The sequence below is a fragment of the Kitasatospora sp. NPDC049258 genome (genome assembly GCF_040678895.1).
Classification (GTDB): domain Bacteria; phylum Actinomycetota; class Actinomycetes; order Streptomycetales; family Streptomycetaceae; genus Kitasatospora.
This window is the reverse complement of sequence record NZ_JBFAQT010000032.1, coordinates 1-57671: the sequence shown is the minus strand read 5'-3', so window position 1 is coordinate 57671 and position 57671 is coordinate 1. Positions and strand designations below refer to the sequence as shown.

At 74.3% G+C, this 57671-nt stretch carries 44 protein-coding genes (1 of these 44 running past the window's edge); 11 read left to right on the top strand and 33 right to left on the bottom strand.

The window, feature by feature from the left end; all coding sequences use genetic code 11:
- Both eccCa and AB0K43_RS23975 read left to right on the top strand, forming a co-directional pair.
- Positions 1–3181, top strand: the 3' portion of a protein-coding gene (gene eccCa / locus AB0K43_RS23980) for a type VII secretion protein EccCa (protein ID WP_363642998.1). Its footprint begins 773 nt before the window's first position; the window shows 3181 of its 3954 coding nt (coding positions 774–3954); the start codon falls outside the window, past its left edge; the stop codon is at positions 3179–3181.
- A 477-nt stretch (positions 3182–3658) separates the two neighbouring features.
- A complete protein-coding gene (locus AB0K43_RS23975) occupies positions 3659–5068 on the top strand; it encodes an APC family permease (RefSeq protein ID WP_363642996.1) in 1410 nt (469 codons plus the stop codon).
- Positions 5069–5135: 67 nt separating this feature from the next.
- Here AB0K43_RS23975 and mycP read toward each other — a convergent pair whose 3' ends face one another.
- The 4 genes from mycP to eccB form a co-directional block, all read right to left on the bottom strand.
- Positions 5136–6401: a type VII secretion-associated serine protease mycosin gene (gene mycP / locus AB0K43_RS23970; RefSeq protein ID WP_363642994.1), complete on the bottom strand. Its 1266-nt coding sequence runs from the start codon at positions 6399–6401 to the stop codon at positions 5136–5138.
- A gap of 136 nt (positions 6402–6537) precedes the next feature.
- On the bottom strand, positions 6538–6837 hold the full coding sequence (locus AB0K43_RS23965; RefSeq protein WP_363642992.1) for a WXG100 family type VII secretion target: 300 nt from the start codon (positions 6835–6837) through the stop codon (positions 6538–6540).
- An 82-nt stretch (positions 6838–6919) separates the two neighbouring features.
- Positions 6920–7222: a WXG100 family type VII secretion target gene (locus AB0K43_RS23960; protein ID WP_350642556.1), complete on the bottom strand. Its 303-nt coding sequence runs from the start codon at positions 7220–7222 to the stop codon at positions 6920–6922.
- 178 nt (positions 7223–7400) lie between these two features.
- Positions 7401–8978: a type VII secretion protein EccB gene (gene eccB, locus AB0K43_RS23955; RefSeq protein ID WP_363642989.1), complete on the bottom strand. Its 1578-nt coding sequence runs from the start codon at positions 8976–8978 to the stop codon at positions 7401–7403.
- A 197-nt stretch (positions 8979–9175) separates the two neighbouring features.
- Here eccB and eccE point away from each other — a divergent pair, with 197 nt between their 5' ends.
- The 3 genes from eccE (at position 9176) to AB0K43_RS23940 (ending at position 13686) form a co-directional block, all read left to right on the top strand.
- Positions 9176–10537, top strand: coding sequence for a type VII secretion protein EccE (gene eccE / locus AB0K43_RS23950; protein WP_363642987.1), 1362 nt, complete (start codon positions 9176–9178; stop codon positions 10535–10537).
- Positions 10537–11304: a hypothetical protein gene (locus tag AB0K43_RS23945; protein WP_363642985.1), complete on the top strand. Its 768-nt coding sequence runs from the start codon at positions 10537–10539 to the stop codon at positions 11302–11304. Before eccE ends, AB0K43_RS23945 begins: the two co-directional genes overlap by 1 nt.
- Positions 11305–11556: 252 nt before the next feature.
- On the top strand, positions 11557–13686 hold the full coding sequence (locus AB0K43_RS23940; RefSeq protein WP_363642983.1) for a MinD/ParA family protein: 2130 nt from the start codon (positions 11557–11559) through the stop codon (positions 13684–13686).
- A gap of 72 nt (positions 13687–13758) precedes the next feature.
- Here AB0K43_RS23940 and AB0K43_RS23935 read toward each other — a convergent pair whose 3' ends face one another.
- The 10 genes from AB0K43_RS23935 to rimP form a co-directional block, all read right to left on the bottom strand.
- The gene (locus AB0K43_RS23935) at positions 13759–14703 is read right to left on the bottom strand and encodes a bifunctional riboflavin kinase/FAD synthetase (RefSeq protein ID WP_363642981.1); all 945 of its coding nucleotides are present in this window, start codon (positions 14701–14703) and stop codon (positions 13759–13761) included.
- 78 nt (positions 14704–14781) lie between these two features.
- Positions 14782–18126: a serine protease gene (locus AB0K43_RS23930; protein ID WP_363642979.1), complete on the bottom strand. Its 3345-nt coding sequence runs from the start codon at positions 18124–18126 to the stop codon at positions 14782–14784.
- Between the two features lie 252 nt (positions 18127–18378).
- Positions 18379–19284 (bottom strand): tRNA pseudouridine(55) synthase TruB, encoded by a 906-nt coding sequence (gene truB / locus AB0K43_RS23925; RefSeq protein WP_363642977.1) that lies wholly within the window; start codon positions 19282–19284, stop codon positions 18379–18381.
- Between the two features lie 146 nt (positions 19285–19430).
- Positions 19431–20522: a bifunctional oligoribonuclease/PAP phosphatase NrnA gene (locus AB0K43_RS23920; RefSeq protein ID WP_363642975.1), complete on the bottom strand. Its 1092-nt coding sequence runs from the start codon at positions 20520–20522 to the stop codon at positions 19431–19433.
- Between the two features lie 2 nt (positions 20523–20524).
- Entirely contained in the window at positions 20525–20974 is a 450-nt protein-coding gene (gene rbfA, locus AB0K43_RS23915) for a 30S ribosome-binding factor RbfA (RefSeq protein ID WP_363642973.1), read from the bottom strand.
- A 149-nt stretch (positions 20975–21123) separates the two neighbouring features.
- Positions 21124–21420: a DUF503 domain-containing protein gene (locus AB0K43_RS23910; protein ID WP_350642571.1), complete on the bottom strand. Its 297-nt coding sequence runs from the start codon at positions 21418–21420 to the stop codon at positions 21124–21126.
- 135 nt (positions 21421–21555) lie between these two features.
- Complete coding sequence (infB, locus tag AB0K43_RS23905; RefSeq protein WP_363642970.1) at positions 21556–24705, bottom strand: translation initiation factor IF-2; 3150 nt, start codon at positions 24703–24705, stop codon at positions 21556–21558.
- 186 nt (positions 24706–24891) lie between these two features.
- Positions 24892–25185: a YlxR family protein gene (locus AB0K43_RS23900; RefSeq protein ID WP_363643024.1), complete on the bottom strand. Its 294-nt coding sequence runs from the start codon at positions 25183–25185 to the stop codon at positions 24892–24894.
- A gap of 88 nt (positions 25186–25273) precedes the next feature.
- Positions 25274–26272 (bottom strand): transcription termination factor NusA, encoded by a 999-nt coding sequence (gene nusA, locus AB0K43_RS23895; protein ID WP_363642968.1) that lies wholly within the window; start codon positions 26270–26272, stop codon positions 25274–25276.
- A gap of 51 nt (positions 26273–26323) precedes the next feature.
- Positions 26324–26920 carry a ribosome maturation factor RimP gene (gene rimP / locus AB0K43_RS23890; RefSeq protein ID WP_363642966.1) on the bottom strand — a complete coding sequence of 199 codons (597 nt, stop codon included), beginning with the start codon at positions 26918–26920 and terminating at the stop codon, positions 26324–26326.
- A 241-nt stretch (positions 26921–27161) separates the two neighbouring features.
- Between rimP and AB0K43_RS23885 the strand changes: the two genes are divergently transcribed.
- Together AB0K43_RS23885 and AB0K43_RS23880 are read left to right on the top strand one after the other, a co-directional pair.
- Positions 27162–28247 carry a ferritin-like domain-containing protein gene (locus AB0K43_RS23885; RefSeq protein ID WP_363642964.1) on the top strand — a complete coding sequence of 362 codons (1086 nt, stop codon included), beginning with the start codon at positions 27162–27164 and terminating at the stop codon, positions 28245–28247.
- Between the two features lie 97 nt (positions 28248–28344).
- The gene (locus AB0K43_RS23880; protein WP_363642961.1) at positions 28345–29271 is read left to right on the top strand and encodes an aminoglycoside phosphotransferase family protein; all 927 of its coding nucleotides are present in this window, start codon (positions 28345–28347) and stop codon (positions 29269–29271) included.
- Here the strand turns inward: AB0K43_RS23880 and AB0K43_RS23875 are convergent.
- From AB0K43_RS23875 to AB0K43_RS23840, 8 genes are all read right to left on the bottom strand, one after another.
- The gene (locus AB0K43_RS23875; protein WP_363642959.1) at positions 29244–29810 is read right to left on the bottom strand and encodes a GNAT family N-acetyltransferase; all 567 of its coding nucleotides are present in this window, start codon (positions 29808–29810) and stop codon (positions 29244–29246) included. The genes AB0K43_RS23880 and AB0K43_RS23875 overlap by 28 nt on opposite strands.
- A 75-nt stretch (positions 29811–29885) precedes the next feature.
- Positions 29886–30761, bottom strand: a complete 876-nt coding sequence (locus AB0K43_RS23870) for a GNAT family N-acetyltransferase (protein WP_363643022.1) — start codon at positions 30759–30761, stop codon at positions 29886–29888.
- A 127-nt stretch (positions 30762–30888) separates the two neighbouring features.
- Positions 30889–32049, bottom strand: coding sequence for a flavodoxin-dependent (E)-4-hydroxy-3-methylbut-2-enyl-diphosphate synthase (ispG, locus tag AB0K43_RS23865; RefSeq protein ID WP_363642957.1), 1161 nt, complete (start codon positions 32047–32049; stop codon positions 30889–30891).
- Between the two features lie 141 nt (positions 32050–32190).
- Entirely contained in the window at positions 32191–33483 is a 1293-nt protein-coding gene (locus AB0K43_RS23860) for a M50 family metallopeptidase (RefSeq protein WP_363643020.1), read from the bottom strand.
- A 55-nt stretch (positions 33484–33538) separates the two neighbouring features.
- A complete protein-coding gene (gene dxr, locus AB0K43_RS23855) occupies positions 33539–34765 on the bottom strand; it encodes a 1-deoxy-D-xylulose-5-phosphate reductoisomerase (protein ID WP_363643018.1) in 1227 nt (408 codons plus the stop codon).
- 497 nt (positions 34766–35262) lie between these two features.
- The gene (locus AB0K43_RS23850; RefSeq protein WP_363642955.1) at positions 35263–36705 is read right to left on the bottom strand and encodes an aldehyde dehydrogenase family protein; all 1443 of its coding nucleotides are present in this window, start codon (positions 36703–36705) and stop codon (positions 35263–35265) included.
- Positions 36706–36868: 163 nt separating this feature from the next.
- Complete coding sequence (locus tag AB0K43_RS23845) at positions 36869–38434, bottom strand: PucR family transcriptional regulator (protein WP_363642953.1); 1566 nt, start codon at positions 38432–38434, stop codon at positions 36869–36871.
- A gap of 157 nt (positions 38435–38591) precedes the next feature.
- A complete protein-coding gene (locus AB0K43_RS23840) occupies positions 38592–40655 on the bottom strand; it encodes an ATP-binding protein (RefSeq protein ID WP_363642951.1) in 2064 nt (687 codons plus the stop codon).
- A gap of 241 nt (positions 40656–40896) precedes the next feature.
- On the opposite strand from AB0K43_RS23840, the gene gabT reads away from it, so the two are divergent.
- A complete protein-coding gene (gene gabT / locus AB0K43_RS23835; protein ID WP_363642949.1) occupies positions 40897–42252 on the top strand; it encodes a 4-aminobutyrate--2-oxoglutarate transaminase in 1356 nt (451 codons plus the stop codon).
- A gap of 363 nt (positions 42253–42615) precedes the next feature.
- Positions 42616–43284 carry a phosphatase PAP2 family protein gene (locus AB0K43_RS23830; RefSeq protein WP_363642947.1) on the top strand — a complete coding sequence of 223 codons (669 nt, stop codon included), beginning with the start codon at positions 42616–42618 and terminating at the stop codon, positions 43282–43284.
- Here AB0K43_RS23830 and AB0K43_RS23825 read toward each other — a convergent pair.
- Complete coding sequence (locus AB0K43_RS23825; protein WP_363642945.1) at positions 43278–43619, bottom strand: DUF2218 domain-containing protein; 342 nt, start codon at positions 43617–43619, stop codon at positions 43278–43280. The two genes, AB0K43_RS23830 and AB0K43_RS23825, sit on opposite strands and share 7 nt — an antisense overlap.
- Positions 43620–43777: 158 nt before the next feature.
- Here AB0K43_RS23825 and AB0K43_RS23820 point away from each other — a divergent pair, with 158 nt between their 5' ends.
- The gene (locus AB0K43_RS23820) at positions 43778–44278 is read left to right on the top strand and encodes a MarR family transcriptional regulator (protein ID WP_363642943.1); all 501 of its coding nucleotides are present in this window, start codon (positions 43778–43780) and stop codon (positions 44276–44278) included.
- Here AB0K43_RS23820 and AB0K43_RS23815 read toward each other — a convergent pair.
- Complete coding sequence (locus AB0K43_RS23815; protein ID WP_363643016.1) at positions 44169–45110, bottom strand: EamA family transporter; 942 nt, start codon at positions 45108–45110, stop codon at positions 44169–44171. The two genes, AB0K43_RS23820 and AB0K43_RS23815, sit on opposite strands and share 110 nt — an antisense overlap.
- A gap of 117 nt (positions 45111–45227) precedes the next feature.
- On the opposite strand from AB0K43_RS23815, the gene AB0K43_RS23810 reads away from it, so the two are divergent.
- A complete protein-coding gene (locus AB0K43_RS23810; protein WP_363642941.1) occupies positions 45228–46133 on the top strand; it encodes a LysR family transcriptional regulator in 906 nt (301 codons plus the stop codon).
- A gap of 17 nt (positions 46134–46150) precedes the next feature.
- Here AB0K43_RS23810 and AB0K43_RS23805 read toward each other — a convergent pair whose 3' ends face one another.
- The 9 genes from AB0K43_RS23805 to AB0K43_RS23765 form a co-directional block, all read right to left on the bottom strand.
- A complete protein-coding gene (locus tag AB0K43_RS23805; RefSeq protein ID WP_363642939.1) occupies positions 46151–46906 on the bottom strand; it encodes a ZIP family metal transporter in 756 nt (251 codons plus the stop codon).
- Positions 46907–47123: 217 nt separating this feature from the next.
- Positions 47124–47618 (bottom strand): DUF6278 family protein, encoded by a 495-nt coding sequence (locus AB0K43_RS23800; RefSeq protein WP_363642937.1) that lies wholly within the window; start codon positions 47616–47618, stop codon positions 47124–47126.
- Between the two features lie 73 nt (positions 47619–47691).
- Positions 47692–49287, bottom strand: coding sequence for a restriction endonuclease (locus AB0K43_RS23795; RefSeq protein ID WP_363642935.1), 1596 nt, complete (start codon positions 49285–49287; stop codon positions 47692–47694).
- Between the two features lie 166 nt (positions 49288–49453).
- On the bottom strand, positions 49454–51178 hold the full coding sequence (locus tag AB0K43_RS23790) for a hypothetical protein (protein WP_363642933.1): 1725 nt from the start codon (positions 51176–51178) through the stop codon (positions 49454–49456).
- A gap of 275 nt (positions 51179–51453) precedes the next feature.
- A complete protein-coding gene (locus tag AB0K43_RS23785; protein WP_363642931.1) occupies positions 51454–52101 on the bottom strand; it encodes a YigZ family protein in 648 nt (215 codons plus the stop codon).
- A gap of 109 nt (positions 52102–52210) precedes the next feature.
- Complete coding sequence (locus tag AB0K43_RS23780; protein ID WP_363642929.1) at positions 52211–53500, bottom strand: aldolase/citrate lyase family protein; 1290 nt, start codon at positions 53498–53500, stop codon at positions 52211–52213.
- 125 nt (positions 53501–53625) lie between these two features.
- Complete coding sequence (locus tag AB0K43_RS23775) at positions 53626–55236, bottom strand: DUF2637 domain-containing protein (protein WP_363642927.1); 1611 nt, start codon at positions 55234–55236, stop codon at positions 53626–53628.
- A 189-nt stretch (positions 55237–55425) separates the two neighbouring features.
- On the bottom strand, positions 55426–56082 hold the full coding sequence (locus tag AB0K43_RS23770) for a response regulator transcription factor (protein ID WP_363642925.1): 657 nt from the start codon (positions 56080–56082) through the stop codon (positions 55426–55428).
- Entirely contained in the window at positions 56034–57452 is a 1419-nt protein-coding gene (locus AB0K43_RS23765) for a histidine kinase (RefSeq protein WP_363642923.1), read from the bottom strand. Before AB0K43_RS23765 ends, AB0K43_RS23770 begins: the two co-directional genes overlap by 49 nt.
- Between the last annotated feature and the right edge of the window lie 219 nt (positions 57453–57671).

The window sequence follows — 57671 nt, the reverse complement described above, 5'->3', positions numbered from 1 at the left end:
GGCGAAGTGGCTGCCGCACACCCAGCACCGCAAGGAGAACGACGGTGCCGGTTCGCGCCGTCTGATCGCCACCGGGCTGGGCGAGCTGGAGGAGCTGCTGGCCGACGAGTTGGCCGGCCGCAAGGGCTTCTCCCGGGACACCGTGCCCTCGCCCGACCAGCCGCACATCGTGGTCATCATGGACGGCGCCGCGGTGCCGCAGGACTCGCTGCTCGGCGGTGTCGAGGGTGTCCAGGGCGTCACCGTGCTGGAGGTCGTCCCCGGCGACCTGGACGAGCCCGGCGGCCACCTGATGATCACCGTCGGCAAGGACGAGCTGCTGCTGGAGGCCGCCTCCGGCGCCTCCTACTCCGGCCGGCCGGACGTGCTGTCGATCTGGCAGTCCGAGGCGCTGGCCCGCCAGCTGGCCCCGTTCCGGGTGTCGGCCGGCGGTGACGACGGCGACCCGTCGCTGGTCAGCATGGACTTCACCGAGATGATGAACACCGGTGACCCGGGCTCCTTCGACCCGGCCCGGCACTGGCGGCCGCGGCCGATGCGCGAGAAGCTCCGGGTGCCGCTGGGCGTGGGCACCAACGGCGAGTACGTCTGGCTGGACATCAAGGAAGCCTCGCTGGAGGGCATGGGCCCGCACGGCATGTGCGTCGGCGCCACCGGTTCCGGCAAGTCCGAGGTGCTGCGCACCCTGGTGCTGGCGCTCGCGGTGACGCACTCCTCGGAGATCCTCAACTTCGTCCTGGCCGACTTCAAGGGTGGCGCCACCTTCGCCGGTATGTCGGAGATGCCGCACACCGCCGCGGTGATCACCAACCTGGAGGGCGAGGCCACCCTCATCGACCGCATGCGCGATGCGATCGAGGGCGAGATGAACCGCCGCCAGGAGCTGCTGCGGGCGGCGGGCAACTACGCCAACATCAACGAGTACGAGCGAGCGCGGGCCGCCGGCGCGGCGCTCGACCCGCTGCCCTCGCTGGTGATGATCATCGATGAGTTCTCCGAACTCCTCACCGCCAAGCCCGACTTCATCGATCTGTTCATCCAGATCGGCCGGATCGGTCGTTCGCTGGGTATGCACATGCTGCTCGCCTCGCAGCGCCTGGAGGAGGGCAAGCTGCGCGGCCTGGACACCTTCCTGTCCTACCGCCTGGGCCTGCGCACCTTCTCCGCCGCGGAGTCGCGGGCCGCGATCGGCGTGCCGGACGCCTACCACCTGCCGCCGGTGCCCGGTGTCGGCTACCTCAAGTTCGGCTCCGACGTGATGGAGCGGTTCCGGGCCGCGTACGTGTCCGGCCCGTACCGGCCGCCGGGCCAGCAGCGCAGCGTCGGCGGCTCGACCGTCACCGCGCAGCCGGTGCTGTTCACCGCTTCCGAGGTGCCGATCGTCGAGCCGGTGGTCGAGGAGGTGATCGACGAGGTCGAGGAGATCGACGACTCGCTGCTCGACACCATGCTCGACGTGTTCGTGGCGCGGATGCTCAGCCAGGGCCCGCCGGCCCACCAGGTGTGGCTGCCGCCGCTGGAGGAGGCGCCCAGCGTCGACCAGCTGGTGCCGCCGCTCCAGGCCACCGCGGACCGCGGTCTCACCTCGCCGGAGTACGGCGCGCTCGGGCGGCTGGTGGTGCCGGTCGGCATCGTCGACAAGCCCCGCGACCAGCGCCGCGACGTGCTGTACCAGGACTACTCGGGGGCGGCCGGTCACGGTCTGATCGTCGGCGGTCCGATGTCCGGCAAGTCGACGCTGATCCGCACCATGGTGGCGGGCTTCGCGGTCACCCACACCCCGGTCGAGACGCAGTTCTACCTGCTCGACTTCGGTGGTGGCGGCTTCGGCTCGCTGTCCGACCTGCCGCACGTCGGCGGGGTGGCGGGGCGTCTGGACGTCGAGAAGGTCCGCCGCATGGTCAGCGAGGTGCACGGGGTGCTGAACCGCCGGGAGGAGCTCTTCCGGGCCACCGGCATCGACACCATCGCCACCTACCGGACCAGGCGGGCCGCCGGCCAGCTGCCGGACGAGCAGTTCGGCGACGTCTTCCTGATGATCGACGGCTGGCTGACCTTCAAGCAGGAGTTCGAGGTCCTGGAGCCGGTCATCTCCGACATCGCCCAGCGCGGTCTCGGCTACGGCGTCCACGTGATCGTCACGGCGGCCCGCTACGCCGAGGTCCGCCCGGCGCTGAAGGACCTGCTGCAGAACCGCACCGAGCTGCGGCTCGGCGACTCGATGGAGTCGGAGATCGACCGCAAGGTCGCGCAGAACGTCCCGGCCGGGGCGCCCGGCCGCGGTCTGACCGCCGCCAAGCTGCACTTCCTGAGCGGCCTGCCGCGACTGGACGGCTCCAGTGCGGTGGAGGACCTGGCGGACGGCACCGCCGACCTGGTCGCCCAGGTCAACGCCGCCTGGGCGGGCCCGCGCGCGCCGCAGGTCCGGATGCTGCCGCAGGTGCTGGACGGCAACGCGCTGCCCAAGGGCTTCGAGCACCCCGAGCTGGGTGTGGCCTTCGCGGTGGACGAGGTCGAGCTGGCACCGGTCTTCGTCAACTTCGAGTCCGACCCGCTGTTCATCGTCTTCGGTGAGAGCGAGTCGGGTAAGTCGGCGGTGCTCCGGATGCTGATCAAGCAGATCACCGAGCGGTACACCCCGGACCAGGCCGGCATCGTGATCGGCGACTTCCGCCGCTCGCTGCTCGGTGTGGTGCCGCCGGAGTACCTGGTGGAGTACGCGGCGGCCGCGCCCGCCATGACCTCCATCGTGGAGATGCTGCGCGGGGCCTGCTCCCGCCGGCTGCCCGGGCCGGACGTCACGCCCGAGCAGCTGCGCAACCGCAGCTGGTACAGCGGCAAGGACATGTTCGTGATCGTGGACGACTACGAGCTGGTCGCCACCGCCTCGGGCAACCCGCTGGCCCCGTTGGCCGAGTTCCTGCCGTTCGCCCGTGACATCGGCCTGCGCATGATCATCGCGCGCAGCGCCGGTGGCGCCGGCCGCGCCCTGTTCGAGCCGGTCATGCAGCGGATGCGCGAGCTGGGCGGCCAGGGCGTGCTGCTCTCCGGCGACAAGGGCGAGGGTGCGCTGCTCGGCACGGCCAAGCCGCAGCCGCTGCCGCCGGGCCGGGGCGTCTTCGTCTCGCGCCGGATCACGGCCGGTCAGACCGTCCAGACGGGCTGGCTACCGGCACCGTGACGGCACACCGCCCGCGGTGAGCGAGCCGGAGGGCCGGATCCCGGAAGGGGTCCGGCCCTCCGGCGTTTCCGCTCCGTGGAATGTGCCAGAACGTTACCTAACTTTTTGCCGGGCCCGGCTGCGGTTCCCGTACCCCCGCGGGGCATCGCGGCAGCGCCGCGGGCCGGTTGGGGCACAGGTTGAACCACCCCGGAGAAGCCTTGGATTCGACGGGGTTTTTTGCGATCCACCTTTGATTCATGTGCCGTTCATCGAAGTTAACAAGTCGGACAAAGAAGAAGATTGCCGCACGTGACCATGGGATCCGATCCGGACAGCCGATCGGGCAACGGATTCCGAAGGAGATCGGCGTTGACGCGCCCGATCCCGTCAGGTTCCATGACGCTTCGGGAGCGACCAGGAAAAGACACCGGCCACGCCGTTCGGAGGCGATACCGCTCCCGCCCCCCATCAGCGCCCCAGTCGATCGGACCCCGCATGACCGACACGCTTCCCCCGCAGGTCGTCGCCGCCCCCGAGGCCGGCCCGACCACGGCGGGGACGCCGAAGAAGCTCACCCGTTCGATCGGCGTCGTGGGCGGCACCCTGCTGACGCTCTCCTGCGTCACCCCGGCCTCCTCGCTGTTCGTCCTGGTCCCCGGACTGTTCCAGACCCTCGGCACGGCGACCGCGATGTCGATCGCGATCGGCTCGGTGCTCTGTATCGCGGTGGCGTTCTGTTACTCCGAGCTCGGCACCCTGATCCCCAGCGCCGGCGGCGAGTACGCCATGGTCGGCACCCTGGCGGGCCGCTTCTCCGGCTGGCTGGTGTTCATCCAGTCCCTGATCGTGGTGATGATCGTGCCCTCGGTGATCGCCATCGGCACGGCCGACTACCTCGCACCGATCATGAACGTCGACGCCAAGTGGGCCGGCGCCGCGGTGATGCTGGCCGCCACCGTGGCCGGTCTGCTGGACCTGCGGGCCAACGCCTGGATCACCGGGGTCTTCCTGGTGCTGGAGGTCATCGCGGCCGGTGTGGTGTCGGTGCTGGGCTTCTCGCACAGCGAGCGCGGGGTCGGCTCGATGCTGCACGGCGCGCTGGGCGACGGCGCCGGCGCCACCAGCGCGGTCGGCTTCGGGGCGATCCTCGCGGCGATGGGCACGGCGCTCTTCGTCACCCAGGGCTTCTCCACCGCGATCTACCTCTCCGAGGAGCTGGAGAACCCCCGCCGCAACGTCGCCCGCACCGTGCTGTGGACCCTGGCCCTGTCGGTCGTGGTCATCCTCGTCCCGGTCGCCGCGATCACCATGGGTGCCCCCGATCTGGACGCGCTGACCAACGGCGACGTCTCCGCGCTGGTGGCCGGCTGGAGCAACTCCGCGGTCGGCACCTTCATCAGCCTCTGCATCGCGCTGGCCATCATCAACGCCGGCATCGTCATGGTGATCCAGAACTCCCGGGTGCTGTTCGCCTCCGGCCGCGACAAGGCCTGGCCCGAGCCGGTCAACAAGGCCTTCGGCGCGCTCAACCGGCACGGCGCCCCGTGGGTCTCCACCCTGGCCGTCGGCATCCCCGGCGCGGTGCTCTGCTTCGTCCCGAACGGGCTGCTCACCAACATCACCGGGGTCGCCGTCGCCGCGCTCTACCTGCTGGTCGCCGTCGCCGCGCTGTTCTCCCGCAAGGGCCGGCACAAGACCGCCCCGGCCTGGCGCCAGCCGCTCTGGCCGGTGCTGCCCGTGCTGCTGATCGTGGTGCTCGGCTACGTGCTCACCCAGCTCGACGTCACCGCCCTGCTGTGGACCGGCGGGATCACCGTCGCGGCCAGCCTGTACTGGCTCTGCTACCTGCGGCCCCGGCAGGACGACCGCTGGGTGATCACCATCCCGGAGGACGGCGAGGCCTGAGGCCTCCCCGCGAACGGCCGGTGGCCCCGAACCCGCACAGGGTTCGGGGCCACCGGCCTTGACGCGCTCAGACCTGCTGCTGGCCGCGCCGGCGGCGGAAGTCCCGCAGCACCACCGAGCCGCCCGCCAGCCCGGCGACCGCCAGGGCTCCGGCGGCCAGCACGAAGGTGCCGGTGCGCCGGTCGCGGTCGGCCTGGGTCTCCGCCAGGCCGAGCGGCTGCGCCACGATCGGGGCGGAGTCCAGCTTGACCTTGGCGTCCTCGTGCGGCACCGGGTCCTGGTCCGGTCCGCCCTGGACCGCCTTCACCGGGTCGACCACGCCCCAGCCGATGAACTTGTTCCAGCCCCGTTCATTGCGCTGCGCGCTCTGCTCGATCCGGGCCCGGACCTGGGCCGCCGTCCACGTGGGGTACATCCCCTTGAGGATCGCGGCCACGCCCGCCACGTACGGGGTGGAGAAGCTGGTGCCGTTGTCCACGCAGTGGCCGCCGGCCGGGACGGTGGACAGCATGTCCACCCCGGGTGCGACCACGTCCAGGAACTTGCCGTACTGGGAGAACGGGGCCCGCTCGTTGTTGCGGTCCGAGGCGCCGACCGCCAGCACGGTGTCGAAGGCCGCGGGGAAGGTGTCGCCCTCGTGCCCGTCGTTGCCGGAGGAGGCGACGACCACGATCTGCTTGTCCTCGGCCCGCTTGAGCGCCGCCTTCAGCTCGTCCTTGAAGGCGAAGTTGCCCTCCTCGCCGGTGGCCCGGACGTCCTGCGAGATGTTGATGACCTTGACGCCCTTGCCGACCGCGATGTCGATCGCGGTGATCAGCGAGCTGACGTCGCCGTTGCCGTCGCTGTCGTTCTGCCGGATGCTCAGGATCGAGGCGTCCTTGGCCAGGCCGACGAAGCCGGTGCCGCCCATCGGCTTGGCGGCGATGATGCCGGCGACCTTCGTCCCGTGCCCGACCTTGTCGGTGAAGCCGTTGCCGCCGTCCGAGGCGCCGGTCTGGCGATCCTTGAGCAGCGAGCTCCCGTCGACCACCTTGTCCCTGAGCTGCGGGTTGGAGTTGTCCACACCGGTGTCGATCACCGCGACGGCGACATCGCTACCGGTGCCGGCCTGCCACAACTCGTCCAGCAGCACCCGCTGCAGGGCCCACGGGGTGCTCGCCACCACCGGTGACGGGAAGGTGCACTCACCCGCGGCGGCTATCGAGATCGGCGCCCGCTCCCCGCCCCCCGGGCTGTCCGCCCGGGGCGGCGCCGCGTACGCCGGCCCGGCGGCCAGCGCGCCGACCGCACCCAGCACCACGCACACCGAGGCCGCCCTGCGGTACGTACCCAACGACACCTGTCTACCCCTCTGTTCCACACGATGCCGTGCGCGCCGGTGCGACGCGCGAAGGGCGGGCGCCCTGCCGGACGCCCGCCCCACTGTCAAGCAATGTGCCGCCCCCGGCCCCCGGCCTGGGAGCCGCTCATCAGCCCCAGACCGCGGCGTTCTTCTGCTCGGTGGCCTGGTAGCTCTGCGCCGCGTTGTCCAGCGCCGTGGCGATCTGGCCGAGCACCTGCTGCAGGTCGGCGGCCTTGGCGTCCCACTGCGCCTGCCGGGCCTGGTAGCCCTCCTGGGCCGAGCCCTCCCAGCTGGACGCGATGCGCTGCACACCCGACTTCAGGTCGTCGAGCTGCGACTGGATGCGCGCAGCGGTCTGCCGCACCTCGGAGCTCGCGTTCTGGATGGTCGAGAAATTGACGAGAATGCCGCCGTTGTTCCCGGACATTGTCTCTCCTTGTCGATGAGACCGTCAGCGCCCTGCGCGGGCCCCGCGGTCATGGCTTGGGATGCGGTGCGCCCGGGAGGGCTCAGCCACCGATACCGGACAGCGAGGACTGCTGGTCCTGCTCGGTCGCGGCGTAGAGCTTCGTGGTGGCCTCGATCGCCTGCTTGATCTCGTCGAGCACCTTGTTCAGTGCGTTCGCGTCCTCGTTGAACCGCGACTGCATCTGCTGGTAGGCGGCAGCGGCCGCACCCTGCCAGCCCGACGCGATCTGGTCCACGAGCGAGTTCAGCTTCCCGATCTCACCCTGCACCTGCGCGTTCACCTCGCCAATGCGGTTGGCGAACGCGTTCATCTCCTCAGCGGTCGTCCTGAACTGACCAGCCATGATCCACCGTCCCCCATGAGACAGACTTCATCCGGGATAGTCCTGGCACGGTCTACCCTTCGGACACCACGGTGTGATGTCCCAGAGAACTTTAGCCGTCCGGCGCAAGACCCCCAACACCGGGTGGCGGGTAGTTACCAGACCATGACACTGCGCCGGGACGCGGAATGACGAACTGTCACGCGTTCTGCGGCTGGGTGGCCGCGAAGGTGTTCAGCACGCCGCCGCCCGGTACCAGCTTCGACCAGGCGACCGGCACCAGGGTGGGGGCCACGTCCTTGTAGCCGAGCCTCGCCTGCGCCTCGTTGCCCTCGGTCTTCTCCCCGGGCGGGGCCGCGGCCGCCGAGGCGGAGGGGTTCGCGGCGGAGCCGGTGGGGCCGTCGTTGTTGTTCGGCAGGGAGTAGCGCAGACCGGTCTCGGTGATCAGGAAGTCGCTGCCCGAACTGTCCTGGCCGACGTTGTCGACGGCGCGGTAGAGCAGCCCGTGGCCGGGCGTCACGTGCGCGCTGAGCGAACCGGCCGCGACCGTGGCCGGGTACTCGGTGCCGGCCCAGACCGAGCGCTTGACGGTGTTCTTCTCGATCCCCTCGAAGGTGCTGCAGATGACCGAGCGGGAGCCGCTGCCGGTACCGGAGTTGGCCGCCTTCTCGATCTTGCTGGTGGGCATGTCCGGCGTCGCCGCCATCCGCGCGGTGTCCATCTTGGGCGTCAGCGCGGCATGGTCGGCCGGGGTGAGCTGGAACGGTGCCGGCGCCTTCTGGTCGTACGCCGCCGCCAGGCCGGGCCAGTTGAGGAGCAGCTCGGCCTGGAACGGCGTCACCGTGTACAGCTGGTCGACGCCGACCACGAAGAAGCGGTCCTGGAACTGCAGCACCCGGCCGACCCTGCGCTCGGCCGGGGCGGAGATCGGCACCGAGGACTTGGTCACCGTGCCGGCGACGTAGCCGGGGATCGCCGGGAAGGTCACCGCCTTGCCGTTCTCCAGCGTGGCCAGCCACTCCGCGGTCACCTGCTGCGGCTTGGCGTTGCCGCCGAACAGGGCCGCCTCCATCGCCGTCTGGTCGCTGTCCGAGGCGCCGGCCCGGCCGACCGCGTGGCGGACACCGTTGGCGTCCACCAGGTACTTGCTGCCCGGCTGGCCGGGCTCCTGGACGAACAGCGCCTCGCCGTCGGCGAGCTTCTCGCCCGGCTTGGCCAGCCGGTCGGACTCCTGGCCGGCGGCCACGAACACCGACTGGCCGATCGCCACCTGGGCGTCCTCGGCGTTGCCCGGGCGGTCGCAGACCGACCACCGCTTGGCCTTGCCGGCGTCGTCCGCCTTCGGCAGCCGGTCCGGCGCGTACGGGATGCCGATGGTGGCGCCGCGGTTCTTGTACTTGTCCAGCACGCTGTCGGCGACCGGCATCACGGTCGCGCCGGCGGGCAGCACCAGCCGGGCCGAGGACATGTTGAGCACCTGGTGCAGCACCATGTCACCGCTCTTGGGGTCCTTCAGCACCACGTACCGGGTGGTGGACTCCTTGGCCTGGATGATGTATTTGCCGCTGTCCCAGTTCACCGGCGCGGCCGGCTTGATCACTCCCCACATGCCGAAACCGGCCACCGCCACCGCGGCCACCACGAAGCTCGGCAGCACCGCCCGCACCGGCCGGGGCGCGTCCTCGTCGTTGCCGCCGCCGCTGGGCTGCAGGAATGCACCCACCATCCGCTTGCGTGCGAAGGTGTAGGCGTTCAGCTCGTCCCGGCGTGATGCCATGCTTGTCGTCTCCCCTGTATGACCGACATCTGTGCGTTCGTCAGCACTCGTCCGCAGTGCGCGAGTCTGCCACCCGGCGGGCGAGTGCCCCGGCCAACCCTCTACGATGCGGCAGCAGACGGTGAGTACGGTACGGGTACGGTTCGCCGACCGGCCAACCGGGCCGTGATATCTGATCAGAGAGGGCCACTCGGGGGATGCCAAGCCAGTCCGCTCCTGCGCGACGCAGCACATCGCACGGCCGAACGTCGGGCAACCACGACCGGGGCCGGACCGCGCCGACCGGCGCGGTCACGCCGAAGGTCCACCCGCGGCCGGGGCTGCTGACCAGCCGCCTCCGGCTGCAGCAGCTGGTGCTGTTGGAGGTCGCCGCGGCCCTGGTCGCGGTCGGTTGGACGATCAGCCCGATGATGGCCGGCGCCTTCGCGGTGCCCGCCGTCCTGCTCGTCGTCGTGGCCCTGCTGCCGCTCGCGGGCCGGACCGCCAGCGAGGGGATCCGGGTCCGGCTCGCCCTCAAGTCGCGCCGCCGCGAGGCGCAGTACAACGTGCCGCCGCCGGGCACCGACCCGGCCCTGGCCCCCGCGCTCGAACTGGAGCCGGCGCTGCGGACCTACACCCACGCGACCGAGACCGACCTCGGGGACGGCCGTCCGATGCGCCGGGAGACCGGCATGGTCGGCGACGGCACCTTCCTGACCTCGGTCCTGCTGGTCCAGGCCAAGGACCAGCCGCTGCGTCCGCACCGGACGGCCCTGCCGCTGCCGCTGGACGTGATCTGCTCGGCCCTCCAGGTGGACGACATCAACCTGGAGTCCGTGCAGCTGGTCCAGCACACCCAGCCCGCCCCGGCCCCGCACCTGCCGGACCAGTCGCTGGCCTTCCGCGCCTACCACCAGCTGCCGGACGGTCTCACCACCCCCGGCCTGCGGCTCACCTGGGTCGCGCTGAAGCTGGACCCGGAGCGGGCGGCCGACGCCGTGCTGGCCCGCGGCGGCGGCGAGGAGGGCGCCCGCAAGGCGCTGCAGCGGGTCACCGACCAGCTGGCCGGCCGGCTCAACAGCGCCGGGTTCACCGCCACCGTGCTCGACGAGCGCGAGCTGATCGCGGCCCTGGCCATCTCGATCTGCGCCAACCCGATGGCCGTGGCGGGCCGGCAGGGCACCGGCGGCGGCGGGCTCGGCGCCCGCCGGACCCAGGAGAGCGGCAAGTTCTGGCGGATCGACGACCGCTGGCACAGCACGTACTGGATCTCCAAGTGGCCGCAGCTCAGCCGCCCCGGTGGCGCTCCCGGCCGGATCTCCGCCCCCGACCTGGTCAACCTGGTCACCGGCTCGCCCGCGCTGGCCAGCACCTTCAGCCTGACCGCCGGCCGGGGCCTGGGCGGCTCGGTCGCGATCAGCGGCCACGTCCGGGTCACCGGGCGCAGCGAGAGCGAGGTCGCCCAGGTCGGCCGCCTGGTGGAGTCCAGTGCGCAGAGCGCCGGCGTCGGCCTGACCCGCCTCGACCTGGAGCAGGCACCCGGCCTGCTCGCCACGCTGCCCCTGGGAGGGACTTCCTGATGGCCTATCAGAGCTACCCCGTCCAGGCCCAGCCCCAGCCCGGCGCCGACCAGCCCCTCCCGCCCAGGATCCGCCCCGGCTTCGGCCTGCGCGGCCCCAGCCGGGAGAAGCACGTGCTCACCACCGAGGACCTGGGCGCGCTGGCCTTCCCGGTCGGCGACGACGGTGTGCTGATCGGTGTCGACCCGCAGCAGCAGCCCGCCGTGATCGGGCTGTTCCGCCCGTCCTCGTACGAGGTGGTGCTGGTCGGCGGCATGTGGACGGCACAGATCATCGCGCTGCGGGCGGCCGCCACCGGCGCCCGGGTCGCGGTGGAGACCGGTCGCCCGCAGGCCTGGGCGCCGATGGCGCAGGCGGCCGGTGGCGGCCAGCCCTGCGTCACGGTGCACCAGGTCGGCCGGCTCGGCGCCCAGGGCGCCTCGGTGGCCTCGCCGGTCCTGGTGGTCCGCGACCTCGGCGCCCGCCCGGCGCGCAGCCGGCTGTCCGCCACGCCGTGGCAGACCACCCTCACGCTGCTGCCGTACCTGGGGCCCAACGCCTCCCGGGTGCTCAACGCGGCGGACCTGGTCGGTCTGCAGCGGATCTCCCCGCAGGAGTCCGACCTGGTCGGCCGGCTGCTCTCGCTCGGCAGCGCGGAGGTCTCGGCGCTGCCCACGCTCGGGGACAACATCACCCTGTGGGCGACCCGGATGCGCCGTCAGTACGTGATGACCAATCCCGGCGAGGCCGAGGCCCAGGTGCTCGGCGCCCCGCGCCGGATGGACTGACCTCGCGCCCCGTACGCCAGCCCGGCCCGTGCCGGCCCGCCCCCGGCAGGGCGGGCCGGCACGGGTGCTTGGCCCGCACGCGGGGTAGGCGGGGCGCCGGACGGCGTTCACTCCTCGGGCGGTCGGTGCGGTCCGTCCCGGCCGGTCCACCACGGGGTGAGATGGATACCGCCTTCTGATGACCACGGATCACGTCCTAGTCTTGTTGCCGACGGTACCGCGCACAGCGGCGGCGAAAACGAGGGAGCCAAAGTGAGCAGCGATCGGGACGGCGTCTACGTCGGCGACAACGCGGCGGAGGACGACGACGACTGGTCCGATGCCCCTGACTACACGCCACCGTCCTGGTACACGCAGAGTTCGGACGGCGCACCGGCGGCCCCCGCGCCCGCCCCCGTCACGGCGGCCCCGGCGCCGGCCCCGCAGGCCGCCGCCCCGCCGGTCGCGGTGCCACCGCAGCAGGCCGCCGCCGCGCCGGCCCCCGCCGCCCCGGCCCCGGTCGCCGCCGCCCCCGTCGCGCCTGCTCCTGCCGCTCCCGCGCCCGCCCCGGCTCCCGTCACGCCGGCCCCCCTCGCCGAGCCCGCCCCCGTCGCCGCAGCTCCCGTCGCACCGGCTCCTGCCCCGGTGGCGGCCGCGGCGGAGCAGCCGCCGGTCGAGGCGGCGGTGCAGCCGGCCGCCGCCGAGGCGGCCGCGGTGCCGGTCCAGGCCGCGGCCGAAGCGCCGGCCCCGGCGCCCGCTCCCGTACCGGCCCCCGCCGAGCAGCAACAGCAGCAGCTGCCGCCGCAGGCCTGGCCGAACCCCGAGCAGGCCGCGCACCCGGGCCCGCCGCAGGCGTACCAGCAGCAGCTTCCGCCGCAGGCCCCGCCGGTCCAGCAGGCGCCGCCCGCTCCGCCGTACCCGCAGCAGGCCCAGCCGCAGCAGGCCCAGCCGTGGGCGCCGCAGCAGCAGCCCCAGCACCAGCAGCCGCCGCACCAGCAGCCGATGCCGCCGGTCGCCGACCCACGCCAGGGCGGCTGGCCGCAGCCCACGCAGTACCAGCAGCCCCCGGCGTACCCGCAGCAGCAGGGCATGCCGCAGGCGCCGGCCGCGTTCCAGGGCGGCGCCCAGCAGCCGACCGCGCACGGCGCGGCGCTCGGTTACACCGCGGCCGTCGAGCTCTCCTCGGACCGGCTGCTGCGCGGCCAGCCGAAGCCGCAGCGCCAGCAGCCGCGGTTCCAGTTCGGCGGCAAGGCGGCGCAGGCCGACCGGGCACGCAAGCTGGAGCTGATCCGGACCCCGGTGATGACCTGCTACCGGATCGCCGTGATCAGCCTCAAGGGCGGTGTCGGCAAGACCACCACCACCACCTCGCTCGGGGCCACCCTGGCCAGCGAGCGACAGGACAAGGTGGTCGCCATCGACGCCAACCCGGACGCCGGCACGCTCGGCCGCCGGATCAAGCGTCAGACCGGCGCCACCATCCGCGACCTGGTGACGGCCATCCCGCACCTGCGCAGCTACATGGACGTCCGGCAGTTCACCTCGCAGGACCTCAACTCGGGCCTGGAGATCGTCGCCAACGACGTGGACCCGGCGGTCTCCACCACCTTCGACGACTCGGACTACCGCCAGGTCATCGAGGTGCTCGGCCAGCACTACCCGATCATCCTGACCGACTCCGGCACCGGGCTGCTCTACAGCGCGATGCGCGGGGTGCTCGACCTGGCCGACCAGCTGATCGTGGTCGCCACGCCGAGCGTGGACGGTGCCAGCAGCGCGTCCACCACGCTGGACTGGCTGTCCGCGCACGGCTACGCGGACCTGGTGCAGCGCAGCATCACCGTGGTCTCCGGGGTCCGCGAGACCAGCAAGATGATCAAGATCGAGGACATCGTCGCGCACTTCCAGACCCGCTGCCGCGGCGTCGTGGTGGTGCCCTTCGACGAGAGCCTGGCGGCCGGCGCCGAGGTCAACCTGCAGATGATGCGGCCCAAGGTCCGGGACGCCTACTTCGAGCTGGCCACCCTGGTCGGCGAGGACATCGCGCGCGCCCAGCAGGGCGGCGGCTGGCAGGCCCAGGGCTACCCCCAGCAGGGCTACCCGCAGCAGCAGCCCCCGCCCGGGTACCCGCAGCAGCAGCCGTACCCCCAGCAGGGCGGCTACCAGGGCGCCCCCGCGCCGGGCGCGCCCTGGGCCCCGCAGCCCGGCCAGGCCCCGCCGCCCGGCTACGGGCAGGGGCAGCCGGGGCAGCAGCCCTACCCCCAGCAGGGCGCCCAGCAGCCCCCGCAGGAGTGGCTGCAGCAGGGCCGGCCCGGGCAGCAGCCCGGATACGGCTACCCGCCGCCGCAGGACCAGGGCCAGCAGCCGCCCCCGCCCGGGTACGGCTACCCCCAGCAGCAGTGAGCAGCCGCTGACACGCCTCGGCCCGTCGGACGATCCGTCCGACGGGCCGAGGCGTTCTTTGGCGACGGGCCGTCAGGGCGCCTCGGTCAGCTCGCGGGCCCGCTTCACGTCGTCGGCCATCCGGTCCAGCAGCGCGTCGATGGACTCGAACTTCTCCATCCCGCGCAGGTAGGTCAGGAACTCCACCGCGACGTGCAGGCCGTAGAGGTCCAGGCCGACCCGGTCGATGGCGTACGCCTCGACGGTGCGCGCGGTGCCGTCGAAGGTCGGGTTGGTGCCGACCGAGATCGCGGCCGGCATCCGCTCGCCGGCGGCGGTCAGCCAGCCCGCGTACACCCCGTCCGCCGGGACGGCACTGTGCGGAACGGTGTCGACGTTGGCGGTCGGGTAGCCCAACTCGCGGCCGCGCTGCGCCCCGCGCACCACGATGCCCTCCACCCGGTGCGGCCGGCCGAGCACCTCGGCGGCTCCGACCAGGTCGCCCTCGGCCACCAGCCGGCGGGTCAGGGTGGAGGAGAACGGCTCGCCGCCCCCGGCCGCGCCGCGCACCTGCAGGTCGACCACCTCGACCTCGAAGTCGTCGGCCCGGCCGAGCTCGGCGAGCAGCTCCACGTTGCCGGCGGCCCGGTGGCCGAAGCGGAAGTTCGGGCCCTCCACCACCAGCCGCGCGTGCAGCGCGTCCACCAGCACCTGCTGGACGAAGAACTCCGGCGACTCCTTCGAGAACTCCAGGGTGAAGGGCAGCACCAGCACCGCGTCCACCCCGAGCGCCTCGATCAGCTCCGCGCGGCGGGGCTGCGGCGCCAGCAGCGGCGGATGGCTGCCCGGCCGCACCACCTCGCTGGGGTGCGGGTCGAAGGTCACCACCACCGACCTGACGCCCAGCTCACGGGCCCGCTCCACCACCCGGCTGATGATCAGCTGATGACCGCGGTGCACACCGTCGAACGATCCGATGGTGACGACGCTGCGCCCCCAGTCCCCGGGGATCTCCTCCAGGCCACGCCAGCGCTGCACCCTGACCGCTCCTTGTTCCTATGCCGTGGTTGCCGTGCCTTGCACGCCCGGCGCACTCGAACACCCAAACCTGATCCCCTATAGCGTGCCATGCGCCCGTCCCGGCTTCGGCACCGGAACGGCCGCTGCGCGCGGCGCCGGAAGCGGGCCACCGCGCTCCGCCTCGGCCGCGGCGTACTGCGGGTCGCGCCCGGCCGCCGCCAGCGCCCGCATCCGGGCCAGCAGCGGACCGCCGGGCGGCGGCGGCTCCTGCGGCGGCCACTCGGCCAGCAGCAGCGCGAACCCGGCCGAGCGGCCCGCGCAGCGCACCAGCAGCGCATCCGCGCCGGACCAGCGGGCCCCGATCCGCCGGACCAGCTCCCGCAGCCGCACCGGCCGGTACTCGGCCGCACGCTCCACCAGCCCCTCCAGCACCGCGGCGAGCACCTCCTGGTCCCGTTCGGCGGCCAGCAGGGCGTCCAGCAGCCGCCCGCGCTCCGGGTCCGCAGGCACCGCGAGCAGCACGGCCAGCGCCCGCCGGGCGGCGGGCGGAGCGGTGATCACCTCGGCCAGCAGCGGCCGGACGTCCCGGCCGAGCGCCAGCAGGCGGTCCAGGTAACCGGCCAGCAGCGCGGCCCGGTCCGCGCGCTCCCGCAGCAGCTCGGCCACCAGCAGCATGCCCTGCCGGGCCACCGCCGGGTCGGCGGCCTCCGCCAGCACCCGCAACGCGGGGGCCGCGGCCGCCCCGGGCCGGCCCAGCCGCTCCCGAAAGGCCGTCAGCACCGCCTCGGGCCGCTCCGCCAGCGCCGCCGCCAGCACCTCGGCCGTGACGAACGGATCGTCGGACCGGTACGCCGCCAGCGCCTCGGCCAGCACCTGGGCCCTGGTCACCGGATCCCGGACCAGCAGGGCCAGCGCGGCTCCGTGCAACGCCGGTTCCTCCTCGCGGGCCAGCAGCACCCGGGCGGTGTGCCGCAGCAGCCGCTGCCCCGAGCCGGTCGCGTACGGCGCGGTGCGCAGCGCGTGCACCGCGGCGGCCACATGGCGCTCCGGCCGCGGGTCGTGGCTCCACCGGTCGACCGCCCGGCAGAGCGCGGACGGCTCCTCGGCGGCGAGCAGGCCCAGCAGCCGGTCGGCCCTGGGGTGCGCGGCGGCCACCAGAACCTCCGTCAGGTCGTCCAGTGCCAGCCGGCGGTGGGTGAGGAGCAGGTCGCCGGCGAGCGCGGCGGCCGGCTCGGAGACCTCGAACCAGTCGCAGAGCAGCGGGATCACGGTGCGCGGCGCCGCCGTCAGCAGCTCGGCGGCGACGGCGGCGAAGGGCTGCTCGGAGCCGTCCGCCCGGACCAGCCGGCCGATCAGCGCCAGCCGCTCGGCCGGCTGCAGGGCCAGCGCCGACCAGAAGCCCGGCCCGAACCGGGCGTCCCGTTCGGCCCGCTCGGCGAGCAGCTCCAGCAGCGCCAGGTGGACCGCGGGCTCGGGGCTGGCCGGCAGCACCTGCGCCAGCAGTCGCCCGGCCCACCAGTCGCTCTCGCTGCCGGGCTCGGCGGCCTCCAGGGCCTGCCGCAGCCGGTGCAGCCAGGCGTCCAGTGCGGGGGCCCCGGCCGTCCTGGCCAGCCGGTCCAGCGCGGCCGCCACCGGCCCCACCCGGTGCCGGGGGACGCCGTGCACCGCCGGCCCGGCCCCGGCCGGTGCGCCGTCGGCGAGCAGCAGCCGCAGCGCGCGGTCCAGATCCAGGTGCAGGCTCTGCAGCCAGTCCGAGGCCTCCTCGTGCGGCATCCGGAAGCCCGGCCCGGCCGGTACGAACAGCCCCTCGGCCAGCACCGCGGGGCCCCAGCCGCCGGCCGCCGGGAAGAGCCGCTCGAAGTCCGCGGCGGCCAGCGCGCCGTGGCCGGTGCCGAGCATCAGCCGGGCCGCCTCGTGCACCCGGCCGGCCACCACGGCGGCCAGCCGCCGGACCCGGCCGGCGTCCTCGCTGGCCGGCGGCGGGGCGCCCCGGCGGTGCGCCCCGGAGCGCCGCGGCCGGGCCCCCGCCGCCAGCCGCCGGGCCACCCGCAGGCAGCCCAGGTCCAGGTGGGCGGCGAACAGCTCGGGCCGCCCCGGCACCGGATCCGCCACCCCGGCCGCGACCAGCTCCCCGGCCAGCCGGACGGCCAGCGGGTGGGCCGCCTCGGCCGGGCCGAGCCGGTCGGCCGGCACTCCGTAGCGGCGGGCGGCCCGGGCCGCGGCGTCGGCGGGCAGCGGGCCGAGCCAGTGCACCCGGGCCTCGTGGCGGCCGCCGGCCAGCCGCTCCCAGCCGTCCGGTCCGGCGGCGACCAGCAGCCGGGCGCCGGTGGCCGCCAGCCACTCGGTGCTCGCCGCGAGCCAGCCGGGTGGCGGGGTCTGCGGGGCCTCCTCCGGAGCATCGAGCACCACCAGCAGCGGGCGCCGGGCCCGCGTACCGATCCGGGCCGCCTCGCCCGGCTCCGGCGCCCCCACCCCGAGCAGCCCGGCGGCCCGGGCCAGCGCGCGGGCGACCGGAGCGGCCAGCGAGTCGTCCGCCGGATCGAGGTCGCCGCCGCGCAGCCAGAGCGTGGGCAGCGGCCGGCCGCCGCCGGTCCGACGGACCACCAGGGCGGCCATCTCGGTGGTCCGGCCGCTGCCGAGGGCACCGAGCAGGACGGTGACGGGCAGCTGCGGCTCCTCGCCGCAGATGCCGTCCGGGCGGTCGACCCGGTCCGCCGCCAGGGCGGCGATCCGGCCCGGGCCGGCCGTCGCCGTGCCGAGCTGGACGGATCCGAGCTGGAGCAGCCCGGCCAGGTTGAGCGCCCGGCCGAAGGCCGGCACCTGGGCCGCGTTGCGCTCCAGCAGCTCGGCCAGCGCCCCCTCGGGAGGGTCGTCCGGGCGGAGCGCGGCGGCCGTCAGCACGCCGGGGCGGCTGCTGCGCAGCCCTGGCGCGAGCACGCCGAGCACCGCGCCGGTCTCGGCGTCCAGCACCGGCGCGCCGGCCGGCGGCGGCGGGGCGCCGGGCCGGTCGGGCTGGAGCAGCAGCGCCCCGGGCACGGTCAGGAAGCCGTCCTGCCACGGATATCCGGCGGCGGCCCGGCCCAGCACCCCACCCGGGAGCGGCCCGGCCTCGCCGTCCCGGACCACCAGGACCGGCCACTCCCCCGCGCCGGCCGCGATCGCCAGCGCCGGCCCCGGCAGACCCCCCACCGACTCCGTCCGCAGCAGGGCCAGCCCGTGCCCGGGCAGTGCCTCGATGCTCTCCGCTCCGAGCACCCGGCTCTGGCCGCCGGGGGTGTGCAGCACCACCCGGTCGAGGCCGGCCACGGTCTCGTGCGCGGTGACCACGGTGCCCTGCCGGTCCGCCAGGAACCCGAGCCCGCGCAGCCGTCCGTCCAGATCCCGGACCAGCAGCAGTGCCTGCGCCGGATCCGCCGCCGCACCGGAACACCTTCCGGCCATCCCGCTCCGCCTCCCGCACCGGGCCGGTCGGGCGCCGGACCGGGCCCGCCGTGGCGGTCGTGACCGCCGCGGGGAGCCTGCCCAGCGCGGTGGGAGCGCCACCCCACCCACGCCGTTCACCACGGCTTTTCACCTCGTGCGCTCCCTCGTGGGAGTGAACCCGGGGTGAACCGGGGCCGCGCCGGCGTACTCCGGCCCGAACAGCAGCAGGCCGCCGCCCGGAATCCGGACTGCGGCCTCGGGGGCGGGCGGTCAGCCGACGAAGACGGCGACCGGGCGCGCGGTCGCGCCGTGCTCCTCCACCAGCGCGAGGAAGCGCCCGTCCGGGTCGAAGACCGCGATCGGGCCGTCCACGCCCAGGCCCGGGGCCCGCAGCTTCATCCCGTTGGAGAGCAGCCGGGCCTGCTCGGCGTCGATGTCCCAGCGCGGGAAGGCGGCGGCCGCCGCCTCCGCGATCGGCAGCACCTCCAGCTTCTCCTCCAGCTGCTCCAGCGTGCGGGCCGACTCCACCCCGTAGGGGCCGACCTTGGTCCGCCGCAGGGCGGTCAGGTGGCCGCCGACCCCGAGCGCCTCGCCCAGGTCGCGGGCGAGCGCCCGGATGTAGGTGCCGGAGGAGCACTCGACGGTGACGTCCAGGTCGATCACCGGGGTGCCGTCCTCGGCCACCGCCGTGCGCCGGTCGTGCACCGTGAAGGAGTGCACGGTGGTGGGCCGCGCGGCCAGCTCGAACTCCTCGCCCTCGCGCACCCGGGCGTAGGAGCGCTTGCCGTCGATCTTGATGGCGCTGACCTTGGACGGCACCTGCATGATCTCGCCGGTGAGCGCCGCGATGCCGGCGTCGATCGCCGCGGGGGTGACGCCCTCGGCCGAGGACGAGGTCGTGACCTCGCCCTCCCGGTCGTCGGTGACGGTGCTCTGCCCGAGCCGGACGGTGGCCTCGTAGGTCTTCGCGGTGAGCATCAGGTGCCCGAGCAGCCGGGTGGCCCGCTCCACCCCGATCACCAGCACGCCGGTGGCCATCGGGTCCAGGGTGCCGGCGTGGCCGACCTTCCTGGTGCCGGCCAGCCACCGGAGCTTGGCCACCACCCCGTGCGAGGTGATGCCTTCCGGCTTGTCGACGATGACCAGGCCGTCGGGGCCGGTTCCCTTGCGCTTCATGGGCTCTTCTCTGTACGGGCGAACGGGCGGGCGAACGGGCGGTCGGACGAACGGGCGGACGGGCGGACGGTTTCGGGCACCCAGGCACCCGGGCACGACGGCACGCCGCAGCGCGGCCGGGGCACCGCCCCGGCCGCGCCCGGCGGCTATCCCTGCCGGTCGAGCGCCGCGCGGAACCGGTCCATGGTGGCCGGCACGTCCTCGCGGGCGGCGAACCCGGCCGCGTAGACGTGCCCGCCGCCGCCCAGCTCGGCGCAGACCGCGGCGACGTCCACGGTGCCCCGGGAGCGGCTGGAGCCGCGCAGCGTGCCGTCCGGGTCCTGCTTGAGGACCAGGGCCACCTCGGCCTCGGCCGGGCGGCGCAGCACGTCGATCAGGCCTTCCAGCTCCTCGACGGTGACGCCGTAGAGCACCAGGTCCTGGTAGGGCACCCAGGTCCACACCAGCCCGCGCCCGCCGGCCTGCTCGGGCTCGTAGCGGGCGCGGTCCAAGGCGGCGGCGAGCACCTTGAGGTAGCCGAAGGAGGAGGTGTCCCACAGCTGCCGGGAGATCTCGTCGTGGCGGATGCCGGTGGCCAGCAGCCGGCCGGCCAGCTCGTGGGTGGCGGGCGTGGTGGCGGCGTAGCGGAAGGACCCGGTGTCGGTGGCCACGCCGGTGTACAGGCAGGTGGCCAGCTGCTGGTCGAGCGGCACGCCGAGGCGGCGCAGCAGCTCGTCGACCAGCACCGCGGTGGCCGGGGCGGTCGGGTCGATCAGCCGGTGGGTACCGAAGCCCGGGTTGGAGGCGTGGTGGTCGAGGACCACCAGCACCGGGGCGGCGAAGGCCTTGGCGTGCAGCAGGCCGAGCCTGCTCTCGGCGGCCACGTCGAAGCAGAGCACCAGCTCCGGCACCTCGGGCACCTCGGCGGCGGGCACCAGCAGCTCCTGGCCGGGCAGGAAGGACAGCGACTCCGGGATCACCTGCGGGTCGTCGCCGAAGGAGACCCGGACCCGGTGCCCGAGCGAGCGCAGCGCCAGGCCGGCCGCCAGCGCGGAGCCGAGCGCGTCACCGTCGGGGTTGATGTGGCAGATCAGGTCGATCACCGTGGCCCGGCCGATCGCCGCCACCGCGCGCTGCCACTCGTGCTCCAGCCCGGGTGCCTCGGCGCGCGGGCCCGGAAGCACCGCGAGGGCGCCCTCCACCGTGCTGGTGGAGGTCGCCCCCGGGGTGGTGCCGGCCGCTGCCGGCTCGCCCGCCATGACTACTCGTCCTCGTCCGCGTCGTCACGCTCGGAGCCCGGCACCCGGTAGGGGTCGGCCTCTCCGGCGTAGCTGGCGCCGGCGGCGACGGTACGGACCGCCGCGTCGGACTGGCGCGCCCGGTCGAGCAGGTCGTCGATGTTCTTGGCGTTGTCCGGCAGTGCGTCGGCCACGAAGGTCAGCGTCGGGGTGAAGCGCACCCCGGTCTGCCTGCCGACCTCGGAGCGGAGCACGCCCTTGGCGCTCTCCAGCGCCGCGGCGCTGGCCTGGCGCTCGGTCTCGTCCCCGTAGACGGTGTAGAAGACGGTGGCCTCGCGCAGGTCCCCGGTCACCCGGGCGTCCGTGATGGTCACGTAGCCCAGCCGCGGGTCCTTGATCCGGCGCTGCAGGGTCTCGGCCACGACCACCTGGATACGGTCTGCGAGCTTGCGCGCCCTAGCGGTGTCGGTCACGTTGCCTCCTCGTGCGGTGGGCTCGGTATCCGGGACAACACTCGCCCGGCGGGGCCCATGCCCCAAAGTACCTGCCCGCGCCCAGCCTTGTGGGCGCTCTCGGTCCTCGGCTCTGTGACGGTGGCGCCTGGGCACCACCGTCGCCGCTCTCAGTCATCGTCGTCGTTGTGGAACCGTCTCCTGGCGGAGAGCAGCTGCACTTCGGGGCGGCCGGCGACGAGCCGCTCACAGCTGTCCAGGATCTCGGTCACGTACCCGGCTTCGCCGGACACCACCGCCAGGCCGATCTCGGCCCTGCGGTGCAGCTCCTGGTTCCCGGTCTCCGCAGCGCACACGCTGTACTTGCGCTGCAGTTCGGCCACGATGGGCCGCACGATCGAACGCTTCTCCTTGAGCGAGTGGACGTCGCCCAGGAGCAGGTCGAAGGTGAGTGTTCCCACGAACATGTAAGGCAGGTCTCGCCGACCTGGAGGCCTCGTAGGGACCGCCCACGAGGGGCGGACGTACGTGGACCCTACACAGCGAGACCGGGGCCGGTCGACGGGAATTCACCCCCGTCGACCGGCCCCGGACACCACCGACTACGAGCGCGGCTTCTCGCGCATCTCGTAGGTCTCGATGACGTCCTCGACCTTGATGTCGTTGAACGACCCGAGGGTCACACCGGCCTCGAAGCCCTCGCGGACCTCGGTCGCGTCGTCCTTGAAGCGGCGCAGACCCTCGATGTTGAGGTTCTCCGCCACGACCTTGCCGTCGCGCAGCAGGCGGGCCTTGGTGTTGCGTCGGATGATGCCCTCGCGGACGAGCACACCGGCGATGTTGCCGAACTTGGAGGAACGGAACACCTCGCGGATCTCCGCGGAACCGAGGCGCACCTCCTCGTACTCCGGCTTGAGCATGCCCTTGAGGGCCGCCTCGATCTCCTCGATCGCCTGGTAGATGACCGAGTAGTACCGGATGTCGACGCCTTCGCGCTCGGCCGCGGTACGGGCACGCCCCTCGGCGCGCACGTTGAAGCCGATGATGATGGCGTCCGAGCCCATCGCCAGGTCCACGTCGGACTCGGTGATGGCACCCACACCGCGGTGCAGGATCCGGAGCTCGACCTCCTCGCCCACGTCCAGCTTGACGAGGGCGTCCTCGAGGGCTTCGACCGAACCGGAGACGTCACCCTTGATGATGAGGTTGAGCTTCTCGATGCTGCCGGCCGCCAGGGCCGCCTCGAAGCCTTCGAGCGAGACCCGGACGCGGCGCTGCGCGAAGGACGCGTTGCGGTCGCGAGCGGCACGCTTCTCGGCGATCTGGCGGGCCGTGCGGTCCTCGTCGACGACGATGAAGCTGTCGCCGGCGCGGGGCACCGAGGTGAGACCGAGCAGCAGCACCGGACGGGACGGGCCCGCCTCGGCGAGGCTGTTGCCGTTCTCGTCGAGCATGGCGCGGACACGGCCGTAGGCGTCGCCGACCACGATCGAGTCACCGACGCGGAGGGTACCGCGCTGGACCAGCAGGGTCGCCATGGCGCCGCGGCCCTTGTCGAGGTGGGCCTCGATCGCGATGCCCTGCGCGTCCTGCTCCGGGTTGGCCCGCAGGTCGAGCGAGGCGTCGGCGGTCAGCACGACCGCCTCCAGCAGCTGGTCGATGTTCAGACCCTGGCGCGCGGAGATGTCGACGAACATGGTGTCGCCGCCGTACTCCTCGGCCACCAGACCGAACTCGGTCAGCTGACCGCGGACCTTGGTCGGGTCGGCACCCTCGACGTCGATCTTGTTGACGGCGACCACGATCGGCACACCCGCGGCCTTGGCGTGGTTGAGCGCCTCGACCGTCTGCGGCATGACACCGTCGTTGGCCGCGACCACCAGGATCGCGATGTCGGTGGACTTGGCACCACGGGCACGCATGGCGGAGAACGCCTCGTGACCGGGGGTGTCGAGGAAGGTGATCGGACGCTCTTCGCCGTTCACCGTCGCCGTCACCTGGTAGGCACCGATGTGCTGGGTGATGCCACCGGCCTCGCCGGCCACCACGTTGGTCTTGCGGATGGCGTCCAGCAGGCGGGTCTTACCGTGGTCGACGTGACCCATGACGGTGACCACCGGCGGGCGGGCCGCCAGCATGTCCTCGTCGCCCTCGTCGGCACCGAAGTCGATGTCGAACGACTCCAGCAGCTCGCGGTCCTCGTCGTCACGGCTGACGATCTCGAGGATGAAGCCCATCTCGCCGGCGAGCAGCTCGAGGGTGGCGTCCGAGACCGACTGGGTCGCGGTCACCATCTCACCGAGGTTGAACATCACCGAGACGAGCGCCGCCGGGTTGGCGTTGATCTTCTCCGCGAAGTCGGTCAGCGAGGCGCCGCGCGACAGGCGGACGGTCTGCCCGTTGCCACGGGGCAGCATCACACCGCCGACGGACGGGGCCTGCATGGCCTCGTACTCCTGGCGCTTCGCCCGCTTCGACTTGCGACCACGGGCCGGACGGCCACCGGGGCCACGGCCGAAGGCACCCTGCGTGCCACCACGGGCACCCGGGCCGCCGGGACGGCCGCCGAAGCCACCGGGACGGCCACCGCCGCCACCGAAGCCGCCGCCACCGCCGCCGCCACCCGGACGGGGGCCGCCGAAGCCGCCGCCGCCACCGGCCGGACGCGAGCCCGGGCCGGCCGGACGACCGGCGAAGCCGGGACGGGCGCCGCCGCCACCGGGCGCACCGGGACGGGCGCCGGGGCCGCCACCCGGGCGCGGGCCCGGACGCGGGCCGGGACCGGCCGGACGCTGCGGCATCATGCCCGGGTTCGGGCGCGGCATGCCGGACGGGCTGGGCGCACCCGGACGCGGACCGGCCGGACGGGGCATGCCGTCCGGACGCGGACGGTCGCCACCGGGACGCGGGGCGCCGCCGGGGCCACCCTGACCCGGACGGGCCGGACGGTCACCGGCGGGACGCGGGGCGCCACCGGGGCCACCCTGACCCGGACGGGCCGGACGGTCACCGGTGGGACGCGGACGCTCGCCGGCACCCGGCGCGCCACCCTGACCCGGACGGGCCGGACGGTCGCCACCGGGGCGCGGACGGTCGCCGCCACCCTGGCCGGCCGGACGCGGCGCGCCGGGGCGGGCCATGCCGGTGTTGCTGGACGTGAACGGGTTGTTCCCCGGACGCGGGCCGGCCGGACGCGGGCCCGGACGGGCCGCGGGGTTGGCCGGACGCGCGGCAGCCGGACGGGCGGCCGGAGCGGCCGGGGCCGCCGCCTCGCCACCGGCCGGAGCCGGGGAGGAGAACTCGGCCGCGGGAGCGGCCGGGGCGGCGGGAGCCGCAGCGGCGGCCGGAGCCGGCGTGGCCGGACGGGCAGCCGGGCGCGGGCCGGGGGCCGGCGCGCCTGCGGGCTTGGCGGGTGCGGCCGGCGCCGGAGCGGCGGCTGCGGGGGTCGGACGGGGGCCCGGCGTCGCGGTGGGCCGCGGGCCGGGGGTGGGGGCACCCGGGCGGGGTGCGGCCGCACCGGCGGAACCGCCGGCGGGCTGGGGCGCCGCGGGCTTCCGCGGGCCAGGCTTGGCGGACGCGCCACCGGACGGCGGCGTCGCTCCCAGAGCATCAGTCAACTTGCGCACGACCGGCGCCTCGATCGTCGAGGACGCCGAACGGACGAACTCGCCGAGCTCGGTGAGCTTGGCCATGACGGCCTTGCTCTCCAAGCCAAGCTCCTTGGCGAGTTCATATACCCGGACCTTAGCCACTTCACTCCTGTCTATGAGTCCGGGGTGGTCGTCCGCCGGACTGTCGCTACTTCATGGGCGTACTCATCGCGTACTCATCGAGTGCTCATCGCAATCTCGACCTACTTCCATCTCGCGAGGTACCTGACGTGACGCACGGCGTGCCGCCGCCGTGCGCTGTGTGCGTGTTACGGGTGATCTGTCTCCTCAGGGCGTCGGCGAACCGCCCGCCCGGTCCTCGACACAGGCCCGCAGTGCGTCGGTGTCGAGCGGCCCCTGGAGCCGAAAGGCCCTGGGGAACGCCCGGCGGCGTACCGCGAGGTCGAGGCAGCCCGGCTCGGGGTGCAGATGCGCACCCCGGCCCGGCAGTGTGCCGCGCGGATCGGGGACGCACACGCCCTCGATCACCACGACACGCAACAGCTCGTGCTTGGCCGCTCGCTTGCGGCAGCCCACGCAGGTGCGTTCCGGGCATGCTCGGACATGCGTCCGGCCAGACAGAATCAAGTCTACCCCTCCGAAGGGACATGCCGCCGCCCCGCCGACCGAGGGCGGGGGGCTCGGGTGGTCGAGCGCGCGGTGCGCGGCCCTAATCCCGGGGCCCGTCGGCGGGCACCTCGGTGTCCGGGCGGATGTCGATCCGCCAGCCGGTGAGGCGGGCGGCCAGGCGGGCGTTCTGCCCCTCCTTGCCGATCGCCAGCGACAGCTGGTAGTCCGGCACGATCACCCGGGCGGAGCGCTGGGACAGGTCCACGATCTCCACCTTCGTCACCCGTGCGGGCGACAGCGCGGCGGCGACCATCTCGGCCGGGTCCTCCGACCAGTCGACGATGTCGATCTTCTCGCCGTGCAGCTCGGCCATCACGTTGCGCACCCGGCCGCCCATCGGGCCGATGCAGGCGCCCTTGGCGTTCAGGCCGGCGCGGCGGGACCACACGGCGATCTTGGTGCGGTGGCCGGCCTCGCGGGCGATCGCCGCGATCTCCACCGAACCGTCGGCGATCTCCGGCACCTCCAGCGCGAACAGCCGCTTCACCAGGCTCGGGTGGGTCCGCGACAGGGTCACGGACGGCCCGCGGACACCGCGGCGCACACCCACCACGTAGCACTTCAGGCGGGTGCCGTGCCGGTAGTCCTCGCCGGGGACCTGCTCCTGCGGCGGCAGGATGGCCTCCAGCTTGCCGATGTCGACCAGGATGTTCTTCGGGTCGTTGCCCTGCTGGACGACACCGGTGACGATGTCGCCCTCCTTGCCCGCGTACTCGCCGAAGGTCTGGTCGTCCGCGGCATCCCGCAGGCGCTGCAGGATCACCTGCTTGGCGGTGGAGGCGGCGATCCGGCCGAACCCGCTCGGGGTGTCGTCGAACTCCTTGGGCTCCACGCCCTCGTCCAGCTCCGCCGGATCCTCCAGCGCCCACACGGTCACGTGCCCGGTCTTGCGGTTCAGCTCGACCCGCGCCCGGCGGCGGGAGCCCTCGGTGCGGTGGTACGCGATGAGAAGCGCCGACTCGATCGACTCGACCAGCAGGTCGAACGGAACGCCCTTCTCGGTAACCAGCCCACGCAGGGCGCTCATGTCGATGTCCACGGCTACGCCTCCTCTTCACTCATCAGGTTCACAGTGCTCGTTGACCGGTGACTACCGGTCCGCACCCTCGTCCGCCCCCTCGGAGGCGTCGTCCACGAAGTCTTCGTCGTCGTCGGAGTCGTCGGACAGGTCGTCGGCCAGGTCGTCGGCCGCGTCCAGCAGCTCGTCGTCCTTCCGGTTGAACTCGACCTGCACCCGGGCCCGGTCGATCTCCGCCCAGGCCAGCCGGCGCTCCTTCGGACGGCCGCGGCCCTTCACCGGCTGCACCTCGACCAGCACGCCGTCCTCGTCGCTCTCCAGGACCCGCGCGACGATCTCCTTGCCGTCCGTCAGGTGCACCTTGGCCAGCCGGCCCTCGGCCCGGCGCCAGTGGCGGGGCTCGTCGAGGGGGCGCTCGGCACCCGGGGAACCGACCTCCAGCAGGTAGGGCGCGGCGCCCATCAGGTCGGATTCGTCCAGCACCTGGCCCACCCGGCGGCTGAACTCCGCGATGGTGTCGAGGTCGACGCCGTCGTCGGCGTCCACGTCGATCTGCACCTGGCGGCGGCTGCCGGCCTGGGTGACGGTGACGGCTTCGAGGTCCAGCCCGGCCTCGGCGGCCAGGGGCTCCAGCAGCGCGCGCAACCGGTCGGTCTGGGTCGTGCTCATCCGGGTGACTCCTCGGGCGCGTCTGCTGTTGTCGAAGGTGCTAACTGAGAGCAGAGCCTATCGGGCCAACCCCCGAAACGCCGATTCCGACCTGGCCGCGGGCCGCCCGGCGGACCCCGCTGCGAGCAAGGTCACAGTGGACGGATAGCGTCCATCCGGGCTCGGAGGTGTGAGGGTCCGGTAATGATTCACGTAGCAGGGGGGGCTACGGGCTCCCCGTTGATCAGACGGGAGCCGTTCGATGCTGTCCCCCACCCGGCGGGCGTTCCTGGTCCTCGGTGCCGTCACCGGCACCCATCTGCTGTGCGGCTGCACCGGCGGGCACCATGACGACGACGCCGGCGAGCAGCACCGGGCGGACCAGGACCTGCCGCTGCGCACCCGGGCCGTGGCGGCCACCGACGCGCTGCTCGCCGGGTACGACAGCGTGCTCGCCGGGCCGGGCACGGACCGGAGCGACCTGCTGAAGCTGCTGCGGGCCGAGGTGGTCCAGCACCGCACCGCGCTCGCCCAGGGCCTGCCCGCGGCCACCGGCTCGCCCGCCGCGACCTCCCCCGCCGCCGCGACCTCCGCCACCGGCTCCGGCACTCCCACCGGCGCGGCCTCCGGCGCGGCCGCCGCGCCGCTCACCACGGCGGCCGCGCTGGCCGCCGCCGAACGGCGGACCGCGACCGAACGGCTGGCCGACCTCGCGGCCGCCTCACCCGCGCTGGCCAAGCTGCTCGCCTCGGTGTCCGCCGCCGGCGCGGTGCACGCGGCCCGGCTCGGCGACACCGGACCGGTCGGCGCCCCCACCGCCCCGGCCGCGCCCTCCCCGTCCGCACCGTCCCCGTCCCTGTCTCCGTCCGGCGCGAGCGGGCAGCCCTCCGCGCTGCCGTCCACCGCCGCGGCCGGGGCCCAGTCGGCGCTGGCCGCCGAGCACGCCGCGGTCTACGGCTACGGGGTGGTCTGCGCGTTCCTCCCGGTCGGCAAGCCGCGAGAGGACGGCCGGGTCGACTACCTGGCCCACCAGGCCCGGCGGGACGGCTGGCAGCGACTGCTCGGCGCCGGCGGCGCCAGCCCCACCCCGGCCGCGGCCGGCTACCGGCTGCCCTTCCAGGTCAAGGACGCGGCCACGGCCGGACAGCTCGCCGCCCACATCGAGACCCAGCTGACCACGGTCTACGCCGACCTGGTCGGCGCCGGCACCGGAGCGTGGCGCCTCCAGGGTGCCGACGCACTGCGGGAGAGCGCGCTGCGGGCCCGGCACTGGGGCACCGAGCCGCCCGCCCTGCCCGGCCTGCCCGCGCCCGCCGCCGGCTCGGCGAGCCCCTCCCCCAGCCGCTGAACGGAGTCCGCACCGAGCGCCTGACCAGCAGAATTCGCCCGATGGCCGAGAATGGGCGGGCACCCCGGGAGGGGGACGGACCGATCGAGAGGCCAGCATGACGGCGCAACCAGGGCAGATCATCGTCCCCGAGCGGCTGACCGGGACGGTCCGGCTCTGGGAGGGCGCCGCCGGTCTCGCCTGGCTGGCCGAGCTGCCCGGCCGGTTCGCCGAGCAGCTCACCCGCCGGGGGCTGGTGCTGGAGCGGATCTGCGAACCCGGTGGCCGGATCAGCCTGGTGGGTTACGTGCACCGCTCGGACGACCTGGCCCCGGCCGTGCTGAAACTGGGCGTGGTCAACCGGGAGACCGCCCAGGAGCACGCCGCGCTGACCCGCTGGGCCGGCCGCGGCGCGGCCTTGCTGCTGGCCGCCGAACCCGAGCAGGGCGTCCTGGTGCTGGAGCGGCTGCACGGGGACATCCCGCTGCGCTCGCTGGCCGAGGCCAAGGCGATGCTGGAGGCCGTAGGGCTGCTCCAGCGGCTCTGGGTGCCGCCCGGCGCGGACCACCCGTTCACCTCGGTCGGCGACCGGGTGGCGGAGCTGTCCGCGCTGATCCGCGAGCAGCGCGACCTGCCGGGCGCCACGGAGGCCCGGGCGCTGATCGACGAGGCGCTGGAGGCAGCCGCCGGCCTGCTCGCCGACGAGCCCGAACAGCTGCTGCTGCACGGCGACTTCCACCACGGCAACGTGCTCGCCGCCGACCGCTCGCCGTGGCTGGCGATCGACCCCCGGCCGCTGGTCGGCGAGCGCGCCTACGACCTCGCCCGGCTCGCCCGGGACCGGCTGGACACCCTGGCCGGCTCCCCCGGCCAGCGCGGCGCGCTGCGCCGCCGGCTGCACCAGCTGGCCGACGCGGTCGAGGTGGACCACGACCGGCTGCGCGGCTGGACGCTCTTTCGCACCGTCGAGGCCGGGCTCTGGCACCTGTCCACCGGGGCCCGCGACCAGGCCGAGCTCTACCTGGAGTTCGCGTCCTGGCTGTGAGAGGGCCGCAGCGGCAGCGGGGCGCCCATCACCGCGTACGGGCGCAGCGTGTTGGGGAAGCGCACGGCCCGGGCCAGGTCCTGGTAGCCGAGCGCGCGGTACAGCCGCCGGGCCGGGGTCTCGGCGTCGATCGCGGAGAGGATCGAGCGGTCCTTGCCGGAGCGCTCGCACAGCGTCCTGATCAGTGAGCTCCCCACGCCGCGGCCCTGGAAGTCGGGCAGCACGTGCAGTTCGGTCACCGCGAAGACGTCGTCCAGCCAGTCGGCGTGGCCGGCGGCCTCCAGGTGGGGCTGGATCACCGTGCTCCACCAGTGCTCGCGGTGGTTGGGCATCCCGTAGCCGAAGCCCACCAGCCGCCCGGCGGACATCGCGCCGAGCGCCATCACCCCCGGCTGGAGCGCGTGCCGGCCGACCAGGGGCAGCCGGATCGCGACCTCCGCCGGGCCCAGCCCGAAGGCGACCGCCTGCACCTCCAGCGCCGCCGGCGCCCACGCGGCCAGATCGATGGCCTCGATCGTCACCTCGGTCAGCTGCTTCATGCCCCGGACGTTACTACTTCACCCGATCCCCGGGCGATCACCCGGGCGCAGGGCACGGCCCGACCGGCCACCGGCTCAGAACAGCACGCTCATGAAGGCGCCGACCTCGCGGAAGCCGACCCGGCGGTAGGCGGCGCGGGCGCGCACGTTGTAGTCGTTGACGTACAGCGAGACGGTGGGGGCGACCTCGCGCAGCGCGACCTCCAGGACGGCCGCCATCCCGGTCTCGGACAGGCCCCGGCCGCGGTGCTCGGGGGCCACCCAGACGCCCTGGATCTGGCAGGCGCCGGCGGTGACGGCCCCGACCTCGGCCTTGAAGACCACCCCGCCGTCCTCGTCGAATCGGGCGAAGGAGCGGCCGGCCGCGACGAGTTCGGCCACCCGCGCCTGGTAGAGCAGGCCGCCGTCACCGGCCAGCGGGGAGATGCCGACCTCCTCGGTGAACATCGCCACGCAGGCCGGCATCAGGTTCTCGATCTCGTTCTTGCGCACCCGCCGCACCAGCGGGTCCGGCGCCACCTCGGTGGCGGGGACGTCGGTGGCCATCAGCGGCTGGTGGGCGCGGACCTCGCGGGCCGGGCCCCAACTGCGCTCCAGCAGCGCCCACAGGGCGGCGGTGGACCCGGCCGGGCCGACGATCGAGGAGCAGCGGCGGCCCTGGCGGCGGGCCCGCTCGGCGAACGCCCGGACGGCCTCCGGTCCGGCGTTGACCGGCACCAGGTTGGCCCCCGCGTAGCAGAGCGCCGCCAGCCGGCCGTCCTCGCCGGTCCAGCCCCACATCTCGCCGCCGAGCCGCCACGGGTCGAGCCCGACCGCCTCGACCCGGGTGGCGACGAAGGCGTTGGCGACCGGATCACGGTGGAGGATCTCCAGGGCGTCCGGGAGGTCCCGGGCCTCCAGCACGCGGGTGGCCGACAGGGCCCGGGCGACCTGGAACGGGCCGGGGAGCATCACACCTCGATCGAGCACGGGCACCTCTCTGGTACAACTCTGCGGCACCCTACTCCCCTGAGGGCCGCAGACAAGGCTGTGGGGCCGTCCGTGGGCGGACGGCCCCAGTCGGCAGCGCCGGGCGGGGCTACTCGGCGGCCGTCACGACCGGCGCACCGGAGGCGACACCGTCGGCCTGCATCTGCTCGGCGAGCTTCAGCGCCTCCTCGATCAGGGTCTCGACGATCTTCGACTCGGGCACGGTCTTGATCACCTCGCCCTTGACGAAGATCTGGCCCTTGCCGTTGCCGGAGGCGACGCCGAGGTCGGCCTCGCGGGCCTCGCCCGGGCCGTTGACGACGCAGCCCATGACCGCGACGCGCAGCGGCACCTCCATGCCCTCGAGGCCGGCGGTGACCTCCTCGGCGAGCTTGTAGACATCGACCTGGGCGCGGCCGCAGGACGGGCAGGAGACGATCTCCAGGCCGCGCTGACGCAGGTTCAGCGACTCCAGGATCTGGTTGCCGACCTTGATCTCCTCGGCCGGCGGGGCGGAGAGCGAGACCCGGATGGTGTCGCCGATGCCCTCGGAGAGCAGCGCGCCGAAGGCCACCGCGGACTTGATGGTGCCCTGGAAGGACGGGCCTGCCTCGGTCACGCCGAGGTGCAGCGGGTAGTCGCAGGCGGCGGCCAGCTGGCGGTAGGCGTTGATCATCACGACCGGGTCGTTGTGCTTGACCGAGATCTTGATGTCGCGGAAGTCGTGCTCCTCGAACAGCGAGCACTCCCAGAGCGCGGACTCCACCAGCGCCTCGGGGGTGGCCCGGCCGTACTTCTCCAGCAGGCGCTTGTCGAGCGAGCCGGCGTTGACGCCGATCCGGATCGGGACGCCGGCGGCCTTGGCGGCCTTGGCGATCTCGCCGACCTTGTCGTCGAAGGCCTTGATGTTGCCCGGGTTCACCCGGACCGCGGCGCAGCCGGCGTCGATCGCGGCGAACACGTACTTGGGCTGGAAGTGGATGTCCGCGATGACCGGGATCTGGGACTTCCTGGCGATGATCGGCAGCGCGTCGGCATCGTCCTGCGAGGGCACCGCGACCCGGACGATCTGGCAGCCGGAGGCGGTCAGCTCGGCGATCTGCTGCAGCGTCGCGTTGATGTCGGAGGTCAGCGTGGTGGTCATCGACTGGACCGAGATCGGGGCGTCGCCGCCGACCGGGACGTTGCCGACCATGATCTGCCGCGAGACGCGGCGCTTCGCCAACGGCTTGAGCGGCAGGGACGGAATACCGAGCGAGATCGCGGTCATGTGCGCAGGGTTCCCCAGGTCGAGGTCGGTGAGCGGGCCGATGGGTCCGGCCGGCCGGGCAGGCCGCGGAAGGGCGCGCCCGGCTTACAAAGGTACGCCACGGCCGAGCGGCGGAGCACACTCGGCCGTGGCGGACAAGACTTAATTGATTTTGACCGGATTGACGATGTCCGCGACCATCACCAGCGCCGTGAAGCAGATGAAGATCCCGGCCACCACGTAGGCCACCGGCATCAGCCGGGCCACGTCGAACGGCCCCGGATCCGGCCGGCGCACCAGCGCGGCGAACCGGCGGCGCACCGACTCCCAGAGCGCGCCGGCGATGTGCCCGCCGTCCAGCGGCAGCAGCGGCAGCATGTTGAACAGGAACAGCGAGAGGTTGATGCCGGCCAGCAGCTGGACGAAGAACGCGAGCTGCTGGGTGGCCGGGAGGTCCATCGCGAACACGTCCCCGCCGAGGCGGGCGGCGCCGACCATCCCGATCGGGTCGTCGGTGGAGCGCGGGGTGCCGTCCACCACCGCGTGCCACAGGCTGGGGATCTTGCTCGGCAGGGCGGCCAGGGACTTGACGCCGTGCTCGGCCATCGCGGTCATCTGGTCGGCGCTCTCCCCGACCGACAGGTGGTGCACGCCCTCGGCCGGGGTGATGCCGAGGAAGCCCGCCTCGACCGTCTGCCCCTTGACCGCGTAGCCGTCCTTGTCCATCACCGGCAGGGTGTTGGTGGCGATCTCGGCGGACAGCGTGACCTGCTGCCCGTCCCGCTCGACCACGACCGGCACGGTGCGGCCGGCCGAGTCGCGGATGTCGTCCTGGAGCTGGCGGTAGGTGGTGATCGGGTCGCCGCCGAAGGAGAGCACCCGGTCGCCGTTGTGCAGCCCGGCCTTGTTGGCCGGGGACAGCGGCGCGTCGGCGGGGCAGACGTCCGTGCGCTCGCCGGTCTTCACCACGCACTGGCTCACCGAGGCCACCACCGGCACCGCGATCTGCTGGCCGATGCCCATGAACAGCGCCAGGAAGAGCGCGACCGAGAGGATCAGGTTCATGAACGGGCCGGCGAACATCACGATGACGCGCTGCCACGGCTTGCGGGTGTAGAAGAGCCGGTCCTCGTCGCCCTCCTGGAGCTCCTCGTAGGAGGCCTCCCGGGCGTCCTCGATCATGGTCCGCCAGGGCGAGCTGCTGCGCTTGGTTATCCGGCCGTCGGCCCCCGGCGGGAACATCCCGATCATGCGGATGTAGCCGCCGAGCGGGATCGCCTTGATGCCGTACTCCGTCTCGCCCTTCTTGCGGGACCAGACGGTCGGCCCGAAGCCGACCATGTACTGCGGCACGCGGATCTTGAACAGCTTGGCCGTGGAGAGGTGGCCGAGCTCGTGCCAGGCGATCGAGATGAGCAGGCCGACCAGGAAGATCAGGATGCCCAGCGCCCACATCAGGTTGTTCACTGCTGATCCTCCGTCATGCCGCTCCGCTCGCCGTCCGTACCGCTCAACCCGCTGCCAGCTCCGTGGCGCGGGCCCGGGCCCAGTCCTCCGCGTGGAGTACGTCCGCCAGGGTGAGCGAAGTTCCCGCGGGGGTGCCGTGCTCGGCGACCACCTTGGCGACAGTGTCCACGATTCCGGTGAAGGGCAGCCGGCCCTTCAGGAAGGCGTCCACGCACTCCTCGTTGGCCGCGTTGAACACCGCCGGGGCCGTGCCGCCGAGCGTACCCACCTCGCGGGCCAGCTCGACCGCCGGGAAGGCCTCGTCGTCCAGCGGGAAGAACTCCCAGGTCGCGGCCTTGGTCCAGTCGCAGCCGGGGGCCGCGTCCGGCACCCGGTCGGGCCAGCCGAGGCCGAGCGCGATCGGCATCCGCATGTCCGGCGGGCTCGCCTGGGCCAGCGTGGAGCCGTCCGAGAACTCCACCATCGAGTGGACGACGGACTGCGGATGGACCACGACCTCGATCCGGTCGAACGGCACGTCGTACAGCAGGTGCGCCTCGATCACCTCCAGCCCCTTGTTCACCAGGGTGGCCGAGTTGATGGTGATCACCGGACCCATCGCCCAGGTCGGGTGGGCCAGCGCGTCCGCGGGGGTGACGGTGGCCAGCTGCTCCCGGCTGCGCCCGCGGAACGGGCCGCCGCTGGCGGTGACCACCAGCTTGCGGACCTCGGCCCGGGTGCCGCCGGCCAGCGCCTGGAAGATCGCGGTGTGCTCGGAGTCCACCGGCACGATCTGCCCCGGCTTCGCGAGCGCCCGCACCAGCGGGCCGCCGACGATCAGCGACTCCTTGTTGGCCAGCACCAGCACCCGGCCGGCCGCCAGCGCCGCCAGGGTGGGCGCCAGACCGATCGAGCCGGTGATGCCGTTGAGCACCGAGTGGCACTCGATCCGGGCCGCCTCGGTGGCCGCCTCGGGCCCGGCCAGGATCTCCGGCAGCCCGCGGCCACCGGCCTGCGCCGCCAGCGCCTCACGCAGCGCGGGCACGGCTGCCTCGTCGGCCACCGCCACCGTGTGCACGCCCAGGCGCAGCGCCTGCTCGGCGAGCAGCGCCACCCGCCCGCCGGCGGCCGAGAGCGCCACCACCTTGAACCGGTCCGGGTTGCGCAGCACCACGTCGATGGCCTGGGTGCCGATCGATCCGGTGGAGCCGAGGATCACCAGCTCCCGGGGGCCGGCGGGGTCCTTGACGGTCGGGGTGAAGCGCAGCTGCGGGTGGGCGAGCGAGTTCATGGGCACCATTGTGTCCTGCCCGCCGGCCCGCCGTGCCGTCCGCCCCGTCGGAGGGTTACTTCCAGGCCCAGAGCTCCCGTGCGAGGCGCCGTCCGCCTCGACCTCCCACTCGAACAGGCCGGCCACGCCGCCCGGGCTCATCAGCACGCCCTGCCCGACACCCGACAGGGTGCCGTCGGCCCGTAGCCGGCCCGAGTGGGTGCCGATGTCGTGCACCTGGACGCCCAGGAGGCGTCCGTCCGCCTCGAAGGAGGTCTCCACCGTCGGGGGCAGGCCGTGGTCGGCGGGCACCACCCGGCGCACCGTCGTCCGGCCCTCTTCCTCACCCGACTGGTCGCCGGGCATGGCCCTTCCCCTCTCCGCAGACACCCCCGACCACCCCCAACCCCTTCCGGACCACGCCGGGCGCCGGAGGGTGTCACGGCAGGCCGATGCCCCGCCACCGGACCGCGGTGACGGGGCATCGCAAGGCGCCCCGAGATCTCGGGGCCGAGGCCTCAGAGGTCGAGGCCGGTGAGCACCAGGACCCGCTCGTAGGTGAAGTCGTCCATCGCGTAGCGGACGCCCTCGCGGCCCACGCCGGAGTCCTTGACGCCGCCGTACGGCATCTGGTCGGCCCGGTAGGACGGGGCGTCGCCGATCACCACGCCGCCGACCTCCAGCTCGCGGTGGGCGCGGAAGGCGACCTGCACGTCGTGCGTGAAGACGCCGGCCTGCAGGCCGAAGGCCGAGTTGTTGGCCTCGGCGAAGGCCTCCTCGGTGGAGTCCACCCGGTGCAGCGACAGGACCGGGCCGAAGGCCTCGGAGGTGGCCAGGATCGCGTCGGCGGGCAGCTCGGCGAGCACGGTCGGCGCGTAGGCCGCACCGTCGCGGGTGCCGCCGGTGAGCACCTTGGCGCCCTTGGTGACTGCGTCCTCGACCCAGGCCTCGACGCGCTTGGCGGCGTTCTCGTCCACCAGCGGGCCGACGTCCACCGAGTCGTCGCTCGGGTCACCGGTGACCTGGGCCTGGACCTTGGCGACGACCTTCTCCGCCAGCGCGTCGTACACCGAGGCGTCGGCGATGACCCGCTGCACCGAGATGCAGGACTGGCCGCCCTGGTAGTTGGCGAAGGTGGCGATCCGGGTGGCCGCCCACTCCAGGTCGGCCTCCGAGGACCAGTCCGCCAGCACCAGCGCCGCGGCGTTGCCGCCGAGCTCCAGGGTGACGTGCTTGCGCGGCACCGAGTCCATGATCTGGTAGCCGACCTTGTCGGAACCGGTGAACGAGATGATCGGCAGCCGCTTGTCCTGGACCAGCGCCGGCATCTTCTCGTTCGGCACCGGGAGCACGCTCCAGGCGCCGGCCGGCAGGTCGGTCTCGGCCAGGATCTCGCCCAGCACCAGCGCGGACAGCGGGGTGGCCGGGGCCGGCTTGAGGATGATCGGGGCGCCGACGGCGATCGCCGGGGCGACCTTGTGGGCGACCAGGTTGAGCGGGAAGTTGAACGGGGCGATGCCCAGCACGACACCCTTGGGGAAGCGGCGCACCACCGCGAAGCGGCCGGTGCCGCCCGGGTCGGTGTCCAGTCGCATGGTCTCGCCGTTGGTCCGGCGAGCCTCCTCGGCGGCCCAGCGGAACACCGAGACGGCCCGGCCGACCTCGCCGCGCGCCCACTTGATCGGCTTGCCGTTCTCCGCGGTGATCAGGCGGGCGATCTCCTCGGTGCGCTCGGCCAGGCGCTTGGACACGTGGTCCAGCGCGGCGGCGCGGACGTGCGCGGGGGTGGCGGCGAAGACCGGGGCGGCGGCGGCAGCGGCCGCGACCGCCTCCTCCACCTGGGCGTCGGTGGGCACGCTGACCTTGCCCACCAGGCTGCCGTCGTACGGGTGGCGGACCTCGAAGTCCCCGTCGCCGCTCGCCTTGCGGCCGGCCAGCCAGAACTCATGGGTGGTGGTCACGGTCGTACCGGCCCTCTCCTCGTCGTCTGCGGCTCCACGGACGCGGTGCCTGCCATCCACGGTAGGACCCGGACGGACCAAAGCGGATTGGACGCATCGGAGCGGAACCCCGCCGGGCCACTCCACGGTGGCAGATCCCCGCCGGCCCCGGCCCGGGCCGGGGTCAGTCCTCGCCGGAGCGCAGCGCGAGCCAGAGCTCCATCCGGACGTCGGTGTCGTCCAGCGAACGGCCGAGGAGCTCCTCGACCCGCCGCATCCGGTACCGCAGGGTGTGCCGGTGCACCCCGAGATCGGCGGCGGCCGCGTCCCACTGGCCGTGCCGCGAGAGCCAGGCGCGCAGGCTGGCCACCAGGTCGCCGCGGGCGGTCCGGTCGTGGTCGCGCAGCGGCCGCAGCAGGCCCTCGGCGAAGGCGGTGACCGCCTCCTCGCCGAGCAGCGGCAGCAGCGAGCCCGCGCCGACCTCCTCGTGGTCGACCGAGCGCCGGCCGCCGCGCTGCGCCACCGCGAGCGCCCGCTCGGCCTGCGCGTACGCGGTGCCCGCGTCCTCCAGGGCGGCCGGCGCGGAGACCCCGAGCGACAGCCCCTCCTGCTCCTCCACCGCGCCCAGGCAGGCCCGGTGCGCCGCGCCGTTGTCGAGCGCCAGCACCATCAGCCGGGGGCCGTGCGGGCCGTCCTCGCGGGAGACCAGCAGCCGCTCGCCGACCTTGCCGCCGGCCTGCTCGGCGCGGTCGCCCAGCTCGCTCAGCGCCTCGGCCGCCTCCGGGCCCGCCACCGCGCCGGCGACCAGCACCCTTATCGTCCCCTCCGGCAGCCCGCCGAACAGTCCGGACGCCACCTGACGGGCCGTGGCCACCTCACCGGCCAGCACCATCCGCAGCAGTGCCGCGCCCATCCGCTCCTCCGCCTGGCGCAGCTCCCGGGAGCGCTCCAGGGTCAGCGTGAGCAGCGCGACGGCCGCGTTCAGCACGTACCGCTCGGTGGGGGTGATCCGGTCCTCGGTGCCGACCGCGAGGAAGCCGCGGGCCCGGCGGTCGGCGCCCAGCGACTGGACCACCACGTAGTCCTCGTCGGCGGTGTCGATGCCCGGGGAGCGGCCCTGCAGCGCGGCGCTGGAGGGGGCCGGCCGGCGGCGCAGCCGGTCGACCTCGGCGGCCAGCCGGCCGGCCCGGCGGGCCGCCCAGTCGGGGGCCACCGCGGAGAGCGCGCCGGAGCCGTCGTAGAGCGCGGCCCAGCCGCCGAGCCGGGCGGCCAGCCGGCGGACCACCGCGGTGGTGCCGTCCTTGCCGAGCGCGGCCCGGGTCAGCTCCTCCTGGGCCTCGAAGCTGGTGGTGACCGCCTCGTACTGCTCGGCGGCCAGCGCGGCGGAGACCGCCTTGGAGATCGCGATGAACGGGGTGGCCTCCGGCACCCGCAGCAGCGGCAGCCCGCGCTGGGCGGCCGCGTCGACCAGGGCCTGCGGCACCTCGGTGTGCGAGAGCCCGACCCCGAGCCCGAGGCCCACCACCCCGGCGTCGGCGAGGCGGTGCACGTACGCCTGCAGGCGGGCCGCGCTCTTGCCGAGCTTGATGCCGGTGGTGAGGAGGAGTTCGCCGCCCTCCAGGAAGGGCGTCGGGTCGTCCAGCTCGCTGGTGTGCACCCAGCGGACCGGCCGCTCCAGGTGGTCCGCGCCGGCCAGAACCGTGAGGTGGAGCGCGGTGTTGCGGACGACGGAGGCGAGTGTGGGGGGCATGGCACCTTCGGTGGTTCGACCAGGCCGCGCCGTTGCGGCCGGGCGAGAGGGGCTACTGCCCCCATTATGTACGGCCCGGACAAGCGGCAGCGCCGAATCCACCGGACCGGAGTCCGGTGCTCGGGGGCCCTCCTGCCGAAACGGCCTCTTTCCGGTGTCAGCTGCGCAGATCGACCAGCAGCGGCGGCACCTGCTCGCCGTTCACCGTCGACAGCGAGATCACCGCGTGCCCGGTCGGCAGCGCGTGCGCCAGGTCCGAGGGCGACCAGCGGTGCCGCTCGACATCCCGGGTGGTGACGCTCTGGGTCTGCGCGGCGGTGCCGGAGAGCGCCTTGCGCAGCCCGCGGGCGGACTTGCGCAGCAGCCCGCCGGAGGTGTCCGGGGTGTGCGTGACGGCCGTCTCGGTGACCAGGTGGGTGCCCCAGGCCTCGGAGAACAGCCGGCCGTCCCAGGGCGCGATGCCGGGGAAGGCCATCCGGCAGCCCACCGCGCCGAACAGCGGGGCGCGCAGCGACTCGGGCAGGTCGACCAGGGTGCGCAGCACCAGCACCGCGCCGGCGTTCAGGCCGCGGATCCGCTGCAGGCCGCGCACCGCGTGCTGGTCCACCGCGGCCGAGGCGTCGTCCACCACCAGGCCGGCGAACAGCGTGCGCTCCTCGCGCACCGCGGCGGCCTGCAGGAACTGGCCGACCACCAGCCGGGAGAGCATCCGGGCCGCCTCGGGGTGGCTGCGCTCGGGGAGCTTCACCCGGACCCGAAGCGGGTGGTCCAGGGCGCGCATCGCGAAGGCGGGCCTGGCCCCTGGCGTGCCCGCGAAGCAGTCCGCGAAGACCGGCCGGTCCAGCAGCGCCAGCCGGTCGGCGAGCAGCATGCCGGGGTCGTCGGCCCGGCCGTGCTGGCGGGCCCGCTGCTGGAGGTCCGCCGCGAACGCGGTGTCCCGGCCGGCCTTGCGCAGCGCCTCGGCCAGCTCCACCCAGCCCTCCTCGTCGCCGGCGAGCAGGCCGCGCAGCTCGCGCACCCCGGGGTGGCGGCCGTACGCGGCGTGGAACGGGCCGACCACCTGCTGGAGCGCCGTGCGGGCGCTCTCGCCGCGCAGCACCAGCTCGTCCGGCAGCAGGGCGTCCGCCAGTCGCGCGGCCGCCTCGTCCGCGGTGCGGGCGGCGCCGTACAGGTCCAGGCCGTACGGGGAGGCCGGGTCGCCGGGCGCGATCACCACGTCGTACCAGGAGTCCGGCCCGAGGTCGCTGTCGGCGGCGCCGACCACCACCGCGCAGGCGGTGCCGGCCAGGGCCTGCAGGCAGAGCGCCTCGGCGAGCGGGCGGGCCAGCCCGGTGGTCTTGCCGGTGCCGGCCGGGCCGACGGCCAGCAGCGAGGTGCCGAGGGTCGCCGGGTCGAGCGCGAAGCCGGCCGCGCGGTGCGCCGGCGGGTTCTTCACCACGTCCTGGGCCGTGCCGAGCCGCACCTGGCGGACCAGCAGGTCGTGCCGGGCGGCGCGGCCCGGCAGGTCGCGCGCCTCGGAGGGGTGGGCGCAGGCGGCGGCGCCGCGGGCCAGCACCTGCTCGGTGAAGTCGGGCAGCAGCCCCGGCGCGGCCTGCACCGCCTGCCAGGCCTGCCGGATCCGGACGTAGTCGACGTCGCCGACGGCCTCGGCCGCCAGCCGGGCGGCGGCGGCCGGGGCGCCGGGGCGCAGCTCCTGCCACGGGTCGGCGGGGCCGGCGACCGGTGCGCCGGCGGGCGGGGCGGTGGGCTCCTCGTGGGTGACGGTGCGCGAGAGCAGCGGCAGCGCGTAGCGGCGCCAGACCTCCGGCCAGCGCCCCATCCGGCCGAAGACCCGGATCACCACGAAGGCGAGGGCGAGGTTGAGCAGCAGGGCGAGCAGCACGGTCGGCACCAGCGGCAGGGCGCCGAGGCCGAGCAGTCCGAGCAGAGCGAACAGCGCCTGCCGGCCGTACACGAAAGCGAGCCAGCCGACCGCCAGGTTGAGCACCGCGCGCAGCAGCAGCGGTCCGGCCGGGACGGCGGCGTCCTCGCCGCGCTGCGGGTCGAGCGGGCGGTAGTGGAGGCGGAAGATGCCGGCGGCGAGCTCGGGTCTGGGCTCGGTGGCCCAGGCCGCCAGGTCGAACGGCCGGTGGCCGGGCTCGCGCGGGCCGGGCTGCGCGGGTACCGCGGACCGCCCGCCCACCCCTGCGGCCTGCTGCCCCTGCCCGCCGTCCAGTCCCATCGCGGCCCCGCTCCCTACGCCACCCCGGCACGATCGGTCCGTCCGTGCCGCCTCTACCCATGTCACCCACCCGGCGACACGCCCGCGCTCAATGTAGTGGAGCGGGGGCGGGCGGTAGCCGATCTCGGCCCACTGGCCGCGCCGGACAAGTCGTCCGGCGCAGTGCTACCGAGTGGCGCATGCCTGTGCGAGGGCGGCCGCCGTAGCCTGCGAGGACCGCGTCGAGAATCTGGAGAACACCATGAGCGCTGCAACGCCGCTCCCGCAGGAGCGCCGTCTGGTCACCGCGATCCCGGGCCCCAAGTCGCAGGAGCTGCAGGCTCGCAAGCTCGGCGCGGTGGCCGCCGGCGTCGGCACCACCCTGCCGGTCTACATCTCGCGCGCCGGTGGCGGCGTGCTCGAGGACGTGGACGGCAACTCGCTGATCGACTTCGGTTCCGGCATCGCCGTGACCAACGTGGGCAACAGCGCCGCCGCCGTGGTCGCCAAGGCCACCGAGCAGCTGGCCGCCTTCACCCACACCTGTTTCATGGTCACCCCGTACGAGGGTTACGTGGCCGTGGCCGAGCAGCTCAACGAGCTGACCCCGGGCAGCCACGAGAAGCGCACCGCGCTGTTCAACTCGGGCGCCGAGGCGGTGGAGAACGCGGTGAAGATCGCCCGCGTGTTCACCAAGCGCACCGCCGTCGTGGTGTTCGACCACGGCTACCACGGCCGCACCAACCTCACCATGGGCCTGACGGCGAAGAACATGCCGTACAAGCAGGGCTTCGGTCCGTTCGCGCCGGAGATCTACCGGGTGCCGGTCGCCTACCCCTACCGCTGGCTGACCGGTGCGGAGAACTGCGCCGCCGAGGCCGCCGCGCAGGCGATCGACATCATCAACAAGCAGATCGGCGCCGACAACGTCGCGGCGATCATCATCGAGCCGATCCAGGGCGAGGGCGGCTTCATCGAGCCGGCCAAGGGCTTCCTCCCGGCGATCGCCGAGTACGCCAAGGCGAACGGCATCGTGTTCGTCGCGGACGAGATCCAGACCGGCTTCTGCCGCACCGGCGACTGGTTCGCCTGCGACGACGAGGGCGTCGTCCCGGACCTCATCACCACCGCCAAGGGCATCGCGGGCGGTCTGCCGCTGGCCGCGGTGACCGGCCGCGCCGAGATCATGGACGCCGCGCACGCCGGCGGCCTGGGCGGCACCTACGGCGGCAACCCGGTGGCCTGCGCCGCCGCGCTGGGCTCGATCGAGACCATGAAGTCCGAGGACCTGAACGGCAAGGCCCGGCGGATCGGCGAGATCATGCTCGGCCGGCTGAGCGCCATGCAGGAGAAGTTCGCCGGCGACGACCGCTTCAGCATCGGCGAGGTCCGCGGCCGCGGCGCGATGATCGCGGTCGAGCTGGTCAAGCCGGGCACCAAGGAGCCCGCCCCGGAGATCACCGCCGCCGTGGCGAAGGCCTGCCACGCCCAGGGCCTGGTGGTGCTGACCGCCGGCACCTACGGCAACGTGCTGCGCTTCCTGCCGCCGCTGGTGATGCCGGAGCACCTGCTGGTCGAGGGCCTCGACATCATCGAGAGCGCCTTCGCCGCCGTCTGACGGCGGATCCCGCCGAGCGGCCCGGTCCACCACGGACCGGGCCGCTCCGTTTCTGTACGGTTTTCGTGTCGCCGACCGGGGAATTTTCACAGACCTCCGAACGACCATGGAGGTTGTACCGAGGGTGGTGAAGATGCTGTGCGGATCACCCGAACCTTCGCTGCTCCGACGGGCCATGACGTAGTGTCATGCCAGATGGACAGCGAGCCCGACGACTTAGCGACCAGCCCGTCCGGCGCCTGCTCGCAGGCTCCGGACACCCATGACCGATCGACCGGCCGTCCGCCCCAAACCCCCCGGGGCGCACGGAGCGGCGATCACCTCAGCCGCCCCGGGGCTCTCCCCCCCGCCTCGGGGCGGCTCATGCGTTCCCCGGCGCCGATCGCGGCAGCCGTGCTGCTGGCCGTGCTGGCGGTGGTCTCCTGGCAGGTCGCGGCCGAGGGCCCGCTGCTGGGCCTGGACCGCAGCGCCCGCCGGGCCACCTACGAGTTCCGCCACCAGCTGCACAGCACCGCGGTGAACCACCTCGGCGCCGCGCTGTCCGACCTCGGCGGCAACGTCCCGGCCTTCCCGCTGCTGCTGCTCGGCGGCGCGTTCGCCGCCCTGCTGTGGCGCCGCGCGGACACCCCTCGCTGGTGGCTGCCGCTGCCGGTGGCGGTGCTGGCGGGGGTGCTGGTGCCGGCGCTGGTCGTCCCCGGCAAGGCCTACTTCGCCCGACCGGGCCCGTTCGGCGTGCCGCTCTCCGCCGACCAGCTCGGCTGGTACCCGTCCGGCCACACCGCCACCTCGACCATCGCGTACGGGACGGTCGCCCTGCTGGTCGGCCGGGCCCTCGCGGTGCGGGCCCGGCGCCGGCTGTACGCCGCGACGGCGCTGCTCTGCGCCGGGGTCGGCTGGGGGCTGATGTGGAGCGACTACCACTGGCTGCTGGACGTCCTGGCCAGCTGGTGCCTGGGCGGCCTGGTGCTGCTGGCGCTGGCCCGGTGGGCGGTGCCGGCCGGCGGCGGCGCGCCGGCCGGCCGCGGTCACTGACCCTCGGCCGGCTCCTCCTCGTTGCGGTGGACCAGACCGGGCTCACCGTTGTCGCGGTGCCACTCGACCACCAGCTCGTCGCGGGTGCCGAAGCGCACCAGGTGGCGGCCGACCACGTCCTCCAGGGTGGCCAGATCCTCGGCGGCGCCCTCGACCGTGAGCAGCAGGGCGTCGGGCTCGGCGACCAGGGTGGCGGTGCCGGCCCGGAAGGCCAGGGCGCCGCGGCCGTCCTCCTCGGACCAGTCGGCCTGGATCTTGCGGCTCATGTGCGCGGCCAGCTGCTTGCCGTAGCGGCCCGGGCGGTCGGTACGGACGCGGGCTTCGGAACGAGGCATGTGTACTCCCTGGTTAGGATTGCCTAAGTTCCCCCACCGTACCCCAGATGCTGAGCTTGGCTCAATATATTTCGGATCACCCGACGCCCTGCCCCGCCGGATACCCTGACTCCACCCTTCCCGGCCCTGGGCAGGGCACGCCGAGCCCGGAGCCCGCCATGACCACCCCGCCGACGGCAGACACCGCCGCCGAACTCGCCGACGCGCTGACCCGGGCGATGAAGCGGATCCGTCGGCAGACCATGCACCGGCTGGAGCCCTACGGGATCACCCCCGGCCAGGCCCGGGCGCTGCGCACCCTCGCCCACGCCCCCGGTTGCGAGGGCCGGGAGACCATGCGCCTGAGCGAGCTGGCCGAGCGGCTGCACATCGCGCCCCGCTCGGCCACCACCGTGGTGGACGCCCTGGAGGAGGCCGGGCTGGTCACCCGGACCCCCGACCCGACCGACCGGCGGGCGGTCCGGCTGGTGCTGACCGAGGCCGGCCGGGGTGCGCTGGAGCGGATCGGGCAGGTCCGGCACGAGGTCGCCCAGGAGTACTTCGCCCCGGTCAGCGCCATCGAGCAGGCCGCCCTGCTGCAGGCACTGCGCGGCGCCGAGACGGCGTTCGAGGCGCGGCGCCCGGCGCACCGGCCGGACGGCGCGGACGGACCGCGGTGAGCCCGATGCCGGCGACCACCAGCACGGCGGCCGCGGCCGCGAGCGGGCCGAACCGCTCCCCCAGCAGCAGCCAGGACGAGGACATCCCGAACACCGGCACCAGCAGCGAGTACGGGGCGACCGCCGAGGCGTCGTAGCTGCGCAGCAGGAAGCTCCAGGCGACGAAGCCGAACAGGGTGGACAGCAGCCCCACGTAGGCGATCGCGCCCAACCCCGCCAGGTCGATCCCGGCCAGCGCCCGCAGGTCCGCCTCCGGCCCCTCGACCAGCAGCGACAGCCCGAGCAGCGGCAGCGGCGGGACGGCGCTCACCCAGACCATCCAGCGCAGCGCGTCCGGCGGGGCGGCCTTGCGGGTCAGCACGTTGGACAGCCCCCAGAACACCGCCGCGGCGACCACCAGGGCGAACCCGCCGACCGGGCCGTCGAGTCCGCGGTCGAGGGCGGCCAGCGCGATCCCGGCGAAGGCGATCGCCAGGCCCGCCGTCCGCAGCCCGGTGGGCCGCTCGCGCAGCAGCGCCGCGGCGAACAGCGCGGTGAACACGGCCTGGCTCTGCAGCACCAGCGAGGACAGCCCGGCCGGCATCCCCGCGTGCATGCCGAGGAACAGCAGCCCGAACTTGACCACCCCGAGCGTGCCGCCGACCGCCAGGATCCAGCGCCACGCCACCGTGGGCGGCCCCACCAGGAACACCGCCGGCACCGCCACCACGGCGAACCGCAGCGCGCAGAAGAGCAGCGGCGGGAAGTTGGCGAGCCCGACGTGGATCAGGACGAAGTTGAGGCCCCAGACGGCGGCGATCGCCACCGCCAGGGCGATGTGACGGGGACGCATGGTGGTGCTGGTCGCTGGCATGGATCGAGCATGGCGGCGCGGGACCGTGCAGCACCAGCGATGAATACTGAAGCGAACTGCTTAGCATTGCTGAACGATGAGGAGGGGACGGCCCGGATGATGGATCTCGGACGGCTGCGCGCGCTGCACGCGGTGGCGGTGCACGGCTCGATCGGGGGCGCGGCGGGCGCGCTGGGTTTCACCCCCTCGGCGATCTCCCAGCAGATCGCCAAACTGGAGCGGGAGACCCGCACCGTGCTGCTGGAGCGCCAGGGCCGGGGCGTGGTGCTCACCGACGCGGCCCGGCAACTGGCCGAGACCGCACAGGAGTTGCTGCTGCTGGTGGAGCAGGCCGAGGTGACCTTGGAGGAGCGCCGCGGCCAGGCCGTGGGCCGGCTGCTGATCGCCGCCTTCGCCACCGGCGCGCGCGGCCTGCTGCCCGGCGTGCTGGCCGATCTGCGGGAGAGCTGCCCGGAGCTGGACGCCCGGCTGCTGGAGAGCGACCCGTACCCGGCCGCCGAACTGGTGGCCCGCGGCGAGGTCGACCTCGCCCTGGTGCAGGACTGGCCGACCGTGCCGCTGCCGGTCCAGCCCGGCCTGGCCCGGCTGGACCTCGGCCCCGACCCGGTGGACCTGCTGCTGCCCGCGGACGACCCGCTGGCCGCGCTCGACCAGGTGCCGGTGGCGCGGCTGTGCGGGCGGCGCTGGATCAGCGTGCCGCCCGGCAACATCTGCCACGACTGGCTGGTGCGGACCATGCGGGAGGCTGGCGAGGAGCCCGATGTGGTCCACCAGGTGGGCGAGTTCGAGACCCAGATCGCGCTGATCGGCGCGGGCCTCGGCCTCGGGCTGGTGCCCCGGCTGGGGCGCGGGGTGCTGCCCGCCGGGGTGGTCGCCCGGCCGGTGTCGCCGGAGCCCTCCCGGCGGGTCTTCGCGCTCTGGCGGAGCCAGGCCTCCCGGCGGCCGGCCATCACCGCGGCGCTCACCGCGATGCGCCGGCGCTGGAGCACCCTGCCCGGCTGACCACCGGCCGGACCGGCTCAGCCCGCGAAGCCGATCACCAGCCACATGAAGCCCACCCCGACCAGCGTGCACAGCAACGTGGTGCGGGAGGGGTGCGGGCTGTGCGCCTCGGGCAGGATGTCCGAGGTCGCCAGGTACAGCAGGAAACCCGCGAAGAAGCCCAGGTAGAGGCCGAGCAGTTGCTCCGGGATGGTGAACAGCAGGGTGATTGCCGCCCCGGTCACCGGTGCCAGCGCGTCGGCCGTCAGCAGGGTCAGCGCCCGCCGCCGGTCGTTCCCGTAGAGCCGGGTGATGGTGTACGTGTTGAAGCCGTCCGCGAAGTCGTGCGCCACCACCGCGATCGCCACCACGGTGCCCACCGTGCCGCCGGCCTGGAAGGCCGCGCCGATCGCGAAGCCGTCCATCATGCTGTGCGCGACCAGTGCGCCGGCCGCCGCCAGGCCGACCCGCTGGGTGCCCGGGTGCCGGTGACCGTGCCCGTGGGTGTGCTCCGCGTACTCGCCCTCGTGACCGCGGTGGATGGCGACCGCGCGCTCCACGATGTGGATCACCAGGAAGCCGGCGGCGAACATCAGCAGCGCCTGCGGCACCCCGTGCACCTCGGTCGGCGCCGCGGCCAGGGCCTCCGGCAGCAGGTCGAAGGAGACCACACCCAGCATCAGGCCGGCCGCGAAGCCGAGCACCAGGTGCCGCCGGTCACCGGTGCGCTGGGCGGCGAAGCCGCCGATCAGGGTCATCAGGAACGCGCCCGCGGCGACCAGCACGGCGGTCATCGTGGCGCTCCCCTCACCCGTCGGCCCTCACCCGTCGACGGCGCTCCGCGGTGGGGCCGGACGACCGCGAGGACCGCTGCCCACGGGCGCAGCCGCCCGGCCCGGGTCCGGCGCAGCCGGGACCTGCGCCCAGCCTGCCCGCGGCCCGGCGCCGCGGCGCGCCCGGCGGTCCGTCGGGGTGACGGGCGGCCGGCCCCCGAGGAGCGAGGGCGCCGGGTCAGCCGTCGGTGGCCGCCAGGTACACGGCGGACAGCTGCGGCGCGCCCTGGTCGGCCCAGCCGTGGCCGAGTTCGGTGACGTCCAGTTCGAGGCCGGTCGGCAGCACCATCAGCGGCCGGCCCTGCCGGCCGATCCGCCAGTTCGCCCCCGGCACCGTCCGCCGGATCACCGTGCCCAGGTACAGGCCCGCGTCGTTGCCCAGCCAGTCCGAGACCTCCGGGTCGTCGCGCCAGCGGGGCAGCAACTGGTCGAGGGCGGTCAGCGACTGCGGCCCGTCGTCCAGCCGCACCCCCGCCGACCCGGCCAGCTCCCGCAGCAGCCCGCACTCGCCGAACAGCTCGGCCATCGCCTCCTGCCGGTCCTCCCGGGCCTGCTGGTCGCCCGGCCCGCGCGGGTCCTCCCGGCCGGGCCCGGGGCGGTCGGCCGCGCCGCCGTCCGGCTCCGCCCGGTGCCCGCCGCGCTCGCGCCGGCGGCCGAAGAATCCGATTCCCATCGGTCCAGAGTGACAGGCGGCCGACCCGGACGCAGGCGGATCGCCCGGTGCGTCGGGGTCGGACCGCGAAGCTTCAGCCGCCCGTGGTGAGCGGCAGGCCGAGATGCGTCCTGGCCAGCTCCTGCACACCGCGGCCGTCGATCAGGTGGACGTGCTGGTAGCCCTCGCCGGCCGCCAGGTCGAGCGCTTGGTCGGTGAACCGCCCGGAGGTCAGCCGCAGTCCGCGCTCGGCGCCCTCCTCCCGGACCGCCTCGGCGAGCGTGCGCAGGTGGTCCGCCCCCACCGGTGCGGGCTCGCGCGAGGCCCAGACCACCCAGCGGCCGGGCAGGGCGCTACCGGGCCCGCCCTCGCCGGTCGCCACCAGCCCGGCCGGGCCGCGCAACCGCACGCTCCACCCGGCCAGGCCGCCCCTGGTCAGCAACTGCCGGACCAGGTGCGCGAACTCGTTCGGCGAGAGCTCCTCGACGCTCGGCACGGCCGCGCCGACCGTGCCGCCGGGCTCGACCTCCACCCCCGCGTACGGATCCGGGGTGACCACCGCGGCCAGCTCGCGCAGCCGGACCAGCGCCTCGTCGTGCTCCGCGTCGGCGTAGACGCCCTCGCCGTCCCCGGCCTCGGCCGGGTGCTCCGCCGCCGTCTCGGGGCCGCCGGCCGGCAGCAGCCTGGTGCGGGCCAGGGCGTCCCGGTCGGCGTCCACGCTCAACAGGCAGAGCGGCTCGGCGTCGGGCCGCCGCAGCCAGCCGTTCAGCACCACGCCGGCCAGGATCTCGTCGGTGTCCACGGCGTCCGCCGCCTGGAGCGCGCGCAGCGCCAGCCGGGCGGCCAGCCGGAGGTAGTCCGAGGCGCGCTCGGCCGCCGCCCGCGGCACCGGCTCGATCTCCCCGTCCCGGCCCAGCCGGTAACCGTCCAGGGCGGGCACCAGATCGAGCGGCGGCAGGTCCAGGTCCAGCACGGCCGTGTCGGTGAGCGGCCGGAACACCGCGCGGCAGGGCGCCGGCAGGTCCTGGGTGGCCCCCTCGGCGGCGGCCAGCGCCCGCTCCAGCAGGGACTCCACGGCCGCCGGCTCGGACTGCCGGTACGCCCGGCGGCACTCCTCCAGCGTGTCGTTGTACTCCCGGACCGCCCTGGCCCGGGCCTGCTCGGCCTGCTCGTGCGCCAGCCGGGCCGCCCTGGCCCCGCCGTCGGCGGCCTCGGCCTGCCGGGTGCGCCACTCGCGCAGCGCACGCTGGTGGCTCAGCCGGGCCTGGGCCAGGCCCCGCTGGTAGCCGGAGTCCAGCAGCCGGCGGGAGGCGGGCTCGTCCGGGCCGGCCGCGGCCGGCTCGGGCGGGGCGAAGTCCGCCCAGCGCGGCTCGGCGCCGGCCTCCGGGCCTTGCCCTGCCGCCGGGTAGGGGCGCGGCTCGTAGCTGCGCAGCTGGCTCTCGAAGTCCATCGCCGAGACCGGCAGCGCGGCCCGGCGGAGCAGGTCGGCCAGGCGCTCGTGCTCGGCCTGCACCGTCAGCGTGCGGTGGTGCGTCAGCGCGGCCGCCCGGCCGTGCGCCGCCGCCTCCTCGTCCGGCCCGGCAGCCTGTTCCGGGATCTCGGCTCCGAGATCCCGGAACACCGAAGCCAGGAACCCGGGCTGGAGAAGGGTCGCGGTGGTGTCCGGGCGGCCTTCGGGTGAGTCCTGCATCGGCGGTCGTTCCCCCTGCTCGTCCGGCGCCGGTCGGCTGGGCCCACCGACGGTGGTCCTGTGCAGCATTGTCCACCGTCACCGGGCGCGGGTCAGCCAAGCCCGACAGTTGGCCCGGCCACCCTCGGCGCCGGGCCTGCGCGCTGCCGGCCCCGGCCCAACCCGGTCAGTTCGTCCGGGTGTTGGTCAGGTGCAGGCCGATGTAGCCGACGTAGATCCGGCCGCTGCGCGAGCAGTCGTCGAGGTAGTGCACCCGCGGCGCCGTGCCACCGCCGCCGATCCGCAGGTGGGCGCCCATGAAGGCGCGGCGGGAGGAGTCGACGCAGGCCGGCACCGGCAGCATCCGCTGGCGCTTCCACTTGGCGTGGCTGGCGACCGTCCGCGACTCCCCGCGGACCGCCTTGCGCGGCGGGAAGTGGTGGCAGCCGGCCGGGGTGTGCTCGCACCACTGCTTGAAGTCCCCGCCCGCCTGGCCGCGGACGGCCGCCGCCGCGTACTCCTGAAGGGCGGTCAGCCCCTCCCAGGTGAGCTTGGCCCAGCCGGACCCGTCGCACTGGCCGTCCAGCGCCAGGGTCTCCTTCTCGTCCCCGGTGAACTCCAGCAGCGGGAACTCCTCGAAGCGGCAGACCAGTTCGCCGAAGCTGGCGGGTGCGCCGTCCTGGTCCGCCCGGACGTCGGCGGCCAGCCCCGCCTGGTCCACGGCGCCCGGGCCGGCCACCGTGCACAGCCGGGTGGCGAGTGCCCTGACCTGCGCGCTGACGTGCCGCAGCACCGCGTCCTGCTGGTCCGTGTCGGCCAGCAGGCGGGCCTCCCGGCGACGGGAGTGGTCCAGGCTGCGGCGGATCCGCTCCAGCTCGTCCGCCCGGGACTGCCGCTCGCAGCGGTCGGCGCCGCCCGGGGCGGTGCCGCGCTCGGTGCCGCGCGCCGGGCCCGACCCGGCACCGGCGGGCCGGGGGTGCTGGGGCCGCGGCTCCGCCGGCGGCTGCAACACCGGGACGGCGGCCAGCAGATCGGGCAGCGGCAGCTCGGCGGCGAACCGGCGGGGCTCCCTGGCCAGCAGCGCGGCCGCCCGGCGGACGTCCTCGTCGATCCGGTGCCGGGGCATCACCGGGTGCCGGGCCCCGTCGTACCGGGAGGCCGGATCGACCTCCGGCAGGTAGGTGCGCACGGCTCCGCCGTAGACCTTGTGGTACTCCAGGGCCACGTTGAACAGCGGCAGCGCCGCATGGCCGAGCACCTGGAGCGAGGCGAGACCGGTCAGGTGCCGCAGCAGCGGATGGACCACCTCGGCCAGCCAGGTGTCCATCGCGACGGCGGGCGGGACGCTGGCGACCACCACCGGGAGCCTGCGCTCCGGGTCGCACAGCTCGTCGATCAGCGCGTCGACCTCCGTCCTGGCTATCACCCTGGGCTGCGCGGACAGCGTGACCGGCCCGTCGGTGGCGTCCAGCAGCGGCAGCAGGCTACGGGCCAGCTCGGGCACCGGCACCCGGCTCGCGGTGCGGACCCCGGAGCCGGTCGGCAGGTGCTCGGCCTCCAGCCGGAGCCAGCAGGGCCGCTCGTCGGCCGAGGCCACGGTCAGGGTGAGCTGGTCGATCCCGTGCGCGGCCGGGGTGCGTAGCCGGCGGCGGCTGTAGCGCGCTCCGGGGATCTTCCCGCGGAGGCCACCGGTGTCCCGGTCCAGCAGGACCCGGTCGCCCAGCCGCAGGCGCTCGGCGGGCGGCCCGCCCGGCCCGGCCGGGGCCGGCTGTTCCGGCGGTGGGGGCTCCTCGTGGCCCTCCTCCTTCAGCCACGTGGCCAGCAGTTGGTCGGCCAGAGCGACCGTGTCCCGGTGCGTGCGGGGTGTCGTGACGGTCATCCGATAGGGCGGCGGGGCGTGCTCGGGTGTCATGCGCGGTACCTCCCGGGGTGCGGCGGTGGGGCCTGAAGTCCTCCATCTGGGTCGGCCGGCCCGGTCGGCCGGCCTGCTCTGCGTGTGTCGGGTGGTCGGTACGGACCGGGTGACCCCGGCGGCCCGATCGGGCCGGACGAGGTCGCGCTGGTCCGCACTCCTTGTGGTAGAAGACGAAGAGGCCCGGAGCGGAAGTTCCGCTACCGGGCATGGTTAATTCGTTCGAGTGTTACCGAGAGGCATTCTTTGCCTGCTGCACCGGCGGCGTGGTGCGGTCAGACCGGGAGCTCCACGAAGGTGCGACCGACCGGCTCCGCCCGCGCGGTGCCCCCGGTGCTCTCCGCCAGCCAGGTGTGAAATCCCGTCACCGCGTCCTGCTCCACCCCGACCTCGATCCGCACCCCGTCCGCCTGGTAGGCCAGCTCGCGCACCACGTAGCCGGCCGCCCTCAGGTCGTTCTCCAGCCGGCCGGCCCGGGTGTGCCCCGCGGTGACGGCCAGCAGCGCCACCGGCCGCCGCTCCAGCAGCCCGGCCTCGTCCAGCGCCCGGGAGACGGCGTTGCCGTACGCCCGCACCAGGCCGCCCGCGCCGAGCTTGATCCCGCCGAAGTAGCGGGTGACCACCGCGACGGTGTCCGTCACCCCGCGCCGCCGCAGCACCTCCAGCATCGGCACGCCCGCCGTGCCGCCGGGCTCGCCGTCGTCGCTGGAGCGCTCCCGGCGCTGCTCCTCCCCGACCACGAACGCGGTGCAGTTGTGCCGGGCGTCCCAGTACTGCTTGCGGACGGCCGCCACGAAGGCCTGGGCCTCGTCCTCGTCGGCGACCCGGGCCAGGTGGCAGATGAACCGGGACTTCTTGATCTCGGTCTCGTGGCTGACGGAGCGCCGGACGGTGAGGTACGGCTTCGGGCCGGGCTCCGGCATGGCGCGGGGTCTCCAGGGCGTTGGTGGTGCGGGGGCGCGGGCCGGGCCCCGGAAGGCCGCAGGCCGGCGGGGTCGGCCGACCCCGCCAGCCTAACGCGGGCGACCGGGCTCAGCGGCCGGCGAGCGCGTCCAGCTGCGACCGGTCCAGACCGGTCAGGGCGGTGACCTCGGCCGGGTCCACGGCCCCGCAGTCCAGACCGCGCAGCAGGTAGCCGCTGAGCGCCCGGGCGGTGGCCGGCTCGTCCATCACATCGCCGCCGGCCTTGGCCACGTAGGCCGCGAGCCGGGCCGCCGCGGCGGCCAGCCCCTCGCGGTAGAAGGAGTAGACCGCGACGTACCGGGTGGGCAGGTGCGCCGGGTGCATGTCCCAGCCCTGGTAGTAGGCCCGAACCAGCGAGCGGCGGACCAGGTCGTGGTGGAGCTTCCAGGCGGCGTGCACCTGCTCGGTGGGGCCGGTCGGGATCACATTGGTCGAACCGTCCGAGAGCCGGACCCCGGTGCCCGCCGCCGCCACCTGCATCACGGCCTTGGCGTGGTCCGCGACCGGGTGGTCCATGCTCTGGTAGGCCGCGCCGACCCCGCAGGAGGCGCTGTAGTCGAAAGTCCCGTAGTGCAGTCCGGTGGCCCGCCCCTCGGCCGCCCCGATCATCCGGGCCACCGTGGCCCGCCCGTCCGCGCCCAGGATCGCCTGGGTGGTCTCGATCTGGATCTCGAAGCCGATCCGGCCCGCCGGCAGCCCGGCCCGCCGCTCGAAGTCCTCCAGCAGCCGCACCAGCGCCGTCACCTGCTCCGGGTAGGTGACCTTCGGCAGGGTGAGGACCAGGCCCTCGGGCAGGCCGCCGGCGCCCAGCAGGGTGGCCAGGAACAGCTCCAGCGTGCGGATCCCCCGGTCGCGGACCGCGGCCTCCATGCACTTGATCCGGATACCGACGTACGGCGGCGCGGTGCCCTCGGCCACCGCGGCGGCGACCAGCTCGGCGGCGCGCACGGCCGCGGCGTCCTCCTCCGCGTCGGGGCGCGGCCCGTAGCCGTCCTCGAAGTCGATCCGCAGGTCCTCGATCGGCTCCCGCTCCAGCTTGGCCCGCACCCGGGCGTGCACGTCCGCCAGCAGGTCACCGGCCGGCACGCCCAGCGCCTCGGCCAGCTGCGCCGGGGTGGCCGCATGGGTGTCGAAGGCCTCCAGGGCCTGCCGGCCCCAGTCGGCCACGGTGTCGGCGGCGAAGGCGTCGGCCGGCACGTACACCGTGTGCACCGGCTGGCGGGAGCCGGAGTCACCCGGGTAGCGGCGGGCCAGGTCCGCGTCGACCGGCGCCAGCAGCGCGTCCACGGCGGCCCGGGCGGCGGCCGAGAACGAGGCGCCGCCTCCGGGGTTGCTACCGTCCACCTGGGCCTGCGACATCCGGACTCCTCCACGGCACCGACAACACGTTCAACAGATTGTTGATGTGAACGTAGTGGCGGTGGCCGGGGGCGTCAATGGCCGCCGGTTTGGCGGATCCACCAGGCGGACGGGCGCCGCGCGGCCTACTCCCGGCCGGTCGCGACGTAGCGGTCCTGCAGGTGCTGCCAGATCTTGCCGAGCTCGGTGGCGCTCACCGAACCGTCCGGGCGGGTCCCGACCACACCCCACTCCCGGGTCAGGTAGTCGGCGAACCGCTTCGGGTCCGGGTGGTGCCCGTAGACGTCCATGTAGCTGATCAGGGCGTCGAAGCAGAGATCCGGGTCCAGCGGCTCGCCCGCGGGGCGGCGGGCGGCCGCCCACTGCTCGTCCAGCTCCTCGGCACGCTCGGCGGCGCCCTCGGCATCCGGCCCGGCGGTCCCGTCCGGCTCGAACGGCAGCGGCTCCACGGCCACGGCGGGCGGCGGCGTGTGCAGCTCGCCGTCGAGCCGCAGCGGGCGGTGGCCGATCCGGATCGGCTCCGACCCGTGCGCCTGCTGCTCCGGCCCGACCGGCACCGGGGCACCCGCGCCGACCGGCAGCCGGCGGCCCGGCCCCTGCGGCTGGGGCTGGGGCTGCGGCTGGCCCTGCGGCTGCGACTGCGGCTGGGGCTGCTGCGACTGCTGCGGCTGCGGCTGCGGCTGTGCGGGCCTCGGCGGCTTGAACCAGGGCGAGGCCTGGCCCGGCACCCGGGCCGTCCGGGCCGCCTCCTCCATCTGCTCGCTGTGGGCGCGGACCGCACGCGCGGTCCAGACGTTCAGCTCGCTCTGCTCCGCCGGCGGACCGGCCTGCTCGTCCGCGTGCGGATCCTGGGCGTCCCGCAGCCGGACGGCCGCGAGCTTGGCCAGCGTCGGCACCGCCACGGCCGCCGACACCGGCGGCACCGCCGATTGGTCCTGCTCCGCGTCCGCCGGCTCCTCGGGCCGCGCCGCGGCGGCCGGCCGCACCTCGGCCGGCCCCTGCACGCTCGCGGTGGTCAGCGTGGACCGGCCGGGCTGGGCGCCCTGGACGGCGTGCAGCGGCCCGTCGATCCGGTCCAGGATGCTCGGGTCCAGCGGCACCCCGTACTTGGCGAGCTTCAGCGGGAGCAGTGCCTGGAACGGGGCCGCGCGCCGCCAGCCACGGCCGTACCGGAACCGCAGCTGCGCCCGGTACACCAGCCGGTTCTGCTCCAGCCGGACGGTCTCGTCGTACGACCGCAGTTCCCACAGCTTCATCCGGCGCCACAGGCGGAACGTCGGCACCGGCGAGAGCAGCCAGCGCATCAGCCGGACCGACTCCATGTGCCGGTCGGCGGTGATCGCCGCGATCCGGCCGACCGCGTGCCGGGAGGCCTCGACCACGACCACGAACAGCACCGGGATCACCGCGTGCATCGCCATGCCCAGCGAGTCGCCCCAGGAGGCCGCCGCGTTGAAGGCGATGGTGGCGGCGGTCAGCAGCCAGGCCGTCTGCCGCAGCAGCGGGAAGGGTATCCGCAGCCAGGTCAGCACCAGGTCGAGCGCGAGCAGCACCACGATGCCGGCGTCCACGCCGATCGGGAACGCGTACGAGAAGGTGCCGAAGCCCTTCTCCAGAGCGAGCTCGCGCACCGCCGAGTACGAGCCCGCGAACCCGATGCCCGAGATCAGGCAGGCGCCGACGGCCACCAGGCCGAGCAGGACCCGGTGGGCACGGGTGAGGGATGGACGTGACATTCGTTGATCAACCCCTGGGACTCGGCTGCTGCCGTAACGCGACCGTGGCCGCCGGATCCGCTCCGGCCCGACACCCTCGTCAGGCCCGGAATCGCTGCCGGGCGCAGGATTGCCGCGCGTCGGACCGGTTCGGCCCACCGGATACTACTCGCACGCGCGTTTCATCCTGGCCCCCGCCCGGGGCTCCCGCTATCCTTCGCCGGCCCCGTTGAGGTGCGCAAGTACCGCCAGGACACGGCGGTTGGCGTCATCCGCGGGCGCCAACTCGAGTTTGGTGAAGATATTGGCAATATGCTTGGCCACCGCCCCGTCACTGACGAGCAGTCTGGCCGCCACCGCCGAGTTGGAACAGCCCTCGGCCATCAGCCCGAGCACCTCCCGCTCGCGCGGCGACAGCCGCTGGAGCGGCTGGGAACGGGCGTTGCTCCGCAGCAGCTTGGCGATCACGTCCGGATCCATCGCGGTCCCGCCGGCCGCCACCCGGCGGACCGCGTCGATGAACTGGTCGGCGTTGAAGACCCGGTCCTTCAGCAGGTAGCCGACCCCGCCGGAGCCGTCCGCCAGCAGTTCGCGGGCGTACAGCTGCTGGACGTGCTGGGAGAGCACCAGCACCGGCAGGCCGGGGATCTGACGCCGCGCCGCCAGCGCCGCCTGCAGCCCCTCGTCGGTCAGCGTGGGCGGCAGCCGGACATCCACCACCGCGACGTCCGGCCGGTGCTCCAGCAGGGCCCGGAGCAGGTCGGGGCCGGTCTCGACCGCCGCCGCGATGGTGAATCCGTGCGCCTCCAGCAGCCGGCTCAGGCCTTCGCGGAGAAGGTAGAGATCCTCGGCGAGGACAACTCGCACGGCAGCTCCAGGGTGATGGTCGTCGGGCCGCCCGACGGGCTGTCGAGCGTGAGGGTCCCGTCGAAGGTACCCAACCGCCGCTGGATCCCGCGCAGCCCGCTCCCCCGCTCGGGGGCGGCCCCGCCGCGTCCGTCGTCGGTGACCGTCACCCGCAGCTCACCGGCCCGGTGCAGGATGTCCACCCACACCTGCCCGGCGCCCGAGTGCTTGGCCGCGTTGGCCATCAGCTCGCTCACGCAGAAGTACACGGCCGCCTCCACCGGTGCCTCGGGCCGGCCCGGCAGGCTCACCGTCACCTCGGTCGCCAGCGGCGCCTCCAGCGCCAGCTCCCGGACGGCGTCCGCCAGCCCGCGCTCGGCCAGCACCGGCGGGTGGATGCCCCGGACCAGGTCGCGCAGCTCCTGCAGGGCCTTGGCCGAGGAGTGCCGGGCCTCCCCGAGCAGGGTGCGGGCCGCGGTGGGGTCGGTGTCCATCAGGTGCTCGATGGTGCCCAGGGTCAGCCCGATCGCCACCAGCCGCGCCTGGGCGCCGTCGTGCAGGTCGCGCTCGATCCGGCGGAGCTCCGCGGCCTGGGTGCCGACCGCGTCCGCCCTGGTCGCCGTGAGCTGCTCGACCCGCCGGGTCAGCCTGGCCTTCTCCTGCCGCCCGCCGGCCGGGTCGAACGCCCGCCGCAGCCAGTCCCCGTAGATCCGCACCGCGTGCGGCGCCAGCAGCAGCCCCAGCCCGAGCGCGATCGCCGCCGGGAAACCGTGCTTGACCAGCTGCGGGACGTACCCCAGCAGGCTGAAGCCGTCCTGCGAGTCGGCGAGCAGCTGCGCCACCTGGACCACCAGCACACCCGCGCCGACACCGAGCAGCCCCAGGCAGGGCAGCGCCAGCAGGGCCACCACCACACCGTTCACGAACAGCCGCCTGGCGTCCCGCCAGGTCTCCACGTCCCCGGCCACCGACCGGGCGTACAGCACCGCGTCGGCGCTCCACCGGCTCCGGTGGTAGGAGCGGCCGGTCCACCAGTGACCCCGCTCGTCCACCGTCGGCCGCGGCACGGCGGCATACCGGGGCGCCACCCTGATCCCGTACCAGTCCACCGCCGAGCGGCGCGTCCAGTGCGCGGTCAGCCGGCCGGCCGCGATCAGACCGGGCAGCCAGAGCAGCGCTCCGACGAAGGCCAGGAAGGCCTGCTCCGGGGTTGACCACTCGGACACCAGCACGGCGAGGCACAGTCCGGACCAGAGCACCAGGAGCGGCCCGAGCACCGCCCGCACGGCGAGCACCAGCAAACGGCCCTGGGCCTCCAGCCCGCGACGGAGCCAGGCGCGGAGCCGTTCCGCTCGCGCCGCTCCTGTCACGGGCATGCTCTGAGTCGCCATCCGTGGTCCTCTCCTGTACCGACCGTCCGCCGTGCGGCCACCAGTCTGTCGGGACGGATCGCGACGGTCACTGGCGCGGGGACCACAACGGGGGTGGTGCTAGGTCCACCCCGGTCCGGCCGGAAATGTGGCCGGGAATGCGAAAAGCCCCTCCGGGTGACCCGGAGGGGCTTCTCTGAAAGATTGTTCGGCGGCGTCCTACTCTCCCACAGGGTCCCC

Excerpts from the sequence above, each read along its gene's own strand:
- AB0K43_RS23860 (WP_363643020.1), bottom strand. The coding sequence starts at position 33,483 with ATGTGGGCGCTGGGCATCCTGATCTTCCTGGTCGGCCTGCTCATCTCG.
- AB0K43_RS23870 (WP_363643022.1), bottom strand. The coding sequence starts at position 30,761 with ATGCTCCCCGGCCCGTTCCAGGTCGCCCGGGCCCTGTCGGCCACCCGC.
- AB0K43_RS23845 (WP_363642953.1), bottom strand. The coding sequence starts at position 38,434 with ATGCCCCCCACACTCGCCTCCGTCGTCCGCAACACCGCGCTCCACCTC.
- AB0K43_RS23930 (WP_363642979.1), bottom strand. The coding sequence starts at position 18,126 with ATGGCCGGAAGGTGTTCCGGTGCGGCGGCGGATCCGGCGCAGGCACTG.
- AB0K43_RS23805 (WP_363642939.1), bottom strand. The coding sequence starts at position 46,906 with ATGACCGCCGTGCTGGTCGCCGCGGGCGCGTTCCTGATGACCCTGATC.
- AB0K43_RS23830 (WP_363642947.1), top strand. The coding sequence starts at position 42,616 with ATGCGTTCCCCGGCGCCGATCGCGGCAGCCGTGCTGCTGGCCGTGCTG.
- AB0K43_RS23825 (WP_363642945.1), bottom strand. The coding sequence starts at position 43,619 with ATGCCTCGTTCCGAAGCCCGCGTCCGTACCGACCGCCCGGGCCGCTAC.
- AB0K43_RS23945 (WP_363642985.1), top strand. The coding sequence starts at position 10,537 with ATGGCCTATCAGAGCTACCCCGTCCAGGCCCAGCCCCAGCCCGGCGCC.
- AB0K43_RS23875 (WP_363642959.1), bottom strand. The coding sequence starts at position 29,810 with ATGAAGCAGCTGACCGAGGTGACGATCGAGGCCATCGATCTGGCCGCG.
- AB0K43_RS23780 (WP_363642929.1), bottom strand. The coding sequence starts at position 53,500 with ATGTCGCAGGCCCAGGTGGACGGTAGCAACCCCGGAGGCGGCGCCTCG.
- eccE (WP_363642987.1), top strand. The coding sequence starts at position 9,176 with ATGCCAAGCCAGTCCGCTCCTGCGCGACGCAGCACATCGCACGGCCGA.
- AB0K43_RS23800 (WP_363642937.1), bottom strand. The coding sequence starts at position 47,618 with ATGGGAATCGGATTCTTCGGCCGCCGGCGCGAGCGCGGCGGGCACCGG.
- AB0K43_RS23795 (WP_363642935.1), bottom strand. The coding sequence starts at position 49,287 with ATGCAGGACTCACCCGAAGGCCGCCCGGACACCACCGCGACCCTTCTC.
- AB0K43_RS23810 (WP_363642941.1), top strand. The coding sequence starts at position 45,228 with ATGATGGATCTCGGACGGCTGCGCGCGCTGCACGCGGTGGCGGTGCAC.
- truB (WP_363642977.1), bottom strand. The coding sequence starts at position 19,284 with ATGAAGCGCAAGGGAACCGGCCCCGACGGCCTGGTCATCGTCGACAAG.
- dxr (WP_363643018.1), bottom strand. The coding sequence starts at position 34,765 with ATGAACTCGCTCGCCCACCCGCAGCTGCGCTTCACCCCGACCGTCAAG.
- AB0K43_RS23910 (WP_350642571.1), bottom strand. The coding sequence starts at position 21,420 with ATGTTCGTGGGAACACTCACCTTCGACCTGCTCCTGGGCGACGTCCAC.
- AB0K43_RS23775 (WP_363642927.1), bottom strand. The coding sequence starts at position 55,236 with ATGTCACGTCCATCCCTCACCCGTGCCCACCGGGTCCTGCTCGGCCTG.
- AB0K43_RS23965 (WP_363642992.1), bottom strand. The coding sequence starts at position 6,837 with ATGTCCGGGAACAACGGCGGCATTCTCGTCAATTTCTCGACCATCCAG.
- AB0K43_RS23785 (WP_363642931.1), bottom strand. The coding sequence starts at position 52,101 with ATGCCGGAGCCCGGCCCGAAGCCGTACCTCACCGTCCGGCGCTCCGTC.
- rimP (WP_363642966.1), bottom strand. The coding sequence starts at position 26,920 with ATGAGCACGACCCAGACCGACCGGTTGCGCGCGCTGCTGGAGCCCCTG.
- AB0K43_RS23790 (WP_363642933.1), bottom strand. The coding sequence starts at position 51,178 with ATGACACCCGAGCACGCCCCGCCGCCCTATCGGATGACCGTCACGACA.
- AB0K43_RS23820 (WP_363642943.1), top strand. The coding sequence starts at position 43,778 with ATGACCACCCCGCCGACGGCAGACACCGCCGCCGAACTCGCCGACGCG.
- AB0K43_RS23815 (WP_363643016.1), bottom strand. The coding sequence starts at position 45,110 with ATGCGTCCCCGTCACATCGCCCTGGCGGTGGCGATCGCCGCCGTCTGG.
- eccB (WP_363642989.1), bottom strand. The coding sequence starts at position 8,978 with ATGGCATCACGCCGGGACGAGCTGAACGCCTACACCTTCGCACGCAAG.
- AB0K43_RS23975 (WP_363642996.1), top strand. The coding sequence starts at position 3,659 with ATGACCGACACGCTTCCCCCGCAGGTCGTCGCCGCCCCCGAGGCCGGC.
- ispG (WP_363642957.1), bottom strand. The coding sequence starts at position 32,049 with ATGACCGCGATCTCGCTCGGTATTCCGTCCCTGCCGCTCAAGCCGTTG.
- AB0K43_RS23885 (WP_363642964.1), top strand. The coding sequence starts at position 27,162 with ATGCTGTCCCCCACCCGGCGGGCGTTCCTGGTCCTCGGTGCCGTCACC.
- AB0K43_RS23960 (WP_350642556.1), bottom strand. The coding sequence starts at position 7,222 with ATGGCTGGTCAGTTCAGGACGACCGCTGAGGAGATGAACGCGTTCGCC.
- gabT (WP_363642949.1), top strand. The coding sequence starts at position 40,897 with ATGAGCGCTGCAACGCCGCTCCCGCAGGAGCGCCGTCTGGTCACCGCG.
- AB0K43_RS23880 (WP_363642961.1), top strand. The coding sequence starts at position 28,345 with ATGACGGCGCAACCAGGGCAGATCATCGTCCCCGAGCGGCTGACCGGG.
- AB0K43_RS23920 (WP_363642975.1), bottom strand. The coding sequence starts at position 20,522 with ATGGCGGGCGAGCCGGCAGCGGCCGGCACCACCCCGGGGGCGACCTCC.
- AB0K43_RS23765 (WP_363642923.1), bottom strand. The coding sequence starts at position 57,452 with ATGGCGACTCAGAGCATGCCCGTGACAGGAGCGGCGCGAGCGGAACGG.
- AB0K43_RS23840 (WP_363642951.1), bottom strand. The coding sequence starts at position 40,655 with ATGGGACTGGACGGCGGGCAGGGGCAGCAGGCCGCAGGGGTGGGCGGG.